The organism is Sphingomonas metalli (genome assembly GCF_014641735.1).
In the GTDB taxonomy this organism is placed as follows: Bacteria; Pseudomonadota; Alphaproteobacteria; order Sphingomonadales; family Sphingomonadaceae; genus Sphingomonas; species Sphingomonas metalli.
Window position 1 is genome coordinate 393,132 of the sequence record NZ_BMIH01000003.1, and the last position, 55,967, is coordinate 449,098.

General features: G+C 70.1%; 52 protein-coding genes and 1 pseudogene (2 of these 53 cut by a window edge). 23 read left to right on the forward strand and 30 right to left on the reverse strand.

From position 1 onward, the window contains the following. The 4 genes from IEX18_RS12120 to rsmA form a co-directional block, all read left to right on the forward strand. Window positions 1-1,640 carry the 3' portion of an LPS-assembly protein LptD gene (locus IEX18_RS12120; protein ID WP_188659426.1) on the forward strand. The gene continues 550 nt to the left of window position 1, outside the view, so only the last 1,640 of its 2,190 coding nucleotides appear in the window; its start codon lies beyond the left edge, outside the window; its stop codon occupies window positions 1,638-1,640. A gap of 116 nt (window positions 1,641-1,756) precedes the next feature. Further along, window positions 1,757-3,082, forward strand: coding sequence for a peptidylprolyl isomerase (locus IEX18_RS12125; RefSeq protein ID WP_188659427.1), 1,326 nt, complete (start codon window positions 1,757-1,759; stop codon window positions 3,080-3,082). 1 nt (window position 3,083) lies between these two features. After that, a complete protein-coding gene (pdxA, locus tag IEX18_RS12130; RefSeq protein ID WP_188659020.1) occupies window positions 3,084-4,091 on the forward strand; it encodes a 4-hydroxythreonine-4-phosphate dehydrogenase PdxA in 1,008 nt (335 codons plus the stop codon). Between the two features lie 8 nt (window positions 4,092-4,099). Beyond that, entirely contained in the window at window positions 4,100-4,933 is an 834-nt protein-coding gene (rsmA, locus tag IEX18_RS12135; RefSeq protein WP_229664546.1) for a 16S rRNA (adenine(1518)-N(6)/adenine(1519)-N(6))-dimethyltransferase RsmA, read from the forward strand. Between the two features lie 177 nt (window positions 4,934-5,110). On the opposite strand, the gene IEX18_RS12140 is transcribed toward rsmA, so the two are convergent. The 3 genes from IEX18_RS12140 to guaB are packed head-to-tail and all read right to left on the reverse strand — an operon-like array spanning window position 5,111 to window position 8,300. Further along, on the reverse strand, window positions 5,111-5,608 hold the full coding sequence (locus IEX18_RS12140) for a tetratricopeptide repeat protein (protein WP_188659022.1): 498 nt from the start codon (window positions 5,606-5,608) through the stop codon (window positions 5,111-5,113). A 34-nt stretch (window positions 5,609-5,642) separates the two neighbouring features. After that, complete coding sequence (locus IEX18_RS12145) at window positions 5,643-6,812, reverse strand: RsmB/NOP family class I SAM-dependent RNA methyltransferase (RefSeq protein WP_188659023.1); 1,170 nt, start codon at window positions 6,810-6,812, stop codon at window positions 5,643-5,645. Between the two features lie 30 nt (window positions 6,813-6,842). Beyond that, window positions 6,843-8,300 carry an IMP dehydrogenase gene (gene guaB / locus IEX18_RS12150; RefSeq protein ID WP_188659024.1) on the reverse strand — a complete coding sequence of 486 codons (1,458 nt, stop codon included), beginning with the start codon at window positions 8,298-8,300 and terminating at the stop codon, window positions 6,843-6,845. A 156-nt stretch (window positions 8,301-8,456) separates the two neighbouring features. On the opposite strand from guaB, the gene IEX18_RS12155 reads away from it, so the two are divergent. After that, complete coding sequence (locus IEX18_RS12155; RefSeq protein ID WP_188659025.1) at window positions 8,457-9,077, forward strand: YitT family protein; 621 nt, start codon at window positions 8,457-8,459, stop codon at window positions 9,075-9,077. Here the strand turns inward: IEX18_RS12155 and IEX18_RS12160 are convergent. The 4 genes from IEX18_RS12160 to IEX18_RS12175 all read right to left on the reverse strand — a co-directional run bounded on the left by IEX18_RS12160 (window position 9,071) and on the right by IEX18_RS12175 (window position 13,155). Then, window positions 9,071-9,481 (reverse strand): type II toxin-antitoxin system VapC family toxin, encoded by a 411-nt coding sequence (locus tag IEX18_RS12160; protein ID WP_188659026.1) that lies wholly within the window; start codon window positions 9,479-9,481, stop codon window positions 9,071-9,073. The genes IEX18_RS12155 and IEX18_RS12160 overlap by 7 nt on opposite strands. Next, window positions 9,478-9,729, reverse strand: coding sequence for a FitA-like ribbon-helix-helix domain-containing protein (locus IEX18_RS12165; RefSeq protein ID WP_188659027.1), 252 nt, complete (start codon window positions 9,727-9,729; stop codon window positions 9,478-9,480). Before IEX18_RS12165 ends, IEX18_RS12160 begins: the two co-directional genes overlap by 4 nt. Before the next feature lie 43 nt (window positions 9,730-9,772). Beyond that, on the reverse strand, window positions 9,773-10,798 hold the full coding sequence (locus IEX18_RS12170) for an aspartate-semialdehyde dehydrogenase (RefSeq protein ID WP_188659028.1): 1,026 nt from the start codon (window positions 10,796-10,798) through the stop codon (window positions 9,773-9,775). A gap of 113 nt (window positions 10,799-10,911) precedes the next feature. Further along, window positions 10,912-13,155 carry a S9 family peptidase gene (locus IEX18_RS12175; RefSeq protein ID WP_229664547.1) on the reverse strand — a complete coding sequence of 748 codons (2,244 nt, stop codon included), beginning with the start codon at window positions 13,153-13,155 and terminating at the stop codon, window positions 10,912-10,914. Between the two features lie 250 nt (window positions 13,156-13,405). Here IEX18_RS12175 and IEX18_RS12180 point away from each other — a divergent pair, with 250 nt between their 5' ends. From IEX18_RS12180 to IEX18_RS12195, 4 genes are read left to right on the forward strand one after another with little or no spacing between them, the layout of a single operon-like run. Further along, window positions 13,406-14,065, forward strand: a complete 660-nt coding sequence (locus tag IEX18_RS12180) for a DUF6975 family protein (protein ID WP_188659030.1) — start codon at window positions 13,406-13,408, stop codon at window positions 14,063-14,065. Between the two features lie 43 nt (window positions 14,066-14,108). Further along, window positions 14,109-14,957: an AAA family ATPase gene (locus IEX18_RS12185; RefSeq protein WP_188659031.1), complete on the forward strand. Its 849-nt coding sequence runs from the start codon at window positions 14,109-14,111 to the stop codon at window positions 14,955-14,957. Window positions 14,958-15,017: 60 nt separating this feature from the next. Further along, complete coding sequence (locus tag IEX18_RS12190; RefSeq protein WP_188659032.1) at window positions 15,018-15,593, forward strand: CHAP domain-containing protein; 576 nt, start codon at window positions 15,018-15,020, stop codon at window positions 15,591-15,593. A gap of 54 nt (window positions 15,594-15,647) precedes the next feature. Then, window positions 15,648-16,826 carry a vWA domain-containing protein gene (locus IEX18_RS12195; RefSeq protein WP_188659033.1) on the forward strand — a complete coding sequence of 393 codons (1,179 nt, stop codon included), beginning with the start codon at window positions 15,648-15,650 and terminating at the stop codon, window positions 16,824-16,826. Window positions 16,827-16,830: 4 nt separating this feature from the next. On the opposite strand, the gene IEX18_RS12200 is transcribed toward IEX18_RS12195, so the two are convergent. Together IEX18_RS12200 and IEX18_RS12205 are read right to left on the reverse strand one after the other, a co-directional pair. Beyond that, on the reverse strand, window positions 16,831-17,001 hold the full coding sequence (locus IEX18_RS12200; protein WP_188659034.1) for a hypothetical protein: 171 nt from the start codon (window positions 16,999-17,001) through the stop codon (window positions 16,831-16,833). Between the two features lie 79 nt (window positions 17,002-17,080). After that, window positions 17,081-18,166, reverse strand: a complete 1,086-nt coding sequence (locus IEX18_RS12205; RefSeq protein WP_188659035.1) for an anhydro-N-acetylmuramic acid kinase — start codon at window positions 18,164-18,166, stop codon at window positions 17,081-17,083. Window positions 18,167-18,256: 90 nt separating this feature from the next. On the opposite strand from IEX18_RS12205, the gene rimO reads away from it, so the two are divergent. Beyond that, the gene (gene rimO, locus IEX18_RS12210) at window positions 18,257-19,597 is read left to right on the forward strand and encodes a 30S ribosomal protein S12 methylthiotransferase RimO (protein WP_188659036.1); all 1,341 of its coding nucleotides are present in this window, start codon (window positions 18,257-18,259) and stop codon (window positions 19,595-19,597) included. A 3-nt stretch (window positions 19,598-19,600) separates the two neighbouring features. Here rimO and IEX18_RS12215 read toward each other — a convergent pair whose 3' ends face one another. After that, window positions 19,601-19,744 (reverse strand): lmo0937 family membrane protein, encoded by a 144-nt coding sequence (locus IEX18_RS12215; RefSeq protein ID WP_188659037.1) that lies wholly within the window; start codon window positions 19,742-19,744, stop codon window positions 19,601-19,603. A 134-nt stretch (window positions 19,745-19,878) separates the two neighbouring features. Here IEX18_RS12215 and IEX18_RS12220 point away from each other — a divergent pair, with 134 nt between their 5' ends. After that, window positions 19,879-21,282, forward strand: coding sequence for a leucyl aminopeptidase family protein (locus IEX18_RS12220; protein ID WP_188659038.1), 1,404 nt, complete (start codon window positions 19,879-19,881; stop codon window positions 21,280-21,282). On the opposite strand, the gene IEX18_RS12225 is transcribed toward IEX18_RS12220, so the two are convergent. Further along, entirely contained in the window at window positions 21,240-21,710 is a 471-nt protein-coding gene (locus tag IEX18_RS12225; RefSeq protein WP_188659039.1) for a hypothetical protein, read from the reverse strand. The genes IEX18_RS12220 and IEX18_RS12225 overlap by 43 nt on opposite strands. Before the next feature lie 60 nt (window positions 21,711-21,770). Beyond that, window positions 21,771-22,517: a triose-phosphate isomerase gene (tpiA, locus tag IEX18_RS12230; RefSeq protein ID WP_188659040.1), complete on the reverse strand. Its 747-nt coding sequence runs from the start codon at window positions 22,515-22,517 to the stop codon at window positions 21,771-21,773. 144 nt (window positions 22,518-22,661) lie between these two features. Between tpiA and IEX18_RS12235 the strand changes: the two genes are divergently transcribed. Both IEX18_RS12235 and trpE read left to right on the forward strand, forming a co-directional pair. After that, window positions 22,662-24,611, forward strand: a complete 1,950-nt coding sequence (locus IEX18_RS12235) for a peptidyl-prolyl cis-trans isomerase (protein WP_188659041.1) — start codon at window positions 22,662-22,664, stop codon at window positions 24,609-24,611. Further along, on the forward strand, window positions 24,595-26,106 hold the full coding sequence (gene trpE / locus IEX18_RS12240) for an anthranilate synthase component I (RefSeq protein WP_373284552.1): 1,512 nt from the start codon (window positions 24,595-24,597) through the stop codon (window positions 26,104-26,106). Before IEX18_RS12235 ends, trpE begins: the two co-directional genes overlap by 17 nt. Before the next feature lie 13 nt (window positions 26,107-26,119). On the opposite strand, the gene IEX18_RS12245 is transcribed toward trpE, so the two are convergent. Then, window positions 26,120-26,542, reverse strand: coding sequence for a hypothetical protein (locus IEX18_RS12245; protein WP_188659043.1), 423 nt, complete (start codon window positions 26,540-26,542; stop codon window positions 26,120-26,122). Window positions 26,543-26,628: 86 nt separating this feature from the next. Between IEX18_RS12245 and IEX18_RS12250 the strand changes: the two genes are divergently transcribed. From IEX18_RS12250 to lexA, 6 genes are read left to right on the forward strand one after another with little or no spacing between them, the layout of a single operon-like run. Next, window positions 26,629-27,213 carry an anthranilate synthase component II gene (locus IEX18_RS12250; protein WP_188659044.1) on the forward strand — a complete coding sequence of 195 codons (585 nt, stop codon included), beginning with the start codon at window positions 26,629-26,631 and terminating at the stop codon, window positions 27,211-27,213. Next, window positions 27,210-28,205 (forward strand): anthranilate phosphoribosyltransferase, encoded by a 996-nt coding sequence (gene trpD / locus IEX18_RS12255; RefSeq protein ID WP_188659045.1) that lies wholly within the window; start codon window positions 27,210-27,212, stop codon window positions 28,203-28,205. The genes IEX18_RS12250 and trpD overlap by 4 nt, the downstream gene beginning before the upstream one ends. Further along, entirely contained in the window at window positions 28,202-28,978 is a 777-nt protein-coding gene (gene trpC, locus IEX18_RS12260; protein ID WP_188659046.1) for an indole-3-glycerol phosphate synthase TrpC, read from the forward strand. Before trpD ends, trpC begins: the two co-directional genes overlap by 4 nt. Further along, the gene (gene moaC, locus IEX18_RS12265; RefSeq protein ID WP_188659047.1) at window positions 28,975-29,445 is read left to right on the forward strand and encodes a cyclic pyranopterin monophosphate synthase MoaC; all 471 of its coding nucleotides are present in this window, start codon (window positions 28,975-28,977) and stop codon (window positions 29,443-29,445) included. The genes trpC and moaC overlap by 4 nt, the downstream gene beginning before the upstream one ends. A gap of 13 nt (window positions 29,446-29,458) precedes the next feature. After that, window positions 29,459-30,637 carry a molybdopterin molybdotransferase MoeA gene (locus IEX18_RS12270; RefSeq protein ID WP_188659048.1) on the forward strand — a complete coding sequence of 393 codons (1,179 nt, stop codon included), beginning with the start codon at window positions 29,459-29,461 and terminating at the stop codon, window positions 30,635-30,637. 55 nt (window positions 30,638-30,692) lie between these two features. After that, window positions 30,693-31,376: a transcriptional repressor LexA gene (lexA, locus tag IEX18_RS12275; protein WP_188659049.1), complete on the forward strand. Its 684-nt coding sequence runs from the start codon at window positions 30,693-30,695 to the stop codon at window positions 31,374-31,376. Here lexA and IEX18_RS12280 read toward each other — a convergent pair. Further along, window positions 31,369-33,477: pseudogene (locus IEX18_RS12280) on the reverse strand (ComEC/Rec2 family competence protein); the annotation flags it as partial. The gene lexA and the pseudogene IEX18_RS12280 sit on opposite strands and share 8 nt — an antisense overlap. Before the next feature lie 93 nt (window positions 33,478-33,570). Here IEX18_RS12280 and gltX point away from each other — a divergent pair. The 3 genes from gltX to IEX18_RS12295 are packed head-to-tail and all read left to right on the forward strand — an operon-like array spanning window position 33,571 to window position 36,531. Next, a complete protein-coding gene (gene gltX / locus IEX18_RS12285) occupies window positions 33,571-35,007 on the forward strand; it encodes a glutamate--tRNA ligase (RefSeq protein ID WP_188659050.1) in 1,437 nt (478 codons plus the stop codon). Window positions 35,008-35,036: 29 nt separating this feature from the next. After that, window positions 35,037-36,320, forward strand: a complete 1,284-nt coding sequence (locus tag IEX18_RS12290; RefSeq protein WP_188659051.1) for a citrate synthase — start codon at window positions 35,037-35,039, stop codon at window positions 36,318-36,320. A 4-nt stretch (window positions 36,321-36,324) separates the two neighbouring features. Beyond that, window positions 36,325-36,531 carry a hypothetical protein gene (locus tag IEX18_RS12295; protein WP_188659052.1) on the forward strand — a complete coding sequence of 69 codons (207 nt, stop codon included), beginning with the start codon at window positions 36,325-36,327 and terminating at the stop codon, window positions 36,529-36,531. A 14-nt stretch (window positions 36,532-36,545) separates the two neighbouring features. Here IEX18_RS12295 and IEX18_RS12300 read toward each other — a convergent pair whose 3' ends face one another. The 4 genes from IEX18_RS12300 to IEX18_RS12315 all read right to left on the reverse strand — a co-directional run bounded on the left by IEX18_RS12300 (window position 36,546) and on the right by IEX18_RS12315 (window position 40,605). Beyond that, a complete protein-coding gene (locus IEX18_RS12300; RefSeq protein WP_188659053.1) occupies window positions 36,546-37,910 on the reverse strand; it encodes a sensor histidine kinase in 1,365 nt (454 codons plus the stop codon). Then, the gene (locus tag IEX18_RS12305) at window positions 37,907-38,995 is read right to left on the reverse strand and encodes a hypothetical protein (protein ID WP_188659054.1); all 1,089 of its coding nucleotides are present in this window, start codon (window positions 38,993-38,995) and stop codon (window positions 37,907-37,909) included. Before IEX18_RS12305 ends, IEX18_RS12300 begins: the two co-directional genes overlap by 4 nt. Before the next feature lie 38 nt (window positions 38,996-39,033). Then, window positions 39,034-40,215, reverse strand: a complete 1,182-nt coding sequence (locus IEX18_RS12310) for a hypothetical protein (protein ID WP_188659055.1) — start codon at window positions 40,213-40,215, stop codon at window positions 39,034-39,036. A gap of 96 nt (window positions 40,216-40,311) precedes the next feature. Next, window positions 40,312-40,605: an Hpt domain-containing protein gene (locus tag IEX18_RS12315; protein WP_188659056.1), complete on the reverse strand. Its 294-nt coding sequence runs from the start codon at window positions 40,603-40,605 to the stop codon at window positions 40,312-40,314. A gap of 128 nt (window positions 40,606-40,733) precedes the next feature. Here IEX18_RS12315 and IEX18_RS12320 point away from each other — a divergent pair, with 128 nt between their 5' ends. Then, window positions 40,734-43,223 carry a coiled-coil domain-containing protein gene (locus tag IEX18_RS12320; RefSeq protein WP_188659057.1) on the forward strand — a complete coding sequence of 830 codons (2,490 nt, stop codon included), beginning with the start codon at window positions 40,734-40,736 and terminating at the stop codon, window positions 43,221-43,223. Window positions 43,224-43,247: 24 nt separating this feature from the next. On the opposite strand, the gene IEX18_RS12325 is transcribed toward IEX18_RS12320, so the two are convergent. The 12 genes from IEX18_RS12325 to nuoG form a co-directional block, all read right to left on the reverse strand. After that, window positions 43,248-43,529 carry a DUF1467 family protein gene (locus IEX18_RS12325; RefSeq protein ID WP_188659058.1) on the reverse strand — a complete coding sequence of 94 codons (282 nt, stop codon included), beginning with the start codon at window positions 43,527-43,529 and terminating at the stop codon, window positions 43,248-43,250. Window positions 43,530-43,548: 19 nt separating this feature from the next. Further along, on the reverse strand, window positions 43,549-45,186 hold the full coding sequence (locus tag IEX18_RS12330) for a ribonuclease J (RefSeq protein WP_188659059.1): 1,638 nt from the start codon (window positions 45,184-45,186) through the stop codon (window positions 43,549-43,551). Window positions 45,187-45,237: 51 nt separating this feature from the next. After that, a complete protein-coding gene (locus IEX18_RS12335) occupies window positions 45,238-46,029 on the reverse strand; it encodes a type III pantothenate kinase (protein WP_188659060.1) in 792 nt (263 codons plus the stop codon). A gap of 3 nt (window positions 46,030-46,032) precedes the next feature. After that, window positions 46,033-46,737: a biotin--[acetyl-CoA-carboxylase] ligase gene (locus IEX18_RS12340; RefSeq protein ID WP_188659061.1), complete on the reverse strand. Its 705-nt coding sequence runs from the start codon at window positions 46,735-46,737 to the stop codon at window positions 46,033-46,035. A 20-nt stretch (window positions 46,738-46,757) separates the two neighbouring features. Then, window positions 46,758-48,221 carry an NADH-quinone oxidoreductase subunit NuoN gene (gene nuoN, locus IEX18_RS12345; protein WP_188659062.1) on the reverse strand — a complete coding sequence of 488 codons (1,464 nt, stop codon included), beginning with the start codon at window positions 48,219-48,221 and terminating at the stop codon, window positions 46,758-46,760. Beyond that, window positions 48,221-49,801, reverse strand: coding sequence for an NADH-quinone oxidoreductase subunit M (locus IEX18_RS12350; RefSeq protein ID WP_188659063.1), 1,581 nt, complete (start codon window positions 49,799-49,801; stop codon window positions 48,221-48,223). The genes nuoN and IEX18_RS12350 overlap by 1 nt, the downstream gene beginning before the upstream one ends. Before the next feature lie 7 nt (window positions 49,802-49,808). Further along, on the reverse strand, window positions 49,809-51,920 hold the full coding sequence (gene nuoL / locus IEX18_RS12355; RefSeq protein WP_188659064.1) for an NADH-quinone oxidoreductase subunit L: 2,112 nt from the start codon (window positions 51,918-51,920) through the stop codon (window positions 49,809-49,811). A gap of 4 nt (window positions 51,921-51,924) precedes the next feature. Beyond that, window positions 51,925-52,230, reverse strand: a complete 306-nt coding sequence (gene nuoK / locus IEX18_RS12360; RefSeq protein WP_188659065.1) for an NADH-quinone oxidoreductase subunit NuoK — start codon at window positions 52,228-52,230, stop codon at window positions 51,925-51,927. Next, window positions 52,227-52,838: an NADH-quinone oxidoreductase subunit J gene (locus IEX18_RS12365; RefSeq protein WP_188659066.1), complete on the reverse strand. Its 612-nt coding sequence runs from the start codon at window positions 52,836-52,838 to the stop codon at window positions 52,227-52,229. Before IEX18_RS12365 ends, nuoK begins: the two co-directional genes overlap by 4 nt. A gap of 46 nt (window positions 52,839-52,884) precedes the next feature. After that, a complete protein-coding gene (nuoI, locus tag IEX18_RS12370) occupies window positions 52,885-53,370 on the reverse strand; it encodes an NADH-quinone oxidoreductase subunit NuoI (protein WP_188659067.1) in 486 nt (161 codons plus the stop codon). A 1-nt stretch (window position 53,371) separates the two neighbouring features. Then, window positions 53,372-54,424 carry an NADH-quinone oxidoreductase subunit NuoH gene (gene nuoH, locus IEX18_RS12375; protein WP_188659068.1) on the reverse strand — a complete coding sequence of 351 codons (1,053 nt, stop codon included), beginning with the start codon at window positions 54,422-54,424 and terminating at the stop codon, window positions 53,372-53,374. A 103-nt stretch (window positions 54,425-54,527) separates the two neighbouring features. Continuing rightward, window positions 54,528-55,967, reverse strand: partial view of an NADH-quinone oxidoreductase subunit NuoG gene (nuoG, locus tag IEX18_RS12380; protein ID WP_188659069.1) — the 3' portion only. It continues 555 nt past the right edge of the window; the window shows 1,440 of its 1,995 coding nt (coding positions 556-1,995); its start codon lies off the right edge, out of view — the gene reads right to left on this strand; its stop codon occupies window positions 54,528-54,530.

The following is a 55,967-nucleotide window of genomic DNA, read 5'->3' on the forward strand; positions in this document are numbered from 1 at the left end:
TGTTCGGGCTGCCCACGCTGCCCTTGCCGCGCTTCAGCCACCATGTGGGCGCGGGCAGCGACAACGGCTTCCTCGCGCCCGATGCGCGCTATAGCCGGGTGAACGGGCTGGAAGTCGCCCTGCCCTATTATTTCCGCCTCGCCCCCAATCGCGGGCTGACGGTGACCCCGCACATCTATTCGGCGGTGCTGCCGATGGCGGAGGTGGAATATCAGCAACTGAGCGGCACGGGCGCGTTCAGCCTGCACGGCTATGCGACGCAGAGCCGCCGGAGCGACGACCTCAATTCGCTCGACCCCAACGACACGCGGCTGGCGTTCCGCGGCTATATCGACGGGATCGCCCGCTACCAGTTCACGCCCGAATGGAGCGCGAGCGGATCGCTGCGGCTGTCGACCGACCGCACCTTCCTGCGCCGCTACGACATCTCGCGCGACGACCGCTTGCGCAACACCGCCAGCCTGCAACGCATCGGCACCGACAGCTATTTCGCAATCACCGGCTGGGCGGTGCAGACGCTGCGGGTCAACGACAGCCAGGGGATGCAGCCGATCGCGCTGCCTGAGATCGACTGGCGCTATCGCTTTCAAGAGGGGCTGCTCGGCGGCCGCGTGCAGGTGCAGGCGAACAGCCTGGCGCTGACCCGCACCGCCGGACAGGACACGCAGCGCGCCTTCGCCAGCGTGCAATGGGACCTGCGCCGGCTGACCGATTGGGGGCAGGAGCTGACGCTGACCGCCTTCGCGCGGGCCGACGCCTACAACGCCAACGACACGCTGGCGACCGCGGTCGCCGCCTATCGCGGCACCGAAGGCTTCCAGACCCGTGCGATCGGCGCGATCGCCTTCGACATGCGCTGGCCCTTCGTCGGCCGGCTGGGCGCGGGCACCCAGCGGCTGACCCCGCGCTTCCAGATCGTCGCCTCGCCCAAGATCGCCAACCTGTCGATCCCAAACGAGGATTCGCGCGCGCTCGACCTCGACGACACGAACCTGTTCGCGCTCAACCGCTTCTCCGGCTACGACCGGTTCGAGGATTCGAGCCGCGCCACCTATGGCGCCGAGTGGGCGGTCCAGCTGCCGGGCTTCACCCTCGATACGGTGGTCGGCCAGAGCTATCGCCTGTCGGCACGGCCGCTGATCCTGCCCGACGGCACCGGCCTGTCGGACCGCTTCTCCGACATCGTCGGGCGGACCGAGCTGCGCTTCCGCGACTTCGTGTCGGTGATCCACCGCTATCGGCTGGACAAGGACAGCCTGGCGGTGCGGCGCAACGAGGTGGACGCGACGATCGGCTCGCGCAGCACCTATGCGCTGGTCGGCTATCTCAAGCTCAACCGCAACATCCAGACGGTGGAGGACCTCCGCGATCGCGAGGAGCTCCGGATCGCGGGCCGGGTGCAGTTCGCCCGCTTCTGGTCGATCTTCGGCTCGGCGATCGTCGACCTGACCAACCGGAACGAAGACCCGCTGTCCGTCGCGGACGGTTTCGACCCGATCCGGCACAGGCTGGGCGTGCAATATGAAGACGACTGCATCCGCCTGGGCCTGACCTGGCGGCGGGACTATCGCCAGATCGGCGATGCGCGGCAGGGGAACAACTTCCTCTTGACGCTGGCCTTGACCAATCTCGGTCGCTAAGCGCTAGTTCAGCATGAGGCGGCTAGCGGGCCGCGAGGGGGCCGGTGCGGCCCCGCACACGGGAACGGACACGCGATTTGAAGCAAGCACGTGGGTGGGCCGCGCTGGGCGGCCGGATGCTGGGAACGGTGGCGCTGGTCGCGGTGGCCGCGGGCGCGGTGGCGCAGCAGGAGCCGCCGCCCGCCGGGGCCGCCGCGGCGGGGCTCGACCTGCCGACGAATATCGAGTTCTTCGGCAAGCTCGACCCCAATGTCCGCAAGCCGACGGCGATCGTCAACGATCACGTCATCACCGGCACCGATGTCGACCAGCGCGTCGCGCTGATCCTGGCGGCGAACAATGCCGGGCAGATCAGCCAGGCGGATCGCGACCGGCTGAAGCTCCAGGTCCTGCGCCAGCTGATCGACGAGACGCTCGAGATCCAGGAAGCGAAGAGCGCCGACATCACGATCACGCGCGACGAGATCACCCAGAGCTACGACCGCGTGTCGCGCAACTTCAATCGCACGCCGGCGCAGATGGCGACCTTCCTGCGCGACTCCGGCTCGTCAGAGCGGTCGCTGAAGCGGCAGATCGAGGGCGAGCTGGCGTGGCAGCGCTATCTGCGGCGCAAGGTGGAGCCGTTCGTCAATATCGGCGACCAGGAAGTGAAGGCGATCCTCGACCGGCTGGAAGCCGCCAAGGGCACCGAGGAGTTCAACGTCCGCGAGATCTTCCTGTCGGCGAACGATGCGAACTCCGCACAGGTGCTGGAGCGCGCGCGCGGGATCATGGACGAGATCCGCAAGGCGCAGCAGCCCTTCGGCTTCTTCGCGCGCCAATATTCGGAGGCGTCGACCCGCGCGGTCGAGGGCGATCTGGGCTGGGTGCGCGCGGCGCAGCTGCCGGCGGAGCTCGCCAGCGCGGTCCAGCAGATGCAGGCCGGCCAGGTCGCCGGACCGATCGCGGTGCCGGGTGGCTTTTCGATCCTGGCGCTGGTCGACAAGCGGCAAGTGCTGACCGCCGACCCGCGCGACGCCAAGCTGAGCCTGAAGCAGCTGACCATCGCCTTCCCGGCCGGCACCAACGAGGCGCAGGCCGCCGCGCGCGCCGCCGCCTTCGGCAAGGCGATCCAGACGATCCAGGGCTGCGGCACGGTCGAGAAGGTGGCCGCGACGATCGGCGCCGAGGTGGTCGACAACGACACGATCCGGATCCGCGACCTGCCGCCGCAGCTCGCCGAGATCGTCCAGCAGCTTCAGGTCGGACAGGCGACCCCGCCCTTCGGCTCGCGCGAGCAGGGCGTCCGTTCGCTGGTGCTGTGCGGGCGCGACGATCCGCGCGGCGGGCAACTGCCCTCGTCGGAGCAGGTCGAGAACCAGCTCCAGCAGCAGCGGGTGAACCTGCGCGCCCAGCAGAAGCTGCGCGACCTGCGGCGCGACGCCGTGGTGGAATATCGCTGACATGACCGGGCAGCCGGCCCCCGCCCCGCTCGGGATCGCGCTCGGCGATCCGGCGGGGATCGGGCCGGAGGTGGTGGCCAAGGCATGGGAAGCACGGGGCGCGCGGGCGCTGCCGTGTTTCTTCACCATGGGCGATCCGGCGGCGGTGCGGCAGGTGTGGGACGGCCCGGTCGCGGAGATCGCCGCGCCGCACGAGGCCGCCGCGCACTTCGCATCGGCGCTGCCGGTCCTTGCTGTGGCAGAGGCAGGTCCGGTGACGCCCGGCGTGCCCACGGTCGATGGCGCCCGTTGCGCGTTGGCGAGCCTGGAGGCGGGCATCGCGCTGGCGCGGTCGGGTGAGGCGGGGGCGCTGGTGACCGCGCCGGTATCGAAGGCGGAGCTCTATGCGATCGGCTTCACCCATCCCGGGCAGACCGAATTCGTCGCCGAACGCTGCGGCGTCGCGGCGGCGGATGCGGTGATGATGCTCGCCGGTCCGGGGCTGCGTGTCGTGCCGCTGACCATCCACGAACCGCTGGCGAAGGTGCCGGAATTGCTGACGGTCGATCTGATCCTGTCGCGGGCACGGACGACGGCGCGGGGACTGCAACGCGATTTCGGCATCGCCGCGCCGCGGCTGGTGCTGGCCGGGCTCAACCCCCATGCCGGCGAGGGCGGCGCGATCGGGCGCGAGGAGATCGAGGTGCTGGAGCCGGCGCTGGCCGTCCTGCGCGCCGAGGGCATGGACATCGCCGGGCCGCTGCCCGCCGACACGATGTTCCACGCCCGCGCGCGGGCCGGCTATGACGCGGCATTGTGCTGCTATCACGATCAGGCGCTGGTGCCGATCAAGACGCTGCATTTCGACGATGGCGTCAACATCACGCTCGGCCTGCCGATCGTGCGGACATCACCCGACCATGGCACCGCCTTCGGTATCGCCGGGCGTAATCTGGCGGAGCCGGGTGCGATGATCGCCGCGATCGTCATGGCCGGACAGGCCGCCGCGCGCCGCGCCGCGACGGTATGACCGCCCCCATGTTGCCGCCGCTGCGCGAGGTGATCGCGCGCCATGGCCTGTCGGCATCCAAGGCGCTCGGCCAGAACTTCCTGTTCGACGGGCAGCTGCTCGCCCGGATCGCGGCGGTGCCCGGCGACCTGACCGATGCGGAGGTGCTGGAGGTCGGCCCCGGCCCCGGCGGCCTGACCCGCGCGCTGCTGGCCGCGGGCGCGAGGGTGACCGCGATCGAGCGCGACCATCGCTGCATCCCGGCTCTGGCCGAGCTGGGGGATGCCTATCCCGGCCGGTTGCGGGTGATCGAGGACGATGCGCTCAAGGTCGATGCGCCGTCGCTGTTCGCCGGTGCGCCGCACATCGTCTCGAACCTGCCCTACAATGTCGGCACCGCGCTGCTGATCGGCTGGCTGTCGGCGCAATGGCAGCCCTGGTGGCGGTCGCTGACGCTGATGTTCCAGCGCGAGGTGGCCGACCGGATCGTCGCGCAGCCGGATAGCGACGCCTATGGCCGGCTGGCGGTACTGGCCCAGTGGCGCAGCGGCGCGCGGATCGCGATGCCGGTGCACCGCTCGGCCTTCACCCCGCCGCCCAAGGTGATGTCGGCGGTGGTGCATATCGTCCCCGCGACCCCGCCCGAGGGGGTGCGGCTCGCGGTGCTGGAGCGGTTGACGGCGGCGGCCTTCGGCCAGCGGCGCAAGATGCTGCGCCAGAGTTTGAAGGGCGTGCCGGGCGCGGCGGAGGCGATGGAGCGGGTGGGGATCGATCCGACGCGGCGGGCCGAGACGGTGAGCGTGGCGGAGTTCGTGGCGCTGGCGCGGGCTATGGATGCGGGTGTGGGCGCTAGAGCAGGATGACTTCGGGTGGACCCACCTCCCGCCGTTCGCCCTGAGCACAGTCGAAGGGCCTGAGACTCACCTGTGCTTCGACTTCGCTCAGCACGAACGGGTCAACTGAATGTCATCCAGCTCTAGGGACTTACGCTGTATCCCGCCCGCCGATTGAGGGGTTTGTCGCACGATCACGGGGGCAGATTACGGCTGCCCCGTAGCCCCCGCCTCCACTTGCGCGGTCGTCACCGGCGGTCCCTTGGTGATCGCCGCGGCCAGCCGGGTCGCCTCGGGGCAGTCGCCCTTGCACAGGGTCTTGAGCCGGGCGAGGTTCGCCCGGGCACGGTCCAGGGCGCCCTTGGCGACCAGCGCCTCGCCCTGCCCCTGCAAGGCCGACCGGTCGTCGGGCTCCAGCGTCAGCGCCTCGCGATAGAGGCGAATCGCCTTGCCCGGCAGGCCACGCTGCTGCGCGATCTCGGCCAGGGTGACGAAGGCGGCGCGGTTGCGCGGATCGACGGTCAGTGCGGTCTCGACCGTGTCAGTGGCGGCGTCGAGCTGGCCGGCGGCGCGCTGGGCGCGGCCCTCTGCGAGCAGCTGCATCGAGCGGGGATCGACCGGCGCATCGGCCCGCTGGCCCTTCAGCGACGTCGTGACGCTGATCGTCGCCAGCAGGGCGACAAGGGCGAGCGAGGCGGTACGCATGAACATCTCCGGGCGGGTCACGCCCCGACGGCTATCATGGCGCGATCAGCCGTGCGACAAAAAATCCGTCGGTATCGTCCGCGGCGGGATGGAGGCGGATGCCTGCGCCATGCGGGCTTCCCGCGGGCAGCGGCGGCGTATCGGTGCGCCAGCCGGGATGGCGGGCGAGGAAGGCGGCGACCTGCTCCGGCCCCTCCGCATCGAGAAGCGAGCAGACGATATAGGTCAGGCTGCCGCCCGGCCGCACCAGCGGGGCCGCGATGTCGAGGACGTGCGTCTGCGTCGCCACCAGCCGCGCGAGCCGCTGAGGCGTCAGCCGCCAGCGCGCCTCCGGATTGCGGCGCCACGTGCCGGTGCCCGAACAGGGCGCGTCGACCAGCACGCCATCGGCGCGGCCCTGCCAGTCCGACAGGGTTGCCGCCTCGCGGCCGGGATCGAGCAGCCGCGTCTCGACGATCGACACGCCGGCGCGTTGGGCGCGGGGAGCGAGGCGCGACAGGCGGGTGCGATCGGTGTCGCAGGCGAGGATCCGGCCGCGGTTGCCCATGCGGGCCGCGAGCGCCAGCGTCTTGCCGCCCGCGCCGGCGCAGAGATCGACGATCGCCATGCCCAGTTCCACCGGCAGCGCGAGGCCGACCATCTGGCTGCCGGCATCCTGCACCTCGATCGCGCCCTCGGCAAAGGCGGGCAGCGTATCGACGACGGTGCCCGAGGGCAGACGGCGCCCTTCGGGGAGACCTGCGATGGGGGCCGCATCCGGCAGATCGGGCGCGGGCTTGAGGCCGTTGATGCGGACGTCGAGCGGGGCGCGCTCGACCAGCGCCGCCTGCGCCGCCGCGTCCAGCCCCGAGGCGGCAAGCGCCTGCGCCAGCCATTGCGGCGCGACGCCGCGGCCGGCGCGCGGCTCGCCGGGCGCGATCGCGGCGGGCCCGCGGGGCGATCCGTCGAAGGTCGCGGCGAGCACCGGGTCGGCGTCGGCCAGGACCAGCAGCGCGGCGCGGCCGTTCGGCGGCACCTCGCCGCTCGACCGGATCGCGGCATAGACCAGCTCGCGCACCGCGCGCCGATCCTTGGATCCGGCATAGCGGCGCGCGGCGAAATAGCGCTGGATCACCGTGTCCGCCGCCGCGCCGCCGGTGCGGGCAGCGCCGATGATGGCGTCGAGCAGCTCGATCGCAGCCTGACTGCGGGCGGCGGGGGTCATCTATCTCTCCATCGCCAGGCCGGCCGGCGATCAGCGGGTCGGGTAGTTGGGCGCCTCGCGGGTGATCGTGACGTCGTGGACGTGGCTTTCCTTCAGCCCCGCGCCGGTGATCTGGACGAACTGCGCCCGCTCGTTGAGGTCGCGCAGCGTCGCCGCGCCGGTATAGCCCATCGCCGCCTTGATGCCGCCGACGAGCTGGTGGATCACGTCGCGCGCCGGCCCCTTGAAGGCGACCTGCCCCTCGATCCCCTCGGGCACCAGCTTCATCTGGTCCTTGATATCGCCCTGGAAGTAGCGATCGGCCGAGCCGCGGCCCATCGCGCCGACCGAGCCCATGCCGCGGTACGATTTGTAGGCGCGGCCCTGGTAGAGGAACGTCTCGCCCGGCGCTTCCTCGGTGCCCGCCAGCAGCGAGCCGACCATGCAGGTCGAGGCGCCCGCCGCCAGCGCCTTGGCGAGATCACCCGAGGTGCGCAGGCCGCCATCGGCGATCACCGGCACGCCGGCCTTCAGCCCCTCCTCGGCGCAGTCCATCACCGCGGTCAGCTGCGGCACGCCGACGCCGGCAACGACGCGGGTGGTGCAGATCGAGCCGGGGCCGATGCCGACCTTGATCCCGTCGGCGCCCGCATCGATCAGCGCACGGGTCGCCTCTGCGGTCGCGACGTTGCCGGCGACGACCTGGACCTCGTTCGAGAGCTTCTTCACCCGCTCGACCGCGCGGGCGACGTCGCTGTTATGGCCATGCGCGGTGTCGATCACGATCAGGTCGCATTCGGCATCGACCAGCGCCTCGGTGCGGGCGAAGCCCTTGTCGCCGACCGTGGTGGCGGCGGCGACGCGCAGGCGACCGGCGGCGTCCTTGGTCGCCTCCGGATACATGACCGCCTTTTCGATGTCCTTGACCGTGATGAGGCCGACGCAGCGATAGGCATCGTCCACCACCAGCAGCTTCTCGATGCGGCGCTGGTGGAGCAGCCGCCGCGCCTCTTCCTGCCCGACGCCGGTCGAGACGGTGGCGAGATTGTCGCGCGTCATCAGCTCGGCGACCGGCTGATTGGGGTTCTCGGCGAAGCGGACGTCGCGGTTGGTGAGGATGCCGACGAGCTTGCCGTCCGCCTCGGTGACGGGAATGCCGCTGATCCGGTGCTGCGCCATCAGCGCCTGCGCCTGGCCCAGCGTAGCGGTGGGGGCGATGGTGATCGGATTGACGACCATGCCGCTCTCGAACCGCTTGACCTGCCGGACCGCGGCGACCTGTTCCTCGATCGACAGGTTGCGGTGGAGCACGCCCATCCCGCCCAGCTGCGCCATGACGATCGCCATGTCCGCCTCGGTCACCGTATCCATCGCCGCCGACATGATCGGGATGTTGAGCGCGATCCCGCGCGTCACCCGCGTCCGCGTGTCCGCCGCGCTCGGCAGGACCGAGGAGGCCGCCGGCACCAGCAGCACGTCGTCGAAGGTAAGGCCGAGGCGGATGTCCATGGGAGCTGCCGAATCCTGCAGAGGGAGCAAGTGGCGGGCCATGTAACCAACATGGGTGCCCTTCGCTAGGGGGCGGCATTGACGATCCTGCCGCGCTGCGGAAAAGGCGGGGCAGCGACGAGGAGGGGATGCCGGGCCTGGAACAGGGAACCGGTGATGCAGCACGAAGACAGCGCGGCCCGCGGCCGGCCGCACAGCGTGATCGAGGATGGCTATGCGCTGATGATCGGTTGCACGCTGCTCGTCATCGGCCTCGTCTTCCTGAAGGCCGCAGGGCTGGTCACCGGCGGGATCGCGGGGGTGGCGCTGCTCCTCTCCTATGTCGTGCCGCTGCCCGCGGGCGTACTGTTCACGCTGGTCAACCTGCCCTTCTTCGCCTTCGCCAACTGGGCGATGGGGCGGCGGTTCGCGATCAAGACGGTGCTGGTCAATGTGGGGATCGCCGGTTTCTCGACCTGGGCCAGGGGATCGCTGACGGTATCGGCGATCCACCCCTTTTTCGCGGCGATCGTAGGCGGCACGGTGATCGGCATGGGCATATTGGCGCTCGCCCGGCATCAGGCCGGGGTCGGCGGTACGGGCGTCGTTACGCTCTGGCTGCAACGGACGCGCGGGTGGAACGCCGGCATGGTCCAGATCGCGCTCGATATCGTCATCGTCGGCGCCGCCGCCCCGGTGATCGGCGCCACGGCACTCGGCTGGTCCTATCTCAGCGCGGCGGCGATCAGCCTGATCCTGATCGCCTGGCACCGGCCGGGGCGGTATATGGGCTATTGAAGGTCTGTCAGCACCGCTATGCGCCCGGCAAACGGGCTTTCCTGGCAGGCCGCCGACAGCCGCCGGTCGGCGGTGACCAGCCGCATGTCCAGAGCCTCCGCCAGCGCGAGATAGATGCAGTCATAGACCGGATGTCGAAGCTGGAGCGCGATCTGCAGGGCGCGGCCGGTCAGCGCAGTGGTCGGGACGACCGGCAGAATGGCCTCGACCTCCGCCAGCCCGGCCTGTGCGTGCAGAGCCTCGATCTCGCCCCGCCGGGTCTTACTCCAAAGTGCATTGGCCAGTTCGGTGCGCACCAGATCGGGTGCGACGATCGGACCCGCTAGCAGCGTAACCGCCACGTCAGACCCTTCTTCCTCCACCACCCATTTCAGGGCGACGCTGGCGTCGATGATCCAGCTCAAGCGCCGCGATCGCCGTCGCGGGCGGCGCGGACCACGTCCTCGCCGGGGGTTTGACGGACGGGGCGGGTCATTGCGCGGATCGCGGCAAGCCGTTGCTCCGCCTGCTCGCGCCGCGCGCCGACGAGCGGGCGGAAGCGGAGCAGCAGATCGCGCAGCTCCGCTTCCAGAGAGCGGCCATGCGCGGCAGCGGCCTCCTTATAGGCAGCGACCGTCTCGTCATCGATGTTGCGGATCAGAACCTGTCCCATGGCGACCCGCTAGCATATTGCTAGCAGGCCGCCAAACCGGCACTCAATCCTTCTTCAGATGCCGGCGGCCGAGCAGTTCGGCGATCTGGACGGCGTTGAGCGCCGCGCCCTTGCGGAGATTGTCGCTGACGCACCAGAGCGACAGGCCGTTCTCGACCGTCGGATCCTCGCGGACGCGGCTGATATAGGTGGCGTCGTCGCCGGCCGCCTCGATCGGGGTGACGTAGCCGCCGTCCTCCTGCTTGTCGACGAGCATGATCCCCGGCGCCTCGCGCAGGATTCGGCGCGCCTCTTCGGCGGAGATCTCGTTCTCGAACTCGATGTTGAGCGCTTCCGAATGGCCGACGAACACCGGCACGCGCACGCAGGTGGCGGTCAGCCTGATCTTCGGGTCGAGGATCTTCTTGGTCTCGACCACCATCTTCCACTCCTCCTTCGTCGAGCCGTCGTCGAGGAAGCTGTCGATGTGGGGGATGACGTTGAAGGCGATCTGCTTGGTGAACTTCTTCGCCTCGGCCGGATCGCCGACGAAGATGTTGCGGCTCTGCTCGAACAGCTCGTCCATGCCGACCTTGCCGGCGCCGGAGACCGACTGATAGGTCGCAACGACGACGCGCTTGATGGTGGCGGCGTCGTGCAGCGGCTTGAGCGCGACGACCATCTGAGCGGTCGAGCAATTCGGGTTGGCGATGATGTTCTTCGCGCGATATCCGTCGATCGCCTCCGGGTTCACCTCCGGCACGATCAGCGGCACGTCCGGGTCCATGCGGTAGAGCGAGCTGTTGTCAATCACCGTGCAGCCGGCGGCGGCGAACTTGGGCGCATAGACCCTGGTCGCCTCGCTGCCGATCGCGAACAAGGCGATGTCCCAGCCGGCAGGATCGAAATGCTCGATATTCTGGACCTTCAGCTGGCGGCCCGTCTCGCCATATTCGATCAGGTCGCCCTGGCTGCGGCTGGATGCCACCACCGCCACCTCGTCGGCGGGAAACTGGCGCTCGGCGAGGATGTTGACCATCTCGCGCCCGACATTGCCCGTCGCGCCCGCGACCACCACCCTGTAACCCATCTGCCCGTCTCCGCTCTGTTCGGGGGCGGGGCCTTAACGAGATTGCGCGCCGCGGTACACCGTCTTTCTGGTTGTTGCGCGCGATAGCAGGGCTTGGCGGGCGGCGGCGCCGGTCAGGGCGCGGCCGGTGCCGCCTTCTCCCTCACGCGCCGGTCGAGAAAGTCGAGGATCGTCGTCCAGAGATGCTCGCTCACGCCGGGCCCGCCGACCCGGTGGGTCTGGCCGGGATAGAACATCATCTCGAACGGCACCGCGCCCTTCTGCATCGCCGCGGCGAAGGCGGTGGAGTTGTCGAGGAAGACGTTATCGTCCGCCATGCCGTGGATCAGGAGCAGCGGATCGCGGATCTTCGTCGCCTCGCCCAGCGCGTTCGCAGCATCATAGGCGGCCGCATCGGTGCGCGGGTCGCCCATGTAGCGCTCGGTATAATGGGTGTCGTAGAGCCGCCATTCGCTAACCGGCGCACCGGCCACCGCCGCGGCATAGACGCCGGGGTTCTTCTCCAGCATCTTGAGCGACATATAGCCGCCATAGGACCAGCCATAGGTGGCGATCCGGGCGGGATCGACGAAGGGCAGCGTCTTCAGATATTCCGCGCCGGCCAGCTGGTCGGCGACCTCCACCGTGCCCATCGCGTGATAGATCTGGTTTTCGAAGGCGCGGCCGCGGTTGGGCGAGCCGCGATTGTCGATCTGGAAGACGATCCAGCCGCGATCGACCAGCATCTGCGGCAAGGGTCCCTGCCAGCCGCGCGTCACCTGCTGCGAGCCGGGCCCGCCATAATGCTGGAAGAAGACCGGGTAGCGGCGGCCCGGCTCGAGCGGCGGGGTGATCATTTCCCAGTGCAGCACTGATCCGTCCGCCGCCTTGAGCGTGCCGAACTCGGGCGCGCGGTGGCTGGCGAGATAGGGGAAATAGGGGTGGTCCGGCCCGATCGCATTCTCGTTGATCCAGGCGATCCGCTTCCCCTCGACATCGGCGAGATAGGTCTGGCTCGGCTGGACGGGGCTCGACCGGGTGACGATCAGCCGCGTCGCAGAGCCATCCATCGTCGCGGCATTGGTATAGCCCGGCTCGGTCAGGCGGGTGATGGCGTTCGGCTTGGCGATGTCGACCGCGTAGACATGCTGTTCGAGCACATCGTCCTTGTTGGCGGTGAAGAAGATGCGGCCGCGCTTCTCGTCGACGCCGATTAGCCCGGTGACGACCCACTCGCCCTTGGTCAGCTGGGTCCACTTGCCGTTGGCGAAGCGCCAGAGCTGGCCGAAGCCCGACCGCTCGGACCGCCAGATCAGGCTGCCGTCGGCCATGACACGATAGGCATCGGACAGGTTGAGCCAGCTCTTCTCGCCGGCCTTCTCGCTGAACAGGGTCACCGCGCGGCCCGTCGCCGGGTCGACACGGAGCATGTCGAGCCGCTTCTGGTCGCGAGACTGGCGCTGGACGAGGAGTGCGGTGCCGTCCGGCGTCCAGTCGACCCGCGCGAGATAGATGTCGGGCTCCGCCCCCAGATTGACCTTCACCCCGCCGCTGCCATCGGCCTTCAGGACGTGAAGTTCGACCAGCGCGTTCGGGGTGCCCGCCGCCGGGTAGCGCTGCTCGTAGATGCGGGTGCCCGATGCGCCGATCGCGGCACGGACGGCGATCTTCACCGGCGCCTCGTCGAACCGCTCGACCGCGACGAAACGCTCGTCGGGGCTCCACCAATAGCCGGTGCGGCGATCCATCTCCTCCTGCGCCACGAACTCCGCCTCGCCCCAGTGGACGGTGCCGCCCTCGCCCTTGGTGAGCGGACGCGCCTCTCCGGCACCGGCGACCGGCTGCACGTAGAGGTTCTGGTCGCGGACGAAACTGAGCCAGGTGCCGCGCGGCGACAGCTCGGGGTTGAGCGCGCCGCCCGCGCCCTGCGTGACCTTGCGCACCGTGCCGTCGAGCGCCGCGAGATAGAGGTCCCCGTCGAGCGGCACGAGCAGGTGCCGGCCGTCGGGCGCCCAGTCATAGGCGACGATCCCGCGCGAGCCGCCGATCCGGCTGCGCTCGCGCTGCATCTTCTCCGCCTCGGAGAGTTCGGCCCCCGTCCCGACCGCCGCCGAATCGACCAGCATCCGCGCCGCGCCGCTGGCCGTGTCGATCGCCCAGAGATCGAAGCGCTCGCGATCCTCGGCCCGGCCCCGCAACAGCGTCACGAGCTTGCCGTCGGGCGAAAGGCGCACCGCGCGCGGCTGGGTGCCGGACAGGTCGGGGCTGGCGAAGACGCGGGCGATGGACAGCGTTGCGGGCTGTTCGGGCTCGACCGGCGCAGCGGGCATGGCGGGCACCTCCTGGCGGACCGGCGGCGTCTCCTGGTCAGCAGCCATCGCTGCGCCGCTGATCGAGGCCAAGGCAAGTCCAAGCAACCATGCACGCATTCCCGCAAACTCTCCGCATCGATGGGGGCGTTATCGCGGGCGGGCCCGGTCGCATCAAGCGCCGAACCGCCGCGAAGCGGCCTTCGAGCCGTAAATGCCGCGTAAACCCTGTCTTTACGCCCTTCGTATAGTCCGGGGCGCGATGGATGTCCGCCAATGACGGCCGGGGAACCATTCGAACGGCCGGGAACAGGACGACGTGGACACTGCACTCGACAGATCGCCGCCCGACGCCGCGGGCACGCTCGCCGCGCTGGTCGCGACCGAAGGCTGCCATGCGCATCCGCATGTCGCGCGGCTGCTGGGCGGCCGCGCGGCCGGTCGCGATCTGGCCGATGCCGTGCACGCGCTGTGCATTGTCCATGGTCGCCACCCCGACATGATCGAAGAGGCGAACGAGCATTGCGCCCAGCCCGACGCCTGCGGCTGGCTGACCGTTGCGAGCGGCGGGTTCGCCGGGGAGCGGGCGGCGCTGGTGCAGCTGACGGCGGCGGTCGGCCCCCTGCCCTCCACGCCGGGCCAGGCGGAAAGCGAAGCGGCCCTGGCCGGCATCCGCCATGCGCTGTCGATGCTGGCGCGTTCCGACCGGAGCGGATGCGCCACCGGCGCGGCGGCGGCGCTGGTCGCCGACTGGCATGCGGCGCGCGCGGTGATGCAGGCCGCGGCCCGCCATTGCGGGATCGAGCTGGCCGATCCGGCGCTGCCGAGCGACGGCGTGACCGGCACGGCCATGGCGATGCTGGGCGGCACGCCGCTGCTCGAACGCGCGCTGGTGTTCGGCGCGCGCCAGCTGCTCGCGCAGAACCGGGGACTGTGGGACCTGCTCGCGGCGCGTGCATCCGCCCGCGATCGCGGCTGACGGCCGGCTTGCGCCGCGGCGCCCGCTCGGCCAGACCGGCGGGATGAAGCGTTTCGAGAGCACCGACACCTATGTCGCGACCGACGACCTGCGGGTCGCGGTCAATGCCGCGGTCCGGCTGCGTCGACCGCTGCTGGTCAAGGGGGAGCCGGGCACCGGCAAGACGGTGCTGGCGCATGAGATCGCCCAGTCGCTCGGCGCGCCGCTGATCGAATGGACGGTCAAGTCGACGACGCGCGCCGCCCAGGGCCTGTACGAATATGACGCGGTGGCGCGGCTGCGCGACGGCCAGCTGGGCGATCCGCGCGTCAACGACATCGCCAACTACATCCGCCGCGGCAAGCTGTGGGAGGCGTTCGTCCACCCCACACCGCCGGTGCTGCTGATCGACGAGATCGACAAGGCCGATCTGGAGTTCCCCAACGACCTGCTCCACGAACTCGATCGCATGGAATTCCACGTCTACGAGACCGGCGAGACGGTGCGCGCCGCCGAGCGGCCGATCGTCGTCGTCACCTCGAACAACGAGAAGGATCTGCCGGACGCCTTTCTGCGCCGCTGCTTCTTCCACTATATCCGGTTTCCCGATCGCGACACGATGCGCGCGATCGTCGACGTGCATTTTCCCGGCATCCAGACGCTTCTGGTCAGCCGCGCGCTCGACATCTTCTACCAGGTACGCGAGGTGCAGGGACTGAAGAAGAAGCCGTCGACCTCCGAACTGATCGACTGGCTGAAGCTGCTGCTGCACGAGGACATGCCGCTCGACATCCTCCAGTCGCGCGATCCGGCGAAGGCGATCCCGCCGCTGCACGGCGCGCTCCTGAAGAACGAGCAGGACGTCACGCTGTTCGAGCGGCGCGCCTTCATGGCGCGGCGGGAAAGGGGTTGAGCGGCAGGCGGAAGGGTCGTTAACCCGGCGTTGACGGATGACCGTGCACCTGTACTGGCCATGCGCCTTCCCCTGCGCCCGCTCCGCTGCATCCTGCGCCTCGCGCCTGCGCTGGCGCTGATCGGCGTGCCGCAGATCGGGCGGGGAGCCTCGCTGCTCGACTATGTCGGCGAGTGCGTGCCGTTCGCCCGCGCCGTGTCCGGCATCCGGATCTTCGGCGATGCGTGGACCTGGTGGACGCAGGCGGCGGGCCACTATGCGCGCGGCCATGCGCCGAGGGTCGGATCGGTCATCGTCTTCCAGAAGACGCCGCGCCTGCCGCTCGGCCATGTCGGCGTCGTCAGCCGTGTCGTCGAGGCGCGCGTGCTGATGCTGACCCATGCCAACTGGTCGCGCCAGAACGGTGAGCGCGGCCACACCGAACAGGATGTGACGCTGGTCGACGTGTCGGCGGACAACGACTGGTCGGCGGTGAAGGTCTGGTACCGCGATGCCGAGGGACTGGGCGGCGGCGTCTACCCGGTGTCGGGCTTCATCTACGGTCCGGGCAAGGCCGCGCCCGTGCTGAGCGCCGCGCAGCCCGACTATGTGGGGGCGCTGATCGACGCCTATGCCGGAGCGGGGCCGACGCGGTAATGCCTTTCGCCGGGGGCTTGTGACGGCCCGCTTCGGCATGCAAGCGTCCGTGCCATGTTCCTCGCCTTCCTCGACGCCCTGCGTGCGGCCGGTATTCCCGCCGGGCTGAAGGAGCATCTGGTGCTGCTCGAAGCGCTGGACGCAGAGGTGATCGAGCGGACGCCCGAGGACTTCTACCATCTCGCCCGCGCCACCTATGTGAAGGACGAGGGGCTGATCGACCGGTTCGACCAGGTCTTCGCCCGCAGCTTTCGCGGCCTGATGGCGGCCGGCGACGGGCCGGAGGGCAAAATCCCGGCCGACTGGCTGCGCGCGGTGGCGGAGCGCCATCTGTCGCCCGAGGAGATGGCGGCCGTCGAGGCACTGGGATCGTGGGACGCGATCATGGAGGCCCTGCGCGAACGGCTGGCCGAGCAGCGCGAGCGGCACGAGGGCGGGTCGAAATGGATCGGCACCGGCGGCACCAGCCCCTTCGGCCATGGCGGCTACAATCCGGAGGGCGTGCAAATCGGCGGCGAGGGCCAGCATGGCCGGGCGGTGAAGGTGTGGGAGCGACGCGAGTTCCGCAACCTCAACGCGACGCGCGCGCTGGGGACGCGCAACATCAAGGTGGCGCTGCGCCGGCTGCGCCGCTTCGCGCGCGAGGGGGCGGCGGAGGAACTGGACCTCGACGCGACGATCGCCGGCACCGCGCGGCAGGGCTGGCTCGACGTGCATCTGCGGCCCGAACGACGGAATGCCGTCAAGCTGCTGCTCTTCCTCGATGTCGGCGGATCGATGGATCCGTTCGTGACGCTGTGCGAGGAACTGTTCAGCGCCGCGACCAGCGAGTTCCGGCACCTCGAATTCTTCTACTTTCACAATTGCGTCTACGAAGGCGTGTGGAAGGACAATCGCCGCCGCTTCCAGGAGCGCACGGCGACCTGGGACGTGCTCCACCGCTACGGCCACGACCACAAGCTGGTATTCGTCGGCGACGCCTCGATGAGCCCCTATGAGATCAGCCAGCCCGGCGGCTCGGTCGAGCATCTGAACGAGGAGGCGGGCGCGGTGTGGCTGCACCGGCTGGTGTCGACCTATCCCGCCGCGGCCTGGCTCAACCCGCTGCCGCCCGAGCATTGGGGCTATACCCGCTCGATCGCCATGGTGCGCGAGATCCTGGACGACCGGATGTATCCGCTGACGCTGACGGGGCTCGACGCGGCGATGCGGGAGTTGACGCGGAAGCGGTGACGGCTCAGCCGCCGAGCGCGGCGAGCTTTCGCTGGTAGCTTTCGACCAGCCGCATCCGACGCTCGCGAGCCTCCGCCGTCACGGCGCGTTCCGCCGCGGCGCGTTCCATGCTCAGCCTGCGGGCGTAGTAACGCAGATCGGATTCCAACGCGACGGCCCTCCCCGGTTCGTCCATCTCATATCAGTATCGCACCACAATCGTCAGTTTAAGGTTAACGCAACCGGCGCCGTCGGGATGCACGGCGGGCCGGGTGTCAGACGCGGTGGACGACACCGCCGATCGTCGGCGCCGGCACGCCGGTGGTACCGGGAAAGCTGATCGGCAAATTCTGCAATGTTCTCACGGCCATATAAGCAAAGCCTTCGGCCTCCATGGCATCGCCGTTCCAGCCGAGCGCATCGGCCGGCTCGGGCGTGATCCCGGTCGCTTCGGCGATCATCCGGAGCATGACCGGATTGTGCCGCCCGCCGCCCGCCACGATCAGCCGGCCCGGCCGCCGCGGCAGCTGTTGCAGCGCCAGCGCGACCGACTGCGCGGTGAAGGCGGTCAGCGTGGCGGCGCCGTCGGCGGTGTCCAGCCCGCGCACCGGCTGGACGGTGAAGTCGCTGCGATCGAGCGACTTGGGCGGCGGCGCATCGAAGAAGGGATGATCGAGCATGGCGGTGAGCACCGCCTGATCGACGCGCCCTGCCCCCGCCAGCGCTCCGCCGGCGTCGAAGCGCGCGCCGCTCGTCTCCTCGACCCAATTGTCGATCAGGCCGTTGGCCGGGCCGGTATCGAAGGCGGTGAGCGCGCCGTCCGCATCGATCAGCGTGACATTGGCGACGCCGCCGAGGTTGAGAACGGCAACCGGACGCTCGAGACCGGCGGTGAGCGCGGCATGATAGACCGGCAGCAGCGGCGCGCCCTGGCCGCCCGCCGCGACATCGGCGCTGCGGAAGTCGGAGACGGTGGTGATGCCGCAGGCGGCCGCCAGCGCGGCGCCGTCGCCGATCTGCCAGGTCCAGCCGCGATCGGGGCGATGCGCCACCGTCTGCCCGTGAAAGCCGACGACGCTGACATCGCCCGGCTTCACCCCCGCCTCGCGCATCAGCTTGAGCACCGCCATGGCATGGGTGCGTACGACCAGATCCGCGGCCTCCGCGATCGGGCGGCCCAGGCGGGGCCGGTCATAGGTGAGCGCGACGCGTGTCGCCTCCATCAGCGTCTCGCGCGCGGCGTCGGTATAGGCCTCGCCGCGAAAGGCGAGCGGGCGCACCCGCGTCTCGCCATCGGTGTCGATCAGCGCCGCATCGATCCCGTCGAGCGAGGTTCCCGACATCAACCCTATCGCCAGCATCGTCCAAGTCCCTGTATCACGACCCTTCCGAAGCACGATTGCGCGGGTGCTGGCAAATCCGGCCGTCCCGCATTATGTGCGCGCCGTCCCATGGCAACCGTTATCCCCTCTCCGCCGCGCGTCGGCATGGTCTCGCTTGGCTGTCCGAAGAACCTCGTCGACAGCGAGCGCATCCTGACCCAGCTGCGCGCCGATGGCTATCAGATGTCGCCCGATTATGCGGGCGCCGACGTGGTGCTCGTCAACACCTGCGGCTTTCTCGACAGCGCCAAGGAAGAGAGCCTGGAGGCGATCGGCGAGGCGATCGCCGAGAACGGCCGGGTGATCGTGACCGGCTGCATGGGCAAGGAAGCGGAGACGATCCGGGCGCGCTTTCCGCAGGTGCTCGCGATCACCGGGGCGCACCAGTACGAGCAGGTGGTCGAGGCGGTGCACGAGGCGGCGCCGGCGAACCTGTCCCCCTATATCGACCTGATTCCCGATGCCGGGCTGAAGCTGACGCCGCGCCACTACAGCTATCTGAAGATCTCGGAGGGCTGCAATCACCGCTGCTCCTTCTGCATCATCCCCAGCCTGCGCGGCGACCTCGTCAGCCGCCGGCCCGACGCGATCCTGCGCGAGGCGGAGAAGCTGGTCGCAGCGGGGACGCGGGAGCTGCTCGTCATCAGCCAGGACACCAGCGCCTATGGCCTCGACCTGCGCCATGCGAGCTGGCCGCTGAAGGGCGGCGGCGAGGTGCGGGCGCACATGACGGACCTGGCGCGCGAGCTGGGGCGGATCGCGCCCTGGGTGCGGCTGCACTATGTCTATCCCTACCCGCATGTCGATCAGGTCATCCCGCTGATGGCGGAGGGGCTGGTGCTGCCCTATCTCGACATACCGTTCCAGCATGCTGCGCCTGCGGTGCTGCGCCGGATGAAGCGCCCGGCCAACGACGCCAAGGTGCTGGGCCGCATCAAGGCGTGGCGCGACATCTGCCCGGATCTCGCGATCCGGTCGACCTTCGTGGTCGGCTTTCCCGGCGAGACCGAGGAGGATTTCCAGTATCTGCTCGACTGGCTGGACGAGGCGCAGCTCGACCGGGTCGGTGCCTTCCGCTTCGAACCGGTCGAGGGCGCGGCGGCCAACCTCCTGCCCGACCCCGTGCCGGAGGCGGTGAAGGAAGAGCGCTATGCGCGCATCATGGAGAAGACCGCTGCCATCTCGGCCGCGCGGCTGGCGGCGAAGGTCGGCCGGACGCTCGATGTGATCGTCGATGCCGTGGATGACGAGGGCGGCGCGACAGGGCGTTCGACGGCGGACGCACCCGAGATCGACGGCGAGGTCTTCCTACGCGACGCCGGACACCTGGCGGTGGGCGACATCGTGCCGGTCGTGATCGAGGATGCCGACGAGCACAACCTGTACGGCGCGCCCGTCGCTCCCCGCTAGGCGCTAGACCCGGCGGCCGGTGAACAGCTGGATCAGGCCGACGACCAGCGCGACGATCAGCAGGATGTGGATCAGCCCGCCCGCCACGTGCAGCGAGAAGCCTAGCAGCCACAGGATCACCAGGATGACGACGATCGTCCACAACATGCGATTTTCTCCAATTCCACGCGCGATCATGACGCGCCCTGAGCTCCCGGTACGCTAACGAACCAAGCCGTGCCGGGCTGGTTCCGCGAGGCCGTGCGATTGCATGACGGCATACCATCTGCTTCGATGACGGGATGAACCGTTTCGACGCCCTTCTGCAGCCCGATCGCGGCCAGCCCGCCCATGTCATCACCATCGTCGCGCCGGCGGGATATGAGAGCTGGCTGGGAACGCAGCCGGCGCGGATCCGCGCGATCCTGTCGGCACAGCGCTTCGCCGGCAAGGCGGGTAGCCATGCCGTCATCCCCGGCGAGGGCGAGGATTGGAGCGTGGTCGCAGCGGTCGAGGATGCGACCTCGCCCTGGGCGCTTGCCGCCCTGCCCAAGGCGCTTCCGCCAGGCAGCTATCGCGCCGAGGTGCCGGCGGCGGCAGGGCTCGGCTGGTTGCTCGGACAGTATCGCTTCGGCCGCTATCACAAGGCCGAGGATGCGGGAGACCGCGTGCTGCTGATCCGCGATCCTGCCGCGATACCGGAGCTGCTGCGGCTCGCCGGCGCGACGGCGCAGGTGCGCGATCTGGTGAATACGCCGACCCAGGATCTTGGGCCGGCGGAGCTGGAGGCGGCGGCGGAGGCACTGGCCCGGCGGCATGGCGCCGCGGTGACGGTGCGGCGCGGCGACGAGCTGGAACAGGGCTATCCGATGATCCATGCGGTCGGCCGTGCCGCGACACGCGAGCGGGCGCCGCGGCTGATCGAGCTGCGCTGGGGCGCGCCGACCGATCCGGCCGTCGCGATCATCGGCAAGGGCGTCTGCTTCGACACGGGCGGGCTCGACATCAAGCCGTCGAGCGGGATGCGGCTGATGAAGAAGGACATGGGCGGCGCGGCGCATGCGCTGGCGCTGGCCGAGCTGGTCATGGGCGCGAAGCTGCCGGTGCGCCTCCACCTGCTGATCCCGGCGGTCGAGAATGCCATTTCCGGCGACGCCTTCCGCCCCGGCGACGTGCTGCGCAGCCGCAAGGGCCTGACGGTCGAGAACACCAACACCGATGCCGAGGGACGGTTGATCCTGGGCGACGCGCTGACCCGGGCGGGCGAGGAGAAGCCCGAGCTGATCCTCGACTTCGCGACACTGACCGGGGCCGCACGGGTCGCGCTGGGCCCGGATCTGCCGCCCCTGTTCACCGACGATGCCGCGCTCGCGGCCGAGCTGCTCGCGGCCGGCGAGGCCCTGCACGATCCGCTGTGGCGGCTACCGCTGTGGGACGGCTATGACGAGATGCTCAAGTCGGACATCGCCGATCTGGTCAACGCGCCCGATGGCGGTTTCGCCGGCGCGATCACCGCCGCGCTGTTCCTGCGCCGTTTCGTGCCCGAGAAGACCGCCTGGGCGCATCTCGACGTCTTCGCCTGGCGGCCGGCCGCCAAGCCGGGCCGGTCGAAGGGCGGCGACGCCTTCGGCCTGCGCGCCGCCTGGCACGTGCTGAAGACCCGCTACGCCGCCGCGAGCGGGGTGCCCGAGCGCTCGCAGACATAGCCGGCGAGCTCCTCGCGCAGCGGCAGGCCGGCGATCGGACGGAGCGGCCCGTCATGCGCGATCGCGACCTCCGCCGAGGCGCGCGACGGGCCGACGCCGAGGACGTGGAACAGGCGCTTGCCGCAATCGACCTCGGCCCGGGCATAGGCGACGCGGCTGCCCTGCTCCTGCCGCAGGATCGCGATGATCGTACCGCCGAGCGCCTTGCGCTCGCGCAACAGGAAGTAGCGCGAGCGCGTGTCCGAGGGCGTCGGGATCAGGTCGCCCTGAAGGCGGAAGTCCCGCTCCGCCGCGTCGCGCGCCACCTCCGTATCGGCAAGGTTGCGCAGCGACACGCCGTTCCCGTTCATCCGTTCGGCCGTGTCCGACCCGGCCGAACATGCCGCCAGCATCAACCCCGTGGCCAGTGTCGTCCAGCGCGCGATCATAATGTGCTCCCGATCAATGATCGAAGCGAACGCAGAGCCAAGATGAACGATCCGTCATAATCAGCCGAGCGCAGCCGCGGCCTCGATGATCGGCACGAACTTCGCCGCGGTCAGGCTGGCGCCGCCGACCAGCGCGCCGTCGACATCCTCCATCGACAGGATCGCGCCCGCATTGTCGCCGACGACCGAGCCGCCATAGAGGATGCGCACCGTATCGGCGGCGTCGCCGATCATGTGGCGCAGCTTGGCACGCGCGATGGCGTGGATCGCAGCGATCTCGTCGGGCGTGGGGGTTCGGCCGGTGCCGATCGCCCAGCGCGGTTCGTAGGCGAGCGTGAACCAGCTGCCATCGGCATGATCGGGCACGGACTTCTCGATCTGGGCCTGGACGACGCGCTCGGCGCGGCCGGCGTCGCGCTCCGCCTCGGTCTCGCCGCAGCACAGGATCACCGACAGGCCGTTGCGGCGCGCGGCCGCCGCCTTGGCCCAGGCATCGTGGCTGGTCTCGCCCTGGTCCGCGCGCCGTTCCGAATGGCCGGCGATGGTGAAGACCGCGCCGGCCTCGCGCACCATGGCGGCGGAGACGCAGCCGGTATGCGCGCCCGAGTCCGCCTCGTGCACGTCCTCGGCCCCGATCGCGAGGCCCGGCACGCGGGCCGCGGCGGGGTGGATCAGGGTGAAGGGCACCGCGACCGCGACGTCGATGCCGGACGCGGCCGCCGCGGCGGCGGCGATCGCGTCGAGCTCGGCCAGCGCTGCGAGGGATCCGTTCATCTTCCAGTTGCCCGCCACCAGCTTGCGCCGCATCGAAGTGTCCCCTGTCCTGACCTAAGTTGGTCGGGGCGTAGAGGATGCGGCGGCCGGGGGGAAGCGCGGGCTTTGCGGCGCGAAGCTTGAAGCGCGGGCGCTCCGCCCGTAAGGCGTCGCATCCGCCAACCGCTACGGTCGTCCATGCTCAGCTTCTTTCGCCGCCTGATCAACTCGAAGTTCGGCATCGTCATCACGTTCGTCTTCCTGGGCGTGATCGCGCTCGCCTTTGCGGCGGGCGACGTGTCGAACCTGGCGGGCGGCGCCAGCGGCGGCCTGAATGGCAACGACATCGCCAAGGTCGGCAAGGAAGAGATCACGATCGCCGCGCTGCGCCAGCGCGCCGGCGACGAGGTGGCGGCGGTGCGGCGGACCAACCCGACCGCCGACATGGCGGGCTATGTCCAGTCGGGCGCGCTCGACGCGGCGCTGCAGCGGCTGATCGGTACCGCGGCGCTGGCCGAGTTCGGCCGGGCGCAGGGCATGGCCGTGAGCAAGCGGCTGGTCGACGGACAGATTGCGAGCATCCCGGGCCTTCAGGGGCCGACCGGCAAGTTTGACGAGAATCTCTATCGCCGCATCCTCGCCGAACGGAAGCTGACCGATGCCGGCATCCGCAAGGACATTGCGCTCGAGCTCCTGGCCCAGCAGCTGACCGCGCCGACCTCCGGCGCGACGCTGATCGGTGCGGAGATGGCCAAGCCCTATGCGGCGCTGCTGCTCGAGCAGCGGATGGGAGAGGCGGCCTTCATCCCGACCGCGGCGATGCCGGCGGGCGCGACGCCGGGCGACCAGGAGGTGCAGGCCTTCTACGCGCGCAACCAGGCGCGCTACCGCCTGCCGGAACGCCGCACCGTCCGCTACGCACGCGTCACGCCGGACACGGTGCGCGCCGCGGCCACCCCGACCGAAGCGGACATCGCGGCGGCCTATCAGGCGGACCGCGCCAAATATCAGGCGAGCGAGAAGCGGACGGTCTCGCAGGTGATCGTCGCCGACCGCGCCGGAGCCGACGCGATCGCGGCCAAGGTGCGCGGCGGGGCGTCGATCGCCGACGCCGCGCGCGCCGCGGGGCTCGAGGCCGCGACCTTCGCGGCGGTGGACAAGGCGGCGCTGACCAGCCAGGCGTCCGCCGCGGTCGCCGATGCGGCCTTCGCCGCGCAGCGCGGGGCGGTGCTGGGGCCGGTCCGTACGCCGCTGGGCTTCGCGGTCGCGAAGGTGGATGCGATCGAGCAGGTCGCCGGACGCAGCCTGGATCAGGTTCGCGGCGAGCTGACGGCCGCCGTCGCCAAGCGCAAGACGCTGGAGGCGCTCTCGGCGCTCCACGACAAGCTCGACGATGCGATCGGCGGCGGAGCGACCTTCGACGAGACGGTGGCGGACGCGAAGGTGGCCGCGCAAACCACCCCGGCGCTGACCGCGAACGGCCTCAATCCGGCGGCGCCGACGCAGCCCGACCCGGCCTTGCAGCCGCTCGTCGCAGCGGCTTTCGGCGCGAGCGAGGATGACGGGCCGCAGCTGGTCCAGACCGGCGAGGACGGCAGCTTCGCGATCGTCGCCGTCGGCCAGGTCACGCCGGCCGCCCCGCGCCCGCTCGCCGAGATCCGGACGCAGGTCGTCGCCGATCTCATCGCCGAGCGCCGCCGCCAGGACGCGCGCCGCGTCGCGGGGCAGGTGCTCGCCGCCGTCAACAAGGGCACGCCGCTGGCGCAGGCGCTGCGGGCGACAGGCCGCAGCCTGCCGCCGGTGCAGCAGCTCGCCGGCGCGCGCGGCGACCTGCTCCGCTCGCAGCAGCGCCCCGATCCGGCACGCCTGCTGCTGTTCAGCATGGCGCCGCGTACCGCCAAGCTGGTCGCCGCGCCCGACGGATCGGGCTGGTACGTGGTCCGCCTCGAATCGGCGACACAGGTCGATCCGTCGACCAATCCCACGCTCGCCAGCGGCGTGCGCACCGATCTCGGCCGTCTGACCGGTCAGGAGTTCGTCCAGCAGTTCGCGCGAGCCGTGCAGGCCAATGTCGGCGTCCGCACCGACGCGAAGGCGCTGGCGCGGCTCAAGGCGGAGCTGCTCGGCCAGGGTGGTTCCGATAACTGACCGGACCGCCGCCGTCGCGTCGCTGTCCGCGGGCCGGCCGGCGCTGGTCTGGCGGCAGCGGGTCGCGGATACCGACACGCCCGTCGCGGCGGCGCTCCGCCTGATCGAGCCGGGCCGCGGCGACTTCCTGCTCGAATCGGTCGAGGGCGGCGCGATCCGCGGCCGCTATTCGATCCTGGGGCTCGCCCCCGACCTCGTCTTCCGCGCGCATGGCGAGAAGGCCGCGATCAATGCGCGCTGGGCCGCCGACCGCGAGGCCTTCGCCGCCTGCGCCACGCCGACCTTGACCGCCCTGCGCGATCTGGTGGCCGCGTGCCGGATCGACGTACCGGCCGGGCTGCCCGCGGCCCTGACCTGCCTCGTCGGCTATTTCGGATACGAGACGGTCGGGCTGGTCGAACGACTGGACCAGCCCGACGCCGATCCGCTCGGCCTGCCGGACATGATGTTCGTACGGCCGACGGTGCTGCTGGTGTTCGACCGGCTCGCCGATACGCTGTTTCTGGTCGCACCGGTCTGGTCGTCCGACGCCATCGACCCGGATCAGGCGGTGGCTCGGGCCGAAGAGCGACTGGACGCGATCGAGGCGCGCCTCTCCACGGCACCCCTGCCCGCCCCGGTACGGATGGAGGCTTCGGAGCCGGCCTATACCCCCGCCATGCCGCCCGAGCGTTATGCCGCCATGGTCGACCGCGCGAAGGACTATATCGCGGCGGGTGACATCTTTCAGGTGGTGCTGGCGCAGCGCTTCACCGCCCCTTTCGCGCTGCCGCCCTTCGAACTCTATCGCTCGCTGCGCCGGATCAATCCGTCCCCCTTCCTCTATCATCTCGATTTGCCGGGCTTCTCGCTGATCGGGTCGAGCCCGGAGATCCTGGTGCGGGTGCGCGACGGCGACATCACCATCCGGCCGATCGCCGGCACCCGGCCGCGCGGCGCGACCGCCGGCGCCGACGAGGCGAACCGCGCCAGCCTGCTCGCCGATCCCAAGGAGCGCGCCGAGCATCTGATGCTGCTCGACCTCGGCCGCAACGACGCGGGTCGCGCCGCCGCGCCCGGCAGCGTCCGGGTGACCGACAGCTACACGGTCGAATTCTACAGCCACGTGATGCACATCGTCTCGAACGTCACGGCGCGGCTGGCGCCCGGCAAGGATGCGCTGGATGCGATGTTCGCAGGCTTTCCGGCGGGGACCGTCAGCGGCGCGCCCAAGGTCCGCGCCTGCCAGATCATCGCCGAACTCGAGCCGGAGCGGCGCGGTGCCTATGCCGGCGGCGTCGGCTATTTCTCGCCAGACGGCTCGCTCGATTCCTGCATCGTGCTGCGCACCGCCGTGGTGAAGGACGGGCAGATCCACGTCCAGGCCGGCGCCGGGATCGTCGCCGACTCGACGCCGGAATATGAGCAGCGCGAGTGCGAGGCGAAGGCCGGCGCGATCCTCGCCGCCGCACGCGAGGCGGTCGCCCGCGCGGGCGCGAGCGACTTCGGCCAATAGGCGCGACGCCCGATCAGGGCACCGATTCGTCGGCCCGCTTCTGCGCGCGGCGTTCCGCGGCCCATTGCTGCAGCCACATCATGCTGCACCCGGTCTGCCCGCCCGTCCCGATCGGCGAACAGGTATTGGGCAATCCGCCGGCGACCCGGCTGGTCTGGTCGATATCGGCGGCGCGGTTGACCCAGCTCTGGTTCGGCACCGCGATGGGTCCGTCGCGCCGGAACTGCTTCGGAATGCGATAGGGTTCCTCGGCCGGGCGGCAGACGACGATCTCGTCGCCTTCCGCCTTGGGGCACGCCTGCCCTGCCTCCAGCATGATGCTGCGGACCCGCTGCGGCGCGCGTCCGGCCGCGCCGTCCTCCACCTGCGCGCCGGCGGGACCGGGCAAGGTCGCGAGCAGGACGCCCGAGAGCAGGGTCAGGGACAGGATACGCATCGACTTACTCCTTGTGCGGGCAGAACGTGCCGCCCGCCTCGCGGCTCCGGGTTGCGGGAATGTTTCAGGCGTATATGGCATCCGACATGATCCTCGTCGTCGACAATTACGACAGCTTCACCTGGAACCTCGTCCACTACCTGCAGGAGCTGGGCGCGGCGGTGGAGGTGGTGCGCAACGATGCCATCTCGCCCGGCCAGGCGCTGTCCTCGGGCGCGGAAGCGTTCCTGATCTCGCCCGGCCCGTGCACGCCGAACGAGGCGGGAGTCAGCCTCGATCTCGTCGCCGCCTGTGCCGAAGCCGGACGGCCTCTGCTGGGCGTATGCCTGGGCCATCAGGCGATCGGCCAGCATTTCGGCGGCCGGGTGGAACGCGGCGGGCTGATGCACGGCAAGACCTCGCCGGTCCTGCACGACGGCACCGGCCTGTTCGAGGGCCTGCCCTCGCCCTTCATCGCGACGCGCTATCATTCGCTCATCGTCAACGCCGTGCCCGATGACCTGATCGTGAACGCGCGGGCGGAGGACGGCACGGTGATGGGCTTCCGCCATGCGACGCTGCCGATCCATGGCGTGCAGTTCCACCCGGAAAGCATCGCGACCGAGCATGGTCATGCGATGCTCGCCAATTTCCTGCGCAGCGCCGGGATCGCGACAAGGGCGATGGCGTGACCGTCCTCGCCCTGCTTCCCGATCCCGTCAGCCCCCTGTCGCGCGAGAGTGCGGCGGCGGCGTTTTCCGACATCCTCGACGGGCGCGCGAGCGAAGAGGCGATCGCGTCCTTCCTGATCGGCCTGACCGAGCGGGGCGAGACCTCGATCGAGATCGCCGAGGCGGCGCGGGCGCTGCGCGCGCGGCTGATCCCGATCAGCGCACCGCCCGGGGCGATCGACGTCTGCGGCACCGGCGGCGACGGGCACCACACGCTCAACGTCTCGACTGCCGTGTCGCTGGTGGTCGCGGCCGCGGGCGTGCCGGTCGCCAAGCACGGCAATCGCGCCGCCTCCTCCAAGGCGGGCGCGGCCGATACGCTGGAGGCGCTCGGGCTCGACATGGCGGCGGCCGGGGCGAGCGCCGAGGCGAGCCTTGCCGAACTCGGCATCTGCTTCCTGTTCGCGGCGAACCATCACCCCGCCATGGCGCGGATCACCCCGATCCGCCGCCGCATCGGCCGGCGCACGATCTTCAACCTGATGGGTCCGCTCGCCAATCCGGCGCATGTCGGCCGCCAGCTGATCGGCATCGCCCGGCCGGACTATGTGCCGGTCTATGCCGAGGCGCTGGCGCAGCTCGGCACGGAGGCGGCCTTCGTCGTCTCGGGCGCGGAGGGTCTGGACGAGATATCGGGCGCGGGACCGAGCGTCGTCACCTGCGTCGGCAGCGCGCAGCTGCCGCGCGAGGTCTCGCCGGAGGATGCCGGGCTGCCCCGCCATCCGGTCACCGCGATCCATGGCGGCGATCCCGCCTATAACGCGCTGGCCCTGCGTCGCCTGCTGCTGGGCGATCCGGGCCCCTATCGCGATGCGGTGCTGCTCAACGCCGCCGCCGCCTTCGTCCTCGCCGGCCGTGCCGCGCAGCTCGCAGAGGGCGTGTCGCTTGCCGCCGGATCGATCGACAGTGGAGCTGCCAACGACCTTCTCGACCGCTGGATCGCCTTTTCATGACGATGCTCGACACCATCATCGCCACGAAGCGCGAAGAGGTCGCCGCGCGCAAGGCGGCGACCTCTCAGGCCGAGCTCGCCGCGCGTGCCGCGGCGGCGAGCGCTCCCCGCGGCTTTCGCGCCGCGCTCGACTCGAAGCCCGGCCATGCGCTGATCGCGGAGGTGAAGAAGGCCAGCCCCTCCAAGGGGTTGATTCGGGCGGACTTCGACCCGCCGGCCCATGCCGCCGCCTATGAGCGCGGCGGGGCTGCGTGCCTGTCGGTGCTGACCGACGAGCGCTATTTCCAGGGTGCCGACGCCTATCTGGTGGCGGCGCGCGCGGCAGTGTCCATCCCCGTGCTGCGCAAGGATTTCACGGTCGATCCCTGGCAGGCGGTCGAGGCGCGCGCGTTGGGGGCGGACGCGATCCTGCTGATCGTCGCCGCGCTGGACGACGGCGCGCTGGCGGAGATCGAGGCGGCGGCGCTCGACCAGGGTCTCGACTGCCTGGTCGAGGTCCATGACGAGGCCGAGCTGGAGCGGGCCTTGCGCCTGAAGTCGCGGCTGATCGGCGTCAACAATCGCGACCTGCGCGATTTTTCGGTCGATCTCGGCCGATCGGCCCGGCTGCATGCGCTGGCGCCCAAGGGCTGCACCTTCGTGGCGGAGAGCGGGCTGGTCGATCGGGCCGATCTCGACGGGCTGGCCGCGCAGGGCATCCATTGCTTCCTGATCGGCGAGACGCTGATGCGACAGCCGGACATCGAGGCGGCGACGCGCGCGCTGGTCGGATGAGCGGCCTCACCCATCTCGATGCGAGCGGCGCGGCGCACATGGTCGACGTGTCGGACAAGCCGGATACGCGGCGCGTCGCGCGGGCCGGGGGCCGGATCACCATGTCGCGTGCCGCTCTGGCGCTGGTCCGCGATGCGACCGCGCACAAGGGCGACGTGCTCGCCGCCGCCCGGATCGCGGGGATCATGGCGGCCAAGCGTACGGCGGAACTGATCCCGCTCTGCCACCCGTTGCCGCTGTCCAAGGTGGCGATCGATCTGGAACTCGCGGACGACGGCGTCACTGTCGTCGCGACATGCTCCACAACCGGTCCGACGGGCGTGGAGATGGAGGCGCTGACCGCCGCCACCGTCGCGCTGCTGACCCTCTATGACATGGTCAAGGCCGCCGACAAGTCGATGACGATCGGCGAGGTGCGACTGCTGTCCAAAACCGGCGGCAAGTCCGGCGACTATACGGCCGCCTAGGAGCAGCGCGAGCATGGCCCTTCTCCCCGTAGCCGAGGCGCAGGCACGGCTGTTCGCCATGGCCCGCCCCGTCGCGGCGGAGACGGTGAGCCTGCACGCGGCGGCCGGGCGCTGGGCGGCGGCGGATGTGGTCGCGCGGCGCACCCAGCCGGCGACCGACCTGTCAGCGATGGACGGCTATGCGATCCGCCACGCGGACCTGCCGGGGCCTTGGACCGTGATCGGCGAGAGCGCGGCGGGGCGCCCCTTTCCGGGCAGCGTCGGTGTCGGACAGGCGACCCGAATCTTCACCGGCGCAGCGGTGCCGGCGGGTGCGGATGCGGTGCTGGTGCAGGAAGAGGCGGCGCGCGACGGCGATCGCCTGTCGCTGGCCGGCGAAGGACCGGGCCATGTCGGGCGCAACATCCGGCGGCGCGGGCTTGATTTCTCGACGGGCGACCGGCTGGTCGCGGCAGGCGAGCGGCTGACGCCCGCCCGGATCGCGGTCGCGGCGACCGGGGGGCTTGCGACGGTGCCGGCGCGGCGGCGCGTCCGGGTGGCGATCGCCGCGACCGGCGACGAGCTCGTCCCGCCCGGCCATGCCGATCCGACGGACCTGCCCGAATCCAACGGCGTGATGCTGGCGACCATGCTCGCCGGCTGGCCGGTCGAGCTGATCGACCTCGGCATCCTGCCCGACCGGCTCGATGTGCTGCGCGAGGCCTTTGCCGGCGTGGCGGCCGATCTCATCGTGACCACCGGCGGCGCGTCGGTGGGCGACCACGACCTCGTCCGCCCGGCGCTGGAAGCGGCGGGAGGCGTGATCGACTTCTGGCGGATCGCGCTGCGGCCCGGCAAGCCGATGATGGCGGGCCGCCTCGGCGAGGCGATGGTGCTCGGGCTGCCCGGCAATCCCGTCTCCGCCTTCGTCACCGCGACGCTGTTCGTGCTGCCATTGGTCGCACGACTGGCCGGCGCGGCGGAGCCGCTGCCGCCGGCGACCCGCGCTCTGCTGGGCGAGGACCTGCCCGCCAATGGCAACCGTACCGACTATCTGCGTGCCGAGATCCGTGATGGCGAGGCGTTCGCGTCCACGATCCAGGACAGCTCGATGCTGCTGACGCTCGCGCGGTCGTCGTGCCTGATCGTGCGCCCCGCCGGCGCGCCGGCCGCGCGGCGCGGCGAATCGGCGGAAATCCTGATGATCGCTTGACGCAAGCGCGATCGTTCCATATCGGTTCCTCGTCTGTTCCCGACGGAGGTCCGGCATGCTCACCCGCAAGCAGCACGAACTGGTCTGCTTCATCAACGATCGTTTGAAGGAGACCGGCGTCTCTCCCTCCTTTGAGGAGATGAAGGACGCGCTCGACCTGAAGTCCAAGTCGGGCGTGCACCGCCTGATCTCGGCGCTCGAGGAGCGCGAGTTCATCCGCCGCCTGCCCAACCGGGCACGCGCGCTCGAAGTGCTGCGCATGCCCGACCGGCCCGAGAAGGCCGAGAAGAAGGCGCGTGGGCGGACCGCTGCTGCTGCCCCGGCCGCCGCGCCGGCGACGCGGACGCCCGCCAACGACGTGGTCGAGATCCCGCTGCACGGCCGCATCGCCGCCGGTGTTCCGATCGAGGCGTTCGAGGGATCGACCATGCTCCCCGTTCCGGCCGCCCTGCTGGGACAGGGCGACCATTATGCGCTGGAGGTCGCCGGCGACTCGATGGTCGAAGCGGGCATTCTCGACGGTGACTATGCGCTGATCCGGCGTACCGAGGTGGCGCGTGACGGCGAGATCGTCGTGGCGCTGATCGACGAGGCGGAGGCGACGCTCAAATATTTCCGGCGCGAGGGGACGATGGTGCGGCTCGACCCCGCCAACCGGACCTATGACCCGCAGCGCTATACGCCCCAGCAGGTACGCATCCAGGGCAAGCTGTCGGGACTGCTTCGGCGCTACGACTGAAGGCCGGCGCGGGCAGACGCGGCGGATCGACCCAGGGATGGTCGTCGCCGCGCTGCCGGGTCGTCACGATCCGACCGCTGGCGAAGCTGATCGCGACGCCGCCGGTTTGGGCGAGCGTGTCGCGGTCGAGCCTGAGCCAGCGCGGGCGGCAGCTTCGCGGCAGTCGCCGTTCGCTGACCACCACGTCGGCACCGCGACAGGCGGTGGCGAGCCGGTCGGCCGGCACCGGATAGGCGCTGCGGGTCAGCACGACGCGCCAGCGCCGGTCGCCGCGGACGACTGTGGCGACGCAGAGATCGGCGGAGCAGCGCGCGTCGCCGGCATCGTCCAGCAGCGAGGCGTCGAGGACGCCGCCATTGGTGGCGAGAACGTCGCGCATATAGTCGCCGACCCGCTCGCGCAGCAGGGCAACGCGCCCGTCGACGAGGCGCAGCGCGGCGTGCCGGCCGTCGGCGGTCACGAGCAGGTCCGGCGGCGGCGACAGCGTCGTCCACAGCAGGCCCGCGATCAGCGGCAGCGCGCCCCATTGTCGCAGCGTCGTGCGCCAGAGCGCGATCCACAGACCGCCGACGACCATCAGCGCGAAGGCGCCGTCGGGCATGACCGGCCAGGACGAGACCGCGCCCGGGGCCGACGCCACGAGGCGGGCGATCCGGAGCAGCGCCTGCAGCCCGACATTGGTCAGCCACCAGACCGGCGCGCCGGCGCCGATCGCATCGAGCAGGAGCGCCAGCGCCTCCAGCGGCATGATGACGAAGGTGGTGAGCGGGATCGCCACGATATTGGCGACCGCACCGTAGAGCCCGGCGCGATGGAAATGATAGACCGCGATCGGCATCAGCGCCGCCTCGACGATCACGCCGGTCGCCAGCAGCAGCACGGTGCCGCGCGCCAGGCTGCGCCATCGCGGCTCCTCGCGGGCCTCGCCGAAGCGGCGCATCGCGGGATGCTCGTGCAGCGCGACGATCGCGGTGATCGCCGCGAAGGAAAGCTGGAAGCTGGGGCCGGCCAGCGCCTCGGGCCAGAAGGCGAGCACCACCAGCGCGCCGCCGGCGACGAGCCGCAGCGTCATCGCCTCGCGCCCCAGCGCGAGGGCGACCAGGATCAGGAGCGAGGCGACGCAGGAGCGGATCGTCGGCACCTCCGCCCCGGTGAGCAGCGTATAGCCGATCGCCGCGCAGGCCCCCGCCCCCGCCGCGACGAGCGGCAGCCGGACCCTGAGGGCGAGGGCCGGCACGAGCGCGAGGAGCCGGAGTACCACGGCCATGGTCGCGCCCACCGCGGCGGTGATGTGGAGCCCGCTGACGGAGAGCAGATGCGCCAGCCCCGCCGCGCGCATCGCATCGGAATCCGCCTGTTCGATCCCGCCCATGTCCCCCGTCGCCAACGCCGCCGCCACGCCGCCGGCGCTGCCCGGTAGGCGAGCCAGGATATGGGCGGTGAGTGCGGCACGCAGCCCGGGCTCCGCCCGACCCGCGTCGAGCACGGTCACCGGGGCGAAGCCACGCCCCGTCGCGCCGATGCCGGTGAACCAGGCGGTCTGCGCATAGTCATAGGCGCCCGGCACCGCCGCGCCCGGCGGCGGCATCAGCCGGGCGCCGAGCCGCAACCGTCCGCCCTCGCCTACATGCGGCATGTCTTCCGCGCGAAGGTTGACGCGGATCGCCTGCGGCAAGGGCCAGCGGCGTCCCGCTGTATCGATCCCGGCGCTGCGGGGCGCGAGCGTCAGGCGGACGAGCCCGCGGGCGACGAGCGGCTCGATCCGCAGCACCTCGCCGTCGAGGCGCACCACCGCCGGCCGCGCTAGGACTGACGCCCCCACCCGCTCGGCGCGCCAGGCGATCAGGCCGAGACCGGCCGCGACGCCGAGCATGCCGAGTGCGATCGCGGCCGCGGCCCGCCCCCCGCGCGAGGCGGCGGCGGCCAGCCCCGCCATCGCCAGAGCGGCGAACCCGCAGGCCGTCCAGCTCCGCGCCCGCGGCAGCGCGAACCAGAGGACGATGCCCGCGCCGATCGCGACCGGCAGCCAGAGCGGCAGCTGATCGCGCTCCGCCTCCAGCCAGCGCTCGACGGCGCCGTGCAGCCGATCGAGCCATGTCATTTGTCGCCCCATCGGGTGCGTGCTAGGGGCGCTCGCGGCTGTCTCGGCCATCGATCATCCAGTCAATCACCCTCGTCTTGGGAGCAGCTGCGCGTGAGCGCAACACACGATCAGAGCGGCATCGCCGCACCCGCGCAGAGTGCTGAAGGCAGCGCCGTCGTCACCCGTTTCGCGCCGTCGCCGACCGGCTTCCTCCATCTGGGTGGCGCGCGCACGGCGCTGTTCAACTGGCTGTTCGCGCGCCATCATGGCGGCCGGTTCCTGCTGCGCATCGAGGATACCGATCGCGCGCGCTCGACCCAGCCCGCGGTCGACGCGATCCTGAACGGCATGCGCTGGCTGGGTCTCGACTGGGACGGCGAGGCGGTGTTCCAGTTCGCGCGCAGTGCCCGGCATGCCGAGATCGCACAGGCGATGGTCGCGAACGGCCATGCCTATCGCTGCTACATGACCGCGGAGGAGATCGCCGCGCAGCGCGAGGCGGCGCAGGCGGCCAAGCAGCCGCTGCGCGTCCGCTCGCCCTGGCGAGACGCCGATCCGGCTACCGCCCCCGCCGACCGGCCCTTCGTCGTGCGCCTGCGCGCGCCGCAGGAGGGCGCGACCACGATCGAGGATCGGGTTCAGGGCAGCGTGACGGTGCAGAATGCCGAGCTCGACGATCTCGTGCTGCTCCGCTCGGACGGGACGCCGACCTATATGCTCGCGGTGGTAATCGACGACCACGACATGGGCGTGACGCATGTCATTCGCGGCGACGATCACCTCAACAACGCGTTTCGCCAGCTGCCGATCTACCGGGCCAATGGCTGGCCGGAACCGGTCTATGCCCATATCCCGCTGATCCACGGATCCGACGGCGCCAAACTGTCCAAGCGTCACGGCGCAGTGGGCATCGAGGCCTATCGCGACGAACTCGGCATCCTGCCCGAGGCGCTCGACAATTATCTGCTGCGGCTCGGCTGGGGACATGGCGACGAGGAGAAGATCAGCCGCGAGCAGGCGGTCGCCTGGTTCGACCTGGCGGCCGTCGGCAAGAGCCCGTCGCGCTTCGATCTGAAGAAGCTCGAGAACCTCAACGGCAAATATATCCGCGAGGCCGACGATGCGCGTCTCGCCCGACTGGTCGGCGCGCGGATCGGTGCCACGGACACGGACCTGCTGACGCGGGCGATGCCGGCGCTGAAGGAGCGCGCCGCCAATCTGAACGAGCTGGCGGACGGTGCCCGCTTCCTGTTCGCGCAGCGGCCGCTGCCGGTGGCGGAGGACGCCGCCGCGCTCCTGACCGAGGATGGCCGGGCGACCCTGTCGGCGACCCATGCAGCGCTTGACGCGGTGCACAACTGGGATACGGAGGCTTTGGAAGCCGCGGTACGGCGCGTGGCCGAGGAGCGGGGCTTGAAGCTCGGCCAGGTCGCGCAGCCGCTGCGGGTCGCCCTTACCGGACGGCGGACGTCGCCCGGAATCTTTGACGTCCTCGCCCTTCTAGGGCGCGCGGAAAGTCTGGGCCGGATCGCCGACCAGACGGCCTGAGGGACGCCCATCAACGGAAGGATGCTGGAATGACCGACCCCGCAACGCTCGCCCTCGACGGCAAGGGTTTTGAATATCCGGTCATGTCGGGCACGATCGGCCCGGACGTTATCGACATCCGCAAGCTCTATGCGCAGACCGGTGACTTCACCTACGATCCCGGTTTCACCTCGACCGCCTCGTGCCGGTCGGCGCTGACCTATATCGACGGCGACGAGGGCGTATTGCTGCATCGCGGCTATGCGATCGGCGAATTGGCCGAGCAGTCGAGCTTCATGGAGGTCGCCTATCTGCTGCTGCGCGGCGAGCTGCCGACCGCGGACGAGCTGAAGACCTTCTCGACGACGATCACCCGCCACACCATGGTGCACGAGCAGCTCGCCGCCTTCTTCCGCGGCTTCCGGCGCGACGCGCATCCCATGGCGATCATGTGCGGCGTGGTGGGCGCGCTGTCCGCCTTCTACCACGACTCGACGGATATCCACGATCCGGTCCAGCGGACGATCGCCAGCCACCGGCTGATCGCCAAGATCCCGACGATCGCGGCGATGGCGTACAAGTACAGCGTCGGCCAGCCCTTCCTCTATCCCGACAATTCGCTGAGCTATACCGGCAACTTCCTACGCATGACCTTCGGCGTGCCGGCCGAGCCCTATGAGGTGAATCCGGCGGTCGAGAAGGCGATGGACCGGATCTTCATCCTCCACGCCGATCACGAGCAGAATGCCTCGACCTCGACGGTGCGGCTCGCCGGCTCGTCGGGTGCCAACCCCTTCGCCTGCATCGCGGCGGGCATCGCCTGTCTGTGGGGTCCGGCGCATGGCGGCGCCAACGAGGCGGCGCTCAACATGCTGCGCGAGATCGGCACGCCCGAGCGGATCCCGGAGTATATCGCCCGCGCCAAGGACAAGAACGATCCGTTCCGCCTGATGGGCTTCGGCCATCGCGTCTACAAGAACTACGACCCGCGCGCGACGGTGATGCAGAAGACGGTGCGCGAGGTGTTCGACGCGCTGAAGGTCAACGACCCGCTGTTCGAGACTGCGCTGCGCCTCGAGGAGATCGCGCTGAACGACGAGTATTTCGTCGAGAAGAAGCTGTTCCCGAACGTCGATTTCTACTCCGGCGTGATCCTGTCGGCGATCGGCTTCCCGACCAGCATGTTCACGGTGCTGTTCGCGCTCGCGCGGACCGTAGGCTGGGTCGCGCAGTGGAACGAGATGATCACCGATCCCGACCAGAAGATCGGCCGTCCGCGCCAGCTCTATACCGGGCCGACGCAGCGCCCCTATGTCCCGGTCGGGCAGCGCTGAGCCGATGCGCCGGCTGAGGCCGATCCTGATCGCGGTGGGCGTGCTGATGGCGCTGACCGGCGGGCTGTGGATCGGCCAGGGCCTGGGCTATGTCCAATGGCCGCGGTCGAGCTTCATGCTCGGCCGTGGCGAATGGGCCGATTACGGCGCCGCGCTCGCCGTCGCCGGACTCCTTCTCGTTCTGGTCGGTCGCCGCCTGCCGCGGCGCTGACGGCACCCGTGCCGTCAGGCCACGGGCATCACGCCCGTAGGCAGGGTCAGCGTGAACCGCGCGCCTTCGCCCGGAGCGCTGGCGACGGTCAGGTCGCCGCCCATTGCCCGCGCCAGCCGCCGGGCGATGAACAGGCCAAGGCCGTTGCCGCCCGCCTCGCTCGGATCGACCCGCTCGAACTTGTTGAAGATGCGCTCCTGATCCTGGGGCGCGATCCCCTTGCCATGATCGGTCACGGTCAGCCGCGCCAGCGGGCCCGTGATTCCCACATCGAGCGCGACCGCGCCGCCATTGGGCGTGTAGCGGACGGCATTGCCGATCAGGTTGACGAGGATCTGAAGGACACGGCGCGCATCGCCCACCGCCGGCGCGCGCTCGTCCGCGGCCGGCTTCAGGATGATGACGCCGGCATGGTCGGCCCGTACCGACAGCAGGGCGGCGGCGCGGCGGGCGCTCTCCGCCAGGTCGATCGGCACGCGCGCGGGGGCGAAATCCGGACGCTCGATCGCCTGGAGATCGACGAGGTCGTCGACGAGCGCCATCAGATGGCGACCGGCGCTGGCGATGTCGGCGGCATAGTCGACATAGTCGGCGGCGACCGGCCCCTCGGCCGCGGCGCCGATCGCGTCCGCGTCGGCGATGATGCGCGACAGCGGGGCGCGCAGCGCGCGGTCGAGCCCGGTGGTGAAGACGCTCGACAGCGGGTCGGCGGCCGGTGGCGCGGCAATGTCGGCGAACAACGCGGCGCCGGCCAGCCCGCCGAAATCGCCCCGTGCATCCGGCCGGATGGCGGCGGACAGGCTGACCGCCTGGCCGGTCTGGCGGATCGTGGCCGGCTGGTCGCGGAAAGGCCGGCGACGGGCGAGCGCATCGAGGATCGGCATCGCTCCGCCGGCACCCTCGTCGAAGCCGAACAGCGCCGTGAGCGGGCGGCCGAGCAGGCTCATGGGATCGAAGCCGGCGATCCGCGCCCCGGGACCAGCCGCGACATGGGTCAGCCGCAGGGCCGCGTCGGTCTCCCAATCGATCCCGCCCTCGAGCAGCGGCGGCAATGTGCCGCGGGTCGGCCGCCAGGCGGCGCGCTCCTGCCAGCCGCTCGCGGCAAGGCGGATGCGCTCGCCTTCGGGCTGCGCCTGCACCCAGAGCTCCAGGTCATTCTCATCGTCGGCAACGGTGACCCGCCGGCAGACGAGGATGCCCAGCCGCCGGGCGAGCCATGCAGCGGCGGCCAGTTGCGGAACGGCGAAGCGCTCGCCGATCTCGCCGCCGGCGCGAGCGTTGAGTGACTCGATTGCCGGGTCTGCGGACAGCAGTACCCCCTCCGCATCGACCACGGCATGCGCGACGGCACCCCCCGTCTCGGAGCCGGGGACGTTCATGGCAGGGGACGATCGAAGGCGCGCATCGCCGCGAGGAAACGCGGATCGAGTGTCAGCGGCTCCAAGGCCGCGATCGCGGCGTCCGGCGGGACGTCGACGATGGCGTCAAGATCGTCGGCGAAGCGCTCGACGTCACGGCGAGGATCGGCCTCGGCGAGTGCGAGGCCGATGCGGGCGATGGCGCCGCGGTCGAGCCGCAGCGCGCGCAGGGCGAGCCACAGACGCTCGCCGTCCGGCTCGAGCGTGAGCGCGCGCGCCTCGTCGAAGGGAAGATGCAGGGTGTGCGACAGGATGGCGATGAAGACGCCGAGCCGGCGGTCGCCCATCGCCTCGACGAGCAGGCTGGCGATCTCCGCCGGGCGCGGATCGATCGCCGCGACGAGGCGGAGCGCCAGCGCGTCGGAGCGCTCGCCATCCTCATGCGCGCCGAGGCTACGGGTCGCAGCCTCCGCCAGGGCGCGGTCGCGCGCCGGGTCGTGCGCCTCGCCCCGCATCGCTGCCGCCACCCACCAGACCAGGCGGGCGTAGAGATCGGCCGGCAGTTCGGCGCCGTCCGCCTCGCTCCGCTCGAACTGGTCGCGGCGCCGGCTCTCGGCGGCGAGAAGCACGGCGGCGGTACGCGCCACCGGCGCGTCGGGCGCGAGCGAGAGGCGGACGAGGAGGCTGGGCTCGTCCGGTCCGCCGGGCGACGGCGGCAGCGCGGAGGCGACGATGTCCTGCCGGATTCGCGCGACCAGCTCGGCCACCAGCGCCGGATCGCGGAGCAGCCCGGCGGCAGCGAGGCGGCCGGGCACGGCCTCGGCGGGCCGCAGCAGATGTTCGGCCCGCGCCGCGGTCATCTGGTCGGCGAGAAGCCGCAGCGTGTGGCGGCGGAGCGACGCCTCGATCCCGGTCACCAGGGCGCGGCTCTGGTTCGTCAAGCCGGCGCGGATGCGATCATCGAGCCGGTCGGCATCGTGCAGGGCGAGGTCGGCCAGGGCGGCGGCGTGGGCCTCGCGCGCGCGACGATCGGCGCCGGCGACCCGTGCCGCCAGCGCCTCGGGAGCCCAACCTCCCAGATCGTCCCAAAGCTGTTGCGCCGCCATGATCGTTTCGGCCTATTCGTCCTGTAGTTAAGGCCGCCCTAAGCCTCGCGCTCCGCCTCTTGCCGCAACGACTCGATCGCCGCGGCCAAGGTGCTGCCGGCATACAGCATCGCCGCGACGATACCCCAATCGGCATGATCCGCGAGCGTGAACAGCGTCAGGATCAGCAGCAAGGCGGGCGGGGTCGCCCACCAGCCGCGGCGATGCGAGCGCCGGCTCGCCCGCAGGGTCAGCGCGGCGACGAACGCCAGCGTCACGGCGAAGGGCCACAGGCCGCCGGCCGCGCCGGTCGCGACGAGTGCGCCGAGCGACAGCACCGGCACGACGGCGGTGGCACCGGCCTGCACCCGCTCCAGCCGCTCCTCGTCGCGCAGGCGCGACAGCAGCGCGCCGACCGCGAGCACCAGGCAGCCGAACAGGGTCAGCGAGGTGCCGATCCGGGGCGTGCCGAGCAGGGTCGCGAGGGCGCCGCCGAGCCCGGCAAAGGCGCCGAGCCCGGCGACCGCGATGGTCGCGATGCCGCGCGCGACGATCGGTGGGATGGCGAGGCGGGCGAGCGGCGCGACGACGGCGGTGTGGAACCAGTTGCGGCGGTCCGCGACCATCGCCGCCAGGACGGCGCGACCGCGTGCCGCCATGCCGTCGCTCGAATGTTCGATGCCGTGGCCGTCGCCGAGCGCGCTGGCGGGCAGCGGCACATGCTCCGCCCTCGCCTGTTCGGCGAGGCGCAGCGTCGTCGACTGGAGGTCGTAGTCGCGCGGCAGCGCCGCCACCTCCGCGATCCGTCGCGGATCGAGGCGCGCCAGCCCGGCCCAGGCCATGCGCCCGCCGAGCCGCTCATATTCCGGCGGCGCGTCGGTCTCGGGCAGGACCAGCAGCACGTCGGCCGGTTCATGGGCCATTGCATCGACGATGTCCTGCGTGGTGATCAGACCATCGGCGAGCATCAGCACGCGCGAGAGGGGGTGCAGCTTCTCCGACGCCTCCGCGGCCGACCGCACGGCGTCGACCGCGACCCCGCGCCGCCCGATGCGCCCCAGCGCGCCGAGCAACTCGGGCGTCAGGCGGCCCACCGAGACGATGAGCTGCGCCGCCCCCGCCGCGATCAGGAGCCGGGCCTGATATTCGATCAGCGTCACCCCGCCGAACGGCAGGGTCGCGGTCAGCTGACCCGGTCGATCGAGCGCTTCATGATCGGCGAAGAGGAGCCCTGCGAGCATCGTCGATGCTGGTAGGGAGGAAATCCGGCGAGGACAACGCCTGCCGCCCGGCCTTTTCCGGCCCGGCGGCGGGATCGTGGCGCGATTTGCCGACGATCAGAGGCGGGCGACAGCGCGGCGGAGCTTGGCGAGCATCTGCTGGTCGCCCGGCCGCCCCTCGACCGCCTCGGCGGCCTGCGCCATCAGCCGCACCGCGCCGAAGCTGGCCGCCAGTCCGCGCAGCCGCGCCGCGGCGGTGCGCCAGGTCTCGAGATCCTCGGCCTTGTCCATCGCCGCGAGCGCCTTTTCGGCGCTGGAGACGAAGGCCATCCGCAGTTCCACGATCAGCGCGGGATCATCGCCCACCGTCGCCGCCAGGGTCGCATCGATTGCACCGGGATCATAAGCCATGGCCGAAGGAATAGGGTCGCAGTGGTTAAGAGAAGGTTAGCATCGATCACGCCATCAACCCGTCGCACGGGGATTTGCGTGGCGGCGAAAGCTGATACTGTGCGCGCCATGACTGGGGGTATGCGATAATGGGCGCACGGATCGACGCGCATGATGATCTGTGGCCCCGGGGCGACTTGCACGCCGCGGACGACGACGTGCTGGACCTGGTCGACGCACAACCGCTGGACCGTCCGGGCGATTTCGGCTGGACTGCGCCGCTCGCCGCGCTGCTGCTGTCGGGTCTGTGGATCGGCGGCATGCTGTGGCTCGCCCTGCCCGCCTTGCCCGCGTTGCCGCCGGTCGAGCTGGCGCAGTTCATCGCCGCGCTGGCAGTGGTGCCGGCGCTGATCGGCATCGTGTGGCTGCTCGCCCGTCGCACGAGCCGCGCCGAGGCGCGCCGCTTCGGCGCGTCGGCCCAGGCGATGCGGACCGAGGCCGCCGCGCTGGAGCGGCGGGTCGCATCGCTGTCGCGCACCCTCGCCTCGCATCGCGAGCAGCTCGTCGTCCAGCTCGACGCCGGCGCCGCGGCGAGCGGCCGGCTGGAAGCGATTGGCATGACGATGGCCGACCGGATCGCCGAGGCGCAGAGCCAGGCCGCCAGCCTGGCGGAGGCGGCGGACCGTGCGCGCGGGACGGTGGGCGAGCTGATCGCCGCGATGCCACGCGCGCGCGCGGAGAGCGAGGAGGTCGGCCGCCGGCTCGACCAGGCCGGACTGACCGCGGCCGCCCAGGCGGCGGCGCTCGAGGCGCAACTGCTCGCGCTGGGCGAGCGCGCCCGCGAGGCCGACGAGACGGCGCTGGCGAGCGCCACGCGGCTGGCAGAGGAGATCGCGCGGATCGATGCGGCGGCCCTCGACGGCAGCGCGAAGCTCGAGCGGACGGTCGCCGAGGCGGCGGGCGCGATCCGCCTTCACTCCGATGCCGCCGCGCGTCTGCTCGACGAGCAGGTCGGTCGTCTGGGCGATGCCGGAACCGGCGCCAGCGTGCGGCTCGGCGAGACGATCGAAGGGATGAGCGCGGCGCTCGACGTCTTCGTCCGGTCGGCGGCGGATCGGCTCGGCGAGCATGTCGAGCGGCTCGACGCGGCGGGCCAGGGCGCGGGCGGCCGGCTCGCGCGGGTCGCGGGGGAGCTCGCGGAGACGATCGAGGCGCTGGTCGGTCGCAGCGAGCGCGCGACCGAGGACGCCCGCCACCGCGCCGAGGAACGCGCCGAGGCGCTTGTCGGCGCGATCACCGAACATCAGGCGACGCTGGACGCGGGTGCGACCGCCAGCGTCGATGCGTTGGCGGCACGGCTGCGCGATGTCGACCTGTCGATCGCACGGCTGGCCGAGCGGCTGGACGGACAGCGCGGCGCGGCGGATCATCTGGTCGGCGACCTGACCCGCGGCCTCGACGACGTAACGCGGCAGCTCGACTCGCTCCATGCGCAGGGCGTCGAGCGCTCGCAGCTGCTCGCCGCCTCGATCAGCGCACTGGGCGGATCGGCCGACGCCATGACCGAGGCGCTGCGGGCCGGCGACGCGATGGCGCAGCGGACGATGGGATCGACCGAGGCGCTGCTGGTCGCGCTCGACGCGGCCGCCCGCGAGATCGACGATACCCTGCCCGAAGCGCTCGATCGTCTCGACGCCCGTATCGGCGCGAGCCGCGGTGTGGTGGCGCAAGCCAAGCCCGAGCTTCTCGCCCTGGTCACCGCCGCCGAGAGCACGCACGACGCCATCGAGGCGATTGCCGGGGTGGTCGCCGAGCAGCGGCGCAGCCTCGACCAGCTGTCGGCGACCCTGCTCGAGACGCTGACCCAGGGGCGCGCCAAGGCCGATGCCCTGGGCGAGATGGTCGACGACACGATCGGCCGCAGCCACCGCTTCGCCGACGAGGCGGCGCCGCGCCTGCTCGATGCGCTGCTCCGGGTCCGCGAGACCGCGCAGACCGCGGCGGATCGCGCGCGCGATGCGCTGGCGACCGTCATCCCGGAAGCGGCGAGCGCGCTGGAGCAGGCGAGCGCGGAGGCGATGCGCCGCGCGGCGGGCGACACCGTGCAGCGGCAGGTCGACGCGATCGGCGATGCCGCCGAGGGTGCGGTCGCGGCGGCGACGCGGGCGACCGAACGACTGGCGGCACAGGTCCACCAGATCGCCGAGCAGACGGCGCTGGTCGAGACCCGGCTCGAAGAGGCGAAATCAGAGCGCGAGTCGGCCGATCGCGATTCGCTCGCGCGGCGGGTATCGCTGCTGATCGAGGCGCTCAACTCCGCCTCGATCGACATCGCGCGGGCCTTCGCCCCCGACATCGCCGACAGCGCCTGGGCGGCCTACCTCAAGGGCGATCGCGGCGTGTTCACGCGCCGGGCGGTCCGCCTGCTGGATGGTGGCGACGCGCGGGAGATCGCGCGCCTCTATGACGGCGATGCCCGCTTCCGCGAGCATGTAAACCGCTACATCCACGATTTCGAAGGCATGTTGCGCGCAATCCTGTCGCAACGCGACGGCCAGCCGCTCAGCGTGACCCTGTTGTCCTCGGACATGGGCAAGCTCTACGTCGCGCTGGCGCAGGCGATCGAGCGGCTGCGGTAGGGCGCATGGCGCAGCCCCCGCGGCTCACCGCGTCTCCATGTTCATCCGGTCGAAGAAGTCGACGTCGCCGGGCGTGATCCAGCCATAGCGATAGTTGAGCTGGAACAGCACGAACAGGATCGTGGCGACGATCGTGACGCGCAAGGCGATGCGGCCGGCGCGAAATTCGTGCGGGGCGCTCTCGGCTTGGCCCGGCACCCGGGCGGCACCCACCTCGTCGCTGGTGCGCACCCCGAAGGGGAGCACCAGGAACACCGAGAACGCCCAGAACAGGACGTAGATGGCGAGGGCCGAGGTCCAGCGCATCGGTGCGACGCCCCCTGGCTCAGGCCTCGATCAGCAGGACGTCGACGACCGGCTTCTTGCCCGTCCAGCGCGTCGCGACCTTGCGGACCGCGAGGCGCAGATCCTCGCGCAGGCGATCCCTCGGGCGACCCCGCCCGGCCTTGACCGCGGCAAAGGCGGCATCGACCGCGTCGCCGAGGAACGCGTCGCGTTCGTCCTCGACAGGAACGCCCTGCACGCGCACCTGAGGCTGGCCGATCACCCGCCCCTCGCGTACCGCGACGGCGACCGAGATCTGGCCGTTGAGCGCCAGCTTGCGCCGCTCGTTGATGGTCGATCCATCCGCCGGCAGGATGACGTCGCCGTCGAGCACAAGCCGCCCAACCGGCGCGTTGCCGATCTTCTTCGGAGCGCCGGGACGCAGGCGGACGATCTGGCCGTCCGACTGGACGATCGACTGCGGCACGCCCTCCGCCAACGCGAACCGGGCGTGCTCCATCATGTGGCGCATCTCGCCATGGACCGGCACCAGCGTTTCCGGACGCAGCCATTTGTAGAGGCTCGCCAGCTCCGGGCGGCCGGGATGGCCGGACACATGGACATGCGCCTGCCGCTCGGTGACCATCTCCACCCCCTTGGCGGCGAGCAGATTCTGGATGCGGCCGATCGCCACCTCGTTGCCGGGGATCTGCTTCGAGGAGAAGATCACCATGTCGCCCGCGTCCAGCGCGATGCTGTGGCTGCCCTCGGCCACACGCGACAGCGCGGCGCGCGGCTCGCCCTGGCCGCCGGTGGCGACGATCAGGACCTTGTTCCTGGGCAGGCGCATCGCCGTTTCGGGATCCACCGTCTCCGGGAAGTCCTGAAGATAGCCGGCGGCGCGCGCGACCTTGAGGATCCGGTCGAGAGAGCGCCCGGTGACGCAGAGCTTTCGCCCCGTCTCGCGCGCCACCTGGCCGAGCGTGTGCAGGCGCGCCGCGTTCGAGGCGAAGGTGGTCACGAGGACGCGGCCCTTGGCCCGCGCGATCGTCTCGGCGAGGCCCTTCCGCACGCTCGCCTCGGACCCGGACGCATCCGTGTTGAAGACGTTGGTGGAGTCGCAGACCAGCACGTCGATCCCGGCATCGCCGATCGCGCGCAGATCCGCCTCGTCGGCGGGCTTGCCGATCACGGGCGTGGGATCGAGCTTCCAGTCGCCCGAATGGAAGACGCGCCCGTGCGGCGTCTCGATCAGCAGCGCGGACGCCTCGGGGATCGAATGCGACATCGGCACGAAGGTGACGCCAAACGGCCCGACGTTAAACCGCTCGCCCTGCGGGATCACGCGCAGCTTGACCCGGTCGGCGATGCCCTCCTCATCGAGCTTGCCGCGCATCAGCCCGGCCGTGAACGGCGTGGCGTAGAGCGGCACGCCGAGATCCTCGGCCAGGTAGGGCAGCGCGCCGATATGGTCCTCATGCCCATGGGTCAGGACGATGCCGGCGAGCGCGTCCTGACGCTCCTCGATGAATTGGAGGTCGGGTAGGATCACGTCGATGCCCGGATAGGCCGGATCGGCGAAGGTGATGCCGCAGTCGACCATCATCCACTGGCCGGCCGTTCCATAGAGGTTGACGTTCATGCCGATCTCTCCCGAGCCGCCAAGGGCGCAGAAGAGGAGTTCGTTCTTGGGAGTCATTCAAAGCTTTCATTGTGGGTGCGCCGCATGGTGGCCCCGGCGCGGGCTGGTTCAGGCGATATGGGCCCTTTGCCACATCATCGCCAGTCCCTGGATGGTCAGGTCGGGCTCGATATGATCGAACACCGCTGTATGTTGCTCGAACAGCGTGGCGAGCCCGCCGGTGGCGATCACGCGGACCGGCCGGCCGACTTCGGCCTTGAGGCGCTGCACCAGCCCCTCGATCATGGCGATATAGCCCCAGTAGATGCCGATATGCATCTGGTCGACCGTATTGCGGCCGATCACGCTGGCGATCGCCGGCGCCTCGATCGCGATGCGGGGCAGCTTGGCGGCGGCGGTGACGAGCGCGTCGAGCGACAGATTGATACCGGGCGCGATGATCCCGCCCTTATAGGCGCCGGTATAGTCGCTGACGTCGAAGGTGGTGGCGGTGCCGAAGTCGATCACGATCAGGTCGCCGGGGTGCAGGGCATGCGCCGCGATCGTGTTCACCGCCCGGTCGGCGCCGAGCGACGCCGGCTCGTCGATATCGAGGGCAATGCCCCAATCCAGCGGCTCGCGGCCGGCGATCAGCGCCTCGGTGCCGAAATATTTGCTGGCGAGCACCTGAAGATTGTGGAGCGCGCGGGGCACGACCGTGGCGATCACCACCGCCTCGACCACCCCGCGATCGAAGCCGGCGAGCGCGAGCAGTTGGCTGAGCCAGACCGCATATTCGTCCGCGGTGCGGCGCGGATCGGTGGCGATGCGCCAGCGCCCACGGATCTGCCGCTCGCCGGCGGCCGTATCCACCAGCGCGAAGACGACATTGGTATTTCCCGCATCGATCGCGAGCAGCATGGATCAGGTTCCCCGGATCAGGAAGACATCGCCCGCGTGGATGACACGCCGCCCCCCGCCCGCCAAGCGCAGGGTGAGCGCGCCGTCGGGATCGAGGCCATCGAACAGCCCTTCGACGAGACTGCCGTCGGGTGCACGGAGCGACAGCGGCGTGCCGATCGGATGGGCGTCGGCCAGCCAGCGCGCGCGGATTTTGGCCAGCCCCTCGCCCCGCCAGCGGGCGAGCCAGCGCGCGAAGCCTTCGCGCAGGACGTCGAACACCAGTGTCGCATCGCAGGCTTCGCCGCGATCGGCGAGACTGGTCGTCGGGCGATCGGAAAGGTCGGGATGATGCGCAATGTTGACGCCGATGCCGACCACGACGGCGTCGTCGGCGCGCTCGAGCAGGATGCCGGCGAGCTTCGCCCCGTCCGCGAGCAGGTCGTTGGGCCATTTGAGCCGGGTCGCGCCCGGCAGGAAGACCGACACCGCCTCCTGCACCGCGATGCCGGCAACCAGCGCCAGCGTGGGCGCGGGCGGATCGCTGCGGCGCAGGCGCACCAGCGTGCTCGCGTAAAGGTTGCCGGTGGGCGACACCCAGTCGCGACCGTGACGGCCGCGCCCTGCGGTCTGGCGTTCGGCCCGCAGCCAGCTGCCCTCCGCCGCACCGTGCCGCGCCGCGTCGAGAAGGTCGGCGTTGGTCGAACCCGTTTCCGCGACCGTCCGCACGGCCGCGGGCAGCGCCTCGCTCAGAACAGCGCCTGCGCGGCGGTGAGGCTCCAGGCCGCGAGTGCCGGGATGGTGAGGTAGCCGAGCGGCGAGACGATCACCGCCGCGACCGCGATCAGGCCACCCTCGACCACGCCATTGCCCTCGCGGGTATATTCCGGCGCCGGATCGTCGAAGTACATCGTCTTGACGACCCGCAGATAATAATAGGCGCCGATGACCGAGGCCGCGATGCCGACCGCGGCCAGCGGGAAGAGCCCGGCCCGGACCGCGGCATCGAAGACGGCGAACTTCGCATAGAAGCCGAAGAGCGGCGGGATGCCGGCGAGCGAGAACATGAACATCGCCATCGCGGCGGCCAGGCCCGGCCGCGATCGCGACAGGCCCGACAGGCTGGCGATCGTCTCGACCTGCCGGCCCTGGGCGTCGCGCATCCGCAGCACGACGAGGAAGCAGCCCAGCGTCATCGCGACGTAGATCGCCATATAGGTCAGGACGCCCGCGACTCCCTCGCGCGTGCCGGCGGCGAGGCCGATCAGCGCAAAGCCGACATTGTTGATCGACGAATATGCGAGCAGCCGCTTGACGTTGGTCTGGCCGATCGCCCCGACGGCGCCGAGGACGATCGAGGCGAGCGCCGCGAAGATCACGATCTGGCGCCACTCGAAGATGGCGGGACCCATCGCCTCGACCGCGACGCGCACGGCGAGACCCATCGCCGCCACCTTCGGCGCGGAGGCGAAGAAGGCGGTGACCGGTGTCGGCGCGCCCTCATAGACGTCCGGCGTCCACATATGGAACGGAACGGCCGAGATCTTGAACGCGAGACCGGCGAAGACGAAGACCAGGCCGAAGACGAGGCCCAGCGACCGGGTCGAGGCCGACGCCTCCGCGGCATAGGCCTGGGCGATGCCGTCGAACAGGGTCGTGCCGGAAAAGCCGTAGACCAGGCTGACGCCGTAGAGCAGGATGCCGCTCGCGAGCGCACCGAGCACGAAATACTTCAGCCCTGCCTCGGCCGAGCGAAGGTCGCGCCGCACGAAGCTGGCCAGAACATAGGCCGCGAGGCTCTGCAGTTCGAGGCCGATATAGAGGGTGAGCAGGTCGCCCGCCGACACCATCATGCCCATGCCGCAGGCCGACAGCAGCATGAGGACGGGATATTCGGGCCGCAGGTCGTCGCCGGCACTGCGCTCGAAGAAGCCGGGCGCGAGGATGATCGACACGGCGGTCGCGACGTAGATCAGCACTTTGGCGAACCCGGCGAACGCATCGGCATGGTAGAGCCCGCCGAACGCGACCGCTCCGCCGCTGGCCGGACCGAACAGCGCGATACCGGCGCCGGCGAGGATCGCGACCGATACCCAGGAGACGGCGCGGGTCGCGCCCGGGCCGCCCCAGGCGGAGACCATCATCAGAAGCACCGCGCCGACACCGAGCACCAGCTCGGGCAAGGTCATGGCGAGGTTGGCGGCGTAATCCATCAGTGCGCCTCCCCGGGCGTCGTCTCGTGTCCGGCGGCGGCAGCGCCGTGCTCCCCGCCATGCTCGCGCTGCGACGCGGCGGCGGCAGCGGGGTTGCCCGGCGTCGGGTTGGAATCGCTGGCCGGAGCCGCACGGTCGATGCGCTGGAGCAGAAGCGCCACGTCATTGCGCATCGGTGCCATGAAGCTCTCGGGATAGACCCCCATCCACAGCACCACGGCCGCGATCGGGGCGAGCAGCCACAGTTCGCGCGAGGACAGGTCCGGCATCGCGCGCACCTCGTCCGACTTGATCTCGCCATAGGCGACGCGCGCATAGAGGTAGAGCATATAGGCCGCGCCGAGGATGATGCCGGTCGTGCAGAGCAGCGCCGTCCAGGTCGACACCTGATAGGTCCCCATCAGGCTCAGGAACTCCGCGACGAAGCCGCTGGTCCCCGGCAGGCCAATCGAGGCCATGGTGAAGAACAGGAAGAACACGGCATATTTCGGCATGTTGATCGACAGGCCGCCATAACGCGCGATCTCGCGGGTGTGCAGCCGGTCGTAGATCACGCCGACGCACAGGAACAGCGCGCCCGACACCAGGCCGTGGCTGAGCATCATGATCATCGCGCCCTCGATCCCCTGCCGGTTGAAGGCGAACAGGCCGATGGTGACGATCGCCATATGCGCGACGGACGAATAGGCGATCAGCTTCTTCATATCCGCCTGCACCAGCGCGACGAGGCTGGTGTAGATCACCGCGATCGCCGACAGGGCGAAGATCAGCCAGGTCAGCTGGGCCGAGGCTTCGGGGAACATCGGCAGGCTGAAGCGCAGAAAGCCGTAACCGCCGAGCTTGAGCAGCACGCCCGCCAGGATCACCGAGCCCGCGGTCGGCGCCTGGACGTGCGCGTCGGGCAGCCAGGTATGGACCGGCCACATCGGCATCTTCACCGCGAAGGACGCGAAGAAGGCGAGCCACAGCCAGGTCTGCACATGCGCCGGGAAGTCGTGCGCCTGCAGGTCCGGGATGTACGAGCTGCCGGTCGTCTGGACCATGTACAGCATCGCCACCAGCATCAGGAGCGAGCCGAGCAGCGTGTAGAGGAAGAATTTGTACGAGGCGTAGATCCGGTTCACCCCGCCCCAGATGCCGATGATCAGGTACATCGGGATCAGGCCGGCCTCGAAGAACAGGTAGAAGAGGAACAGGTCCTGCGCCGCGAAGGTACCGATCATCAGCACCTCGGTCAGCAGGAAGGCCGCCATATATTCCGGCACCCGCTTCTCGATCGCGCGCCAGCTCGCCCCGATGCAGATCGGCATCAGGAACACGCTGAGCATGATCAGCAGCAAGGCGAAGCCGTCGATGCCGAGGCTCCAGGCGAAGAAGCCGAGCCGCGGCCCCGCCTCGACGAACTGCCATTGCGCGCCGCCGACGTCGAAGCCGGTCCAGAGCAGGATGCCGAGCGCGAGATCGACCAGCGTCGCGGCCAGCGCGGTGACCCGCGCCGCCGATGGCGACAGGAACAGGCACGCGACCGCGGCGAGCGCCGGCACCGCGAGCATGACCGACAGGATGGGAAAGCCGTCCATCAGCCGATCACCCTGCGATGGCCCAGGTGACCGCGACGGTAAGCCCGATCAGCATGACGAAGGCATAGGAATAGAGATACCCCGATTGAAGCCGGGCCGCCCCCCGCGACCCGAGTTGGACGAGCCAGGCGGTGCCGTTCGGCCCGAACCGGTCGATCGTCTGCTCGTCGCCGCGGTGCCAGAAGATGCGCCCGATGGCAAAGGCCGGCCTGACGAAGAGCAGGTGGTAGAGCTCGTCGAAATACCATTTGTGGAGCAGGAACCGGTAGAGGACGCGGAACTGCTGCGCGACGATCCCCGGCAGCTGCGGCTGGCGGATATAGGCGTACCAGGCGGTGAACAGCCCGAGCAGCATCGCGATCGTCGCCGACAATTTGATCGGCACCGGCACCTCGTGCATCGCATGCATCAGATGCTCGCGGAAGGCGAGCGCGCCCTTCCAGAAGCGGGTGCCCGCCTCCGGCTCGATGAAGAAGCCGTGGAAGACGAAGCCGGCCGCGACCGCACCCACGGACAGGATCGCGAGCGGGACGAGCATCGGCATCGGGCTTTCGTGCGGATGGTAGCCCGCGGTACCGACCTTGAGCTGCTGCTGCCCGGCCTCGTGCGTCGAGGGAGCATGGCCGCCATCCTCCGCCTGCGCCGGATTGCCGTGCGCCTCGTCGGGATGATGCGCGTCATGCGCAGACTCATGATGATCGTGGCCGTGCTCGTCGTGCGCGGCATGCTGGATATGCTCCGAATTGACCCAGCGGGGCTGGCCCCAGAAGGTCAGGAACATCAGCCGCCACGAGTAGAAGCTGGTGAGGAGCGCCACGAGCACGCCGACGAACCAAACGCCCGGGTTGCCCGACGCCCAGCCCGCCTCGATGATCGCGTCTTTCGAATGGAAGCCGGCAAACCCCATGTTCGGCAGCCCGGCGAGACCGGGCAGGCCGACGCCGGTGATGGCCAGCGTGCCCATCATCATCGCCCAGAAGGTGAGCGGGATCTCGCGGCGGAGCGCGCCATAATAGCGCATGTCCTGCTCGTGGTGCATCGCATGGATCACCGAGCCCGCGCCCAGGAACAGCAACGCCTTGAAGAAGGCATGGGTGAACAGGTGGAACATCGCCGCGCCATAGGCGCCGACGCCCGCGGCGAAGAACATGTAGCCGAGCTGCGAACAGGTCGAATAGGCGATGACGCGCTTGATGTCGGTCTGGACGAGTCCGCAGGTGGCGGCGAACAGGCAGGTCGCCGCGCCGACGAACCGCACCACGTCGAGCGCGACCGGCGACAGCTCGAACATCGGCGACAGGCGGCAGACCATGAAGACGCCGGCGGTGACCATGGTCGCGGCGTGAATCAGCGCCGATACCGGGGTCGGGCCCTCCATCGCGTCGGGCAGCCAGGTATGCAGGCCGAGCTGCGCCGACTTGCCCATCGCGCCGACGAACAGCAGCAGGCAGAGCACGGTCAGCGTGTCGGCGCGGAACCAGAGGAAGCCGATGGTGGAGCCGGCCATGTTCGGTGCCGCGGCGAGGATTGCCGGGATCGAGACGGTGCCGAACACCAGGAAGGTGCCGAAGATGCCGAGCATGAAGCCGAGATCGCCGACGCGGTTGACGACGAAGGCCTTGATCGCGGCGGCCTGGGCCGAGGGCTTGCGGAACCAGAAGCCGATCAGGAGATAGGAGGCGAGGCCCACGCCCTCCCAGCCGAAGAACATCTGGACGAGGCTGTCCGCCGTCACCAGCATCAGCATCGCGAAGGTGAAGAGCGACAGATATGCGAAGAAACGCGGCTGATCCGGATCCTCGCTCATATAGCCCCAGCTATAGAGGTGGACGAGCGCCGAGACGCTGGTGATCACCACCAGCATGACCGCGGTCAGCGCATCGACGCGCAGCGCCCAGGCCGCGTCCATGTCGCCCGACACGATCCACTTGAGCACCGGCGTGACGTGCGCCGTCTCCGAGCCGTTGAGGAAGCCGATGAAGATCGGCCACGACAGCGCGCACGAGGCGAACAGCGCCGCGGTCGTCACGACCTTGGCCGGAACGACGCCCAGCGCCTTGTTGCCAAGGCCGGCGATCGCCGCCGCGAGGAGCGGCAGGAAGACGATAGCGAGGATCAACCGTTTACCCCTTCATCCGGTTGACATCGTCGGTCGCGATGGTGCCGCGGCCGCGATAATAGATCACGAGAATGGCGAGCCCGATCGCCGCCTCGCCCGCCGCGACGGTCAGCACGAACATCGCGAACACCTGTCCGACCAGATCGCCGAGATAGGCGGAGAAGGCGACTAGGTTGATGTTCACCGACAGCAGGATCAGCTCGATCGCCATCAGGATGACGATCAGGTTGCGGCGGTTCAGGAAGATCCCCGCCGCGCCGAGCGTGAACAGGATGGCCGAGACCACCAGATAATGGATGAGACCGATCACAGCTCGACTCCCTGCCCGACCGGCGGCTTGACGTTGCGGGTCGCATCTTCCGGCCGGCGCGCGACCTGGCGCGACACGTTCTGTGGGCGGGTGCCGGTGCGCTCGCGATGGGTCAGCACGATCGCGCCGATCATCGCGACGAGCAGGATGAACCCGGCCGCCTCGAACAGGAACAGATAGCGCGAATAGAGGAGGTGCCCGAGCGCCTGGATGTTGGGCATGGCCGGATCGATCGGCGCCACGCGCCGGCCGAGATGGACCTTGCCGGAGTTCCAGGCGAAAGCGGCGATCATCACCTCGACGGCGAGCAGCGCGCCGAGCCCGAGGCCGATCGCCGCATAGCGCGCCACCTCGGTGCGCAGCTGCGCGAAGTCGATGTCCATCATCATGACGACGAACAGGAACAGCACCGCGACCGCGCCGACATAGACGATGACGAGCAGCATCGCGATGAACTCGGCGCCGACCAGCACCATCAGCCCGGCCGCGTTGAAGAAGGCCAGGATCAGCCACATGACCGAATGGACCGGGTTGCGCGACGAGATCGTCATCGCGCCGGCCAGGATCACGATGGCGGCGAACAGGTAGAAGGCGATAGCCTGGATCACGCGGTCAGGCCCCCTTGCCTACCGTGGTTGGGAAAGTCGGCGCGCATTAACGGTACGGCGCATCGGCGGCAAGGTTCGCGGCGATCGCACGCTCCCACCGGTCGCCATTGTCGAGCAGCTTCGTCTTGTCGTAGATCAGCTCCTCGCGCGTCTCGGTCGAAAATTCGTAGTTCGGACCCTCGACGATCGCATCGACCGGGCAGGCCTCCTGGCACAGGCCGCAATAGATGCACTTGGTCATGTCGATGTCGTAGCGCGTGGTGCGCCGCGAACCGTCGTCGCGCGGCTCGGCCTCGATCGTGATCGCCTGGGCCGGGCACACCGCCTCGCACAGCTTGCACGCGATGCACCGCTCCTCGCCATTGGGATAGCGGCGCAGCGCATGCTCGCCGCGGAACCGCGGCGAGATCGGGTTGCGCTCGTGCGGGTAGTTGATCGTGGCCTTGGCCTTGAAGAAATACTTCAGCGTCAGGGCGTGCGCCTTGACGAACTCCCACAGCGTGAACGCCTTGACGTATTGCGCGACACTCATGTCAAATCCCAACCCGGTAGTACATCAGCACGCCGGACACGAGGAAAACCCAGAACAGCGAGAGCGGCAGGAACACCTTCCAGCCCAGCCGCATCAGCTGGTCGTACCGGTAGCGGGGCACCGTCGCCTTGATCCAGCTGAACACGAAGAAGAAGAACAGCATCTTGGCGAAGAGCCAGATGATGCCCGGCACGAGGTAGAGCGGCGCCCAGTCGACCGGCGGCAGCCAGCCACCCCAGAAGAGCGTCGCGTTGAGCGTGCACATCAGGATGACATTGGCATATTCGCCGAGCCAGAAGAGCGCGAAGCTCATCGAGCTGTATTCGGTCTGATAACCGGCGACGAGCTCCGACTCCGCCTCGGTCAGGTCGAACGGCGCGCGCTGCGTCTCGGCGAGCGCCGAGATCAGGAACACCACCGCCATCGGAAACAGGAGCGGGTTGAAGCCGAAGCCGTTGACCGGGATGATCGGCCACACCGCCCGCTGCGCCTCGACGATCTTCGACAGGTTGAAGCTGCCCGACCAGAGCACGACCGAGATCAGGACGAAGCCGATCGCGACCTCGTAGCTGACCATCTGCGCCGCGGCGCGCAGCGCCGAGTAGAAGGGATATTTGGAGTTGGACGCCCAGCCCGACAGGATGATCCCGTACACGCCCAGCGACGAGGCGGCGAGCACGTAGAGCAGGCCGACATTGATGTCCGCCAGCACCACGCCCGGCGCAAACGGCACCACCGCCCACACGATCAGCGCCACCGTGAAGGTGATGATCGGCGCCATCAGGAACAGACCGCGATTGGCCGCGGCCGGCACGATGGTCTCCTGCAGGAAGACCTTGAGCCCGTCGGCGAAGGACTGGAGCAACCCGAGCGGCCCGACCACGTTGGGGCCGCGGCGCAACGCCATCGCCGCCCAGATCTTGCGATCGGCATAGATGATCATCGCGACCGCGAGCATCAGCGGCAGCGCGATCACGAGAATGCCAATGATGGTCGCGAGGAACCACGCCCAGCCATAGGGCAGGCCGATGGTGCTATTGAAGAAGTCGGTCACAGGATCTTACCCGTCATCCCGGCGGAAGCCGGAATCTTGCGATTGCGGAGCGTACCCTTGCGGCACGAGATCCCGGCCTCTGCCGGGACGACGATGGTCGGCATCACTCCGCCGCCTCCGCGAAGTCCTGCCCATGGACCAGCTCCGCCGAGCAACGCTGCATCGTCGGGCTGGCCCGGCAGATCGCGTTGGTCAGGTAGAAGTCCTTGATCGGATAGCCTTCGAGAACGCCCGAGGCGGCCGCGTCGAGGGCGGGCGGGGTCCAGTCGAAGCGGACCAGACCCTGCTCGCGCAGCGCCGGCACCTCGGCGAACATCGCCTCGCGCAGACCGGCGAAGCTGTCGAAGGGCAGCGTCGCACCCATCGCGTCGGACAGGGCGCGCAGGATCGACCAGTCCTCGCGGGCATCGCCCGGCGGGAAGACGGCGCGCTCGCCGCGCTGGACGCGGCCTTCCAGATTGACCCAGATGCCCGCCTTCTCGGCATAGCTGGCGCCGGGCAGCACGACATCGGCTGCCGCCGCGCCCTTGTCGCCATGATGGCCGACATAGACCTTGAAGCCGGTGAAGCGGGTGAAATCCACCTCGTCCGCGCCGAGGAAGAAGGCCAGCCGGGCGTCGTGTAGATCGGCGATGCCGCCCGCCTGCGCATAGCCGAGCATCAAACCGCCCATGCGGGCCGCCGCCATGTGGAGGACGTTGAAGCCGTTCCAGCCATCCTTGACCAGGCCGAGCGTGTCGACGAGCTTCAGCGCCGCACCGTGTGCGCCCTTGATCGCCGCGCCGCCGACGATGACCATCGGCGTCTTCGCGTCGCCAAACACCTTGGTCACTGCCTCGGGCAGATCACCCAGCACCGACAGATCGGCACCCAGCCATTCGACCTTGTAGGTCAGCTCGGTCTCCGGGCCGATCGCGAACACCTTGGCGCCGCGCTTGATCGCCTTGCGGATGCGGGTGTTCACCAGCGGCGCTTCCCAGCGCAGATTGGTGCCGATCAGCAGGATCGCGTCGGCCTGTTCGGTGCCGGCGATGGTGGTGTTGAAATTGACCGCGGCAAGGCTGGACGTGTCATAGTCCATGCCGGTCTGCCGCCCTTCGAGCCGCGACGAGCCGAGATTTCGCAGCAGCACCTTGGCCGCATACATGGTCTCGCAGTCGAGCAGATCGCCCGCGACCGCCGCCACGCTGCCGCCATGATCGACCGAAGCGATGGCGGCAAACGCCTCGTCCCAGCTCGCCGGGACCAGCTTGCCGTCGCGGCGTACGAACGGGCGATCGAGGCGCCGGCGGACGAGGCCGTCGATCGCGTGGCGCGTCTTGTCCGACGCCCATTCCTCGTTCACGTCCTCGTTGATCCGTGGCACGCAGCGCAGCACCTGCCGGCCGCGACTGTCGAGGCGAATGTTGGTGCCGACTGCGTCCATGACGTCGATCGTCAGCGTCTTGCGCAGCTCCCAGGGCCGCGCCTCATAGGCATAGGGCTTGCTGGTCAGCGCGCCGACCGGGCAGAGATCGACCACATTGCCCGACAGTTCGCTCGT

Bases quoted from the DNA above. Each gene is read 5' to 3' on its own strand.
- IEX18_RS12165 (WP_188659027.1), bottom strand. From the start codon at position 9,729: ATGGGACAGGTTCTGATCCGCAACATCGATGACGAGACGGTCGCTGCC.
- IEX18_RS12325 (WP_188659058.1), bottom strand. From the start codon at position 43,529: ATGCGCTGGACCTCGGCCCTCGCCATCTACGTCCTGTTCTGGGCGTTC.
- IEX18_RS12125 (WP_188659427.1), top strand. From the start codon at position 1,757: ATGCTGGGAACGGTGGCGCTGGTCGCGGTGGCCGCGGGCGCGGTGGCG.
- IEX18_RS12155 (WP_188659025.1), top strand. From the start codon at position 8,457: ATGCAGCACGAAGACAGCGCGGCCCGCGGCCGGCCGCACAGCGTGATC.
- IEX18_RS12185 (WP_188659031.1), top strand. From the start codon at position 14,109: ATGAAGCGTTTCGAGAGCACCGACACCTATGTCGCGACCGACGACCTG.
- IEX18_RS12220 (WP_188659038.1), top strand. From the start codon at position 19,879: ATGAACCGTTTCGACGCCCTTCTGCAGCCCGATCGCGGCCAGCCCGCC.
- IEX18_RS12350 (WP_188659063.1), bottom strand. From the start codon at position 49,801: ATGGACGGCTTTCCCATCCTGTCGGTCATGCTCGCGGTGCCGGCGCTC.
- IEX18_RS12290 (WP_188659051.1), top strand. From the start codon at position 35,037: ATGACCGACCCCGCAACGCTCGCCCTCGACGGCAAGGGTTTTGAATAT.
- IEX18_RS12175 (WP_229664547.1), bottom strand. From the start codon at position 13,155: ATGGCTGCTGACCAGGAGACGCCGCCGGTCCGCCAGGAGGTGCCCGCC.
- IEX18_RS12320 (WP_188659057.1), top strand. From the start codon at position 40,734: ATGGGCGCACGGATCGACGCGCATGATGATCTGTGGCCCCGGGGCGAC.
- lexA (WP_188659049.1), top strand. From the start codon at position 30,693: ATGCTCACCCGCAAGCAGCACGAACTGGTCTGCTTCATCAACGATCGT.
- IEX18_RS12200 (WP_188659034.1), bottom strand. From the start codon at position 17,001: ATGGACGAACCGGGGAGGGCCGTCGCGTTGGAATCCGATCTGCGTTAC.
- IEX18_RS12310 (WP_188659055.1), bottom strand. From the start codon at position 40,215: ATGCTCGCAGGGCTCCTCTTCGCCGATCATGAAGCGCTCGATCGACCG.
- IEX18_RS12195 (WP_188659033.1), top strand. From the start codon at position 15,648: ATGTTCCTCGCCTTCCTCGACGCCCTGCGTGCGGCCGGTATTCCCGCC.
- IEX18_RS12305 (WP_188659054.1), bottom strand. From the start codon at position 38,995: ATGGCGGCGCAACAGCTTTGGGACGATCTGGGAGGTTGGGCTCCCGAG.
- IEX18_RS12315 (WP_188659056.1), bottom strand. From the start codon at position 40,605: ATGGCTTATGATCCCGGTGCAATCGATGCGACCCTGGCGGCGACGGTG.
- IEX18_RS12235 (WP_188659041.1), top strand. From the start codon at position 22,662: ATGCTCAGCTTCTTTCGCCGCCTGATCAACTCGAAGTTCGGCATCGTC.
- rimO (WP_188659036.1), top strand. From the start codon at position 18,257: ATGGCAACCGTTATCCCCTCTCCGCCGCGCGTCGGCATGGTCTCGCTT.
- rsmA (WP_229664546.1), top strand. From the start codon at position 4,100: ATGTTGCCGCCGCTGCGCGAGGTGATCGCGCGCCATGGCCTGTCGGCA.
- moaC (WP_188659047.1), top strand. From the start codon at position 28,975: ATGAGCGGCCTCACCCATCTCGATGCGAGCGGCGCGGCGCACATGGTC.
- IEX18_RS12205 (WP_188659035.1), bottom strand. From the start codon at position 18,166: ATGCTGGCGATAGGGTTGATGTCGGGAACCTCGCTCGACGGGATCGAT.
- pdxA (WP_188659020.1), top strand. From the start codon at position 3,084: ATGACCGGGCAGCCGGCCCCCGCCCCGCTCGGGATCGCGCTCGGCGAT.
- IEX18_RS12145 (WP_188659023.1), bottom strand. From the start codon at position 6,812: ATGACCCCCGCCGCCCGCAGTCAGGCTGCGATCGAGCTGCTCGACGCC.
- IEX18_RS12250 (WP_188659044.1), top strand. From the start codon at position 26,629: ATGATCCTCGTCGTCGACAATTACGACAGCTTCACCTGGAACCTCGTC.
- nuoI (WP_188659067.1), bottom strand. From the start codon at position 53,370: ATGAGTGTCGCGCAATACGTCAAGGCGTTCACGCTGTGGGAGTTCGTC.
- trpC (WP_188659046.1), top strand. From the start codon at position 28,202: ATGACGATGCTCGACACCATCATCGCCACGAAGCGCGAAGAGGTCGCC.
- IEX18_RS12190 (WP_188659032.1), top strand. From the start codon at position 15,018: ATGCGCCTTCCCCTGCGCCCGCTCCGCTGCATCCTGCGCCTCGCGCCT.
- nuoN (WP_188659062.1), bottom strand. From the start codon at position 48,221: ATGGATTACGCCGCCAACCTCGCCATGACCTTGCCCGAGCTGGTGCTC.
- tpiA (WP_188659040.1), bottom strand. From the start codon at position 22,517: ATGCGGCGCAAGCTGGTGGCGGGCAACTGGAAGATGAACGGATCCCTC.
- IEX18_RS12295 (WP_188659052.1), top strand. From the start codon at position 36,325: ATGCGCCGGCTGAGGCCGATCCTGATCGCGGTGGGCGTGCTGATGGCG.
- IEX18_RS12270 (WP_188659048.1), top strand. From the start codon at position 29,459: ATGGCCCTTCTCCCCGTAGCCGAGGCGCAGGCACGGCTGTTCGCCATG.
- guaB (WP_188659024.1), bottom strand. From the start codon at position 8,300: ATGGACATCCGCCTCGGCCTTACCTTCGACGACGTGCTGCTGGTGCCG.
- IEX18_RS12330 (WP_188659059.1), bottom strand. From the start codon at position 45,186: ATGACTCCCAAGAACGAACTCCTCTTCTGCGCCCTTGGCGGCTCGGGA.
- IEX18_RS12140 (WP_188659022.1), bottom strand. From the start codon at position 5,608: ATGCGTACCGCCTCGCTCGCCCTTGTCGCCCTGCTGGCGACGATCAGC.
- IEX18_RS12300 (WP_188659053.1), bottom strand. From the start codon at position 37,910: ATGAACGTCCCCGGCTCCGAGACGGGGGGTGCCGTCGCGCATGCCGTG.
- IEX18_RS12245 (WP_188659043.1), bottom strand. From the start codon at position 26,542: ATGCGTATCCTGTCCCTGACCCTGCTCTCGGGCGTCCTGCTCGCGACC.
- IEX18_RS12225 (WP_188659039.1), bottom strand. From the start codon at position 21,710: ATGATCGCGCGCTGGACGACACTGGCCACGGGGTTGATGCTGGCGGCA.
- IEX18_RS12170 (WP_188659028.1), bottom strand. From the start codon at position 10,798: ATGGGTTACAGGGTGGTGGTCGCGGGCGCGACGGGCAATGTCGGGCGC.
- IEX18_RS12335 (WP_188659060.1), bottom strand. From the start codon at position 46,029: ATGCTGCTCGCGATCGATGCGGGAAATACCAATGTCGTCTTCGCGCTG.
- IEX18_RS12215 (WP_188659037.1), bottom strand. From the start codon at position 19,744: ATGTTGTGGACGATCGTCGTCATCCTGGTGATCCTGTGGCTGCTAGGC.